The sequence below is a fragment of the Ensifer sp. 4252 genome (assembly GCF_050434565.1).
GTDB lineage: Bacteria > Pseudomonadota > Alphaproteobacteria > Rhizobiales > Rhizobiaceae > Ensifer.
The window spans coordinates 1-57,671 of record NZ_JBNDIU010000001.1; the positions used below are offsets into that span (position 1 = coordinate 1).

49 protein-coding genes and 4 tRNA genes (1 of these 53 running past the window's edge) are annotated in these 57,671 nt (G+C 60.8%); 15 read left to right on the forward strand and 38 right to left on the reverse strand.

The features are described 5' to 3' along the window. Nucleotides 1-6: 6 nt before the first annotated feature. From ABIE33_RS00005 to ABIE33_RS00015, 3 genes are all read left to right on the forward strand, one after another. Nucleotides 7-81, forward strand: a tRNA-Glu gene (locus tag ABIE33_RS00005). A gap of 198 nt (nucleotides 82-279) precedes the next feature. Continuing rightward, nucleotides 280-354, forward strand: a tRNA-Glu gene (locus tag ABIE33_RS00010). A 197-nt stretch (nucleotides 355-551) separates the two neighbouring features. Then, nucleotides 552-626, forward strand: a tRNA-Glu gene (locus tag ABIE33_RS00015). Between the two features lie 79 nt (nucleotides 627-705). On the opposite strand, the gene recJ is transcribed toward ABIE33_RS00015, so the two are convergent. The 4 genes from recJ to ABIE33_RS00035 form a co-directional block, all read right to left on the reverse strand. Continuing rightward, the gene (gene recJ / locus ABIE33_RS00020; RefSeq protein ID WP_429119848.1) at nucleotides 706-2,508 is read right to left on the reverse strand and encodes a single-stranded-DNA-specific exonuclease RecJ; all 1,803 of its coding nucleotides are present in this window, start codon (nucleotides 2,506-2,508) and stop codon (nucleotides 706-708) included. 230 nt (nucleotides 2,509-2,738) lie between these two features. After that, on the reverse strand, nucleotides 2,739-4,061 hold the full coding sequence (locus ABIE33_RS00025; protein WP_429119851.1) for a homoserine dehydrogenase: 1,323 nt from the start codon (nucleotides 4,059-4,061) through the stop codon (nucleotides 2,739-2,741). An 84-nt stretch (nucleotides 4,062-4,145) separates the two neighbouring features. Beyond that, nucleotides 4,146-5,363 carry an LL-diaminopimelate aminotransferase gene (locus ABIE33_RS00030; RefSeq protein ID WP_429119854.1) on the reverse strand — a complete coding sequence of 406 codons (1,218 nt, stop codon included), beginning with the start codon at nucleotides 5,361-5,363 and terminating at the stop codon, nucleotides 4,146-4,148. Between the two features lie 124 nt (nucleotides 5,364-5,487). Further along, nucleotides 5,488-5,796, reverse strand: a complete 309-nt coding sequence (locus ABIE33_RS00035; protein WP_429119857.1) for an SHOCT domain-containing protein — start codon at nucleotides 5,794-5,796, stop codon at nucleotides 5,488-5,490. A gap of 109 nt (nucleotides 5,797-5,905) precedes the next feature. On the opposite strand from ABIE33_RS00035, the gene phaC reads away from it, so the two are divergent. From phaC to radC, 4 genes are all read left to right on the forward strand, one after another. Next, the gene (gene phaC, locus ABIE33_RS00040) at nucleotides 5,906-7,756 is read left to right on the forward strand and encodes a poly(3-hydroxyalkanoate) polymerase subunit PhaC (protein WP_429119860.1); all 1,851 of its coding nucleotides are present in this window, start codon (nucleotides 5,906-5,908) and stop codon (nucleotides 7,754-7,756) included. A 19-nt stretch (nucleotides 7,757-7,775) separates the two neighbouring features. Then, complete coding sequence (sfsA, locus tag ABIE33_RS00045) at nucleotides 7,776-8,507, forward strand: DNA/RNA nuclease SfsA (protein ID WP_429119863.1); 732 nt, start codon at nucleotides 7,776-7,778, stop codon at nucleotides 8,505-8,507. Nucleotides 8,508-8,735: 228 nt separating this feature from the next. Next, nucleotides 8,736-9,575, forward strand: a complete 840-nt coding sequence (map, locus tag ABIE33_RS00050; RefSeq protein ID WP_429119866.1) for a type I methionyl aminopeptidase — start codon at nucleotides 8,736-8,738, stop codon at nucleotides 9,573-9,575. Beyond that, nucleotides 9,572-10,363, forward strand: a complete 792-nt coding sequence (gene radC / locus ABIE33_RS00055) for a RadC family protein (protein ID WP_429119869.1) — start codon at nucleotides 9,572-9,574, stop codon at nucleotides 10,361-10,363. Before map ends, radC begins: the two co-directional genes overlap by 4 nt. A gap of 15 nt (nucleotides 10,364-10,378) precedes the next feature. Here the strand turns inward: radC and ABIE33_RS00060 are convergent, their stop codons facing one another. Then, entirely contained in the window at nucleotides 10,379-11,410 is a 1,032-nt protein-coding gene (locus ABIE33_RS00060) for a magnesium and cobalt transport protein CorA (RefSeq protein ID WP_429123006.1), read from the reverse strand. 214 nt (nucleotides 11,411-11,624) lie between these two features. Between ABIE33_RS00060 and sthA the strand changes: the two genes are divergently transcribed. Then, nucleotides 11,625-13,031 carry a Si-specific NAD(P)(+) transhydrogenase gene (sthA, locus tag ABIE33_RS00065; protein WP_429119871.1) on the forward strand — a complete coding sequence of 469 codons (1,407 nt, stop codon included), beginning with the start codon at nucleotides 11,625-11,627 and terminating at the stop codon, nucleotides 13,029-13,031. A gap of 188 nt (nucleotides 13,032-13,219) precedes the next feature. Further along, nucleotides 13,220-14,029: an endonuclease/exonuclease/phosphatase family protein gene (locus ABIE33_RS00070; RefSeq protein WP_429119874.1), complete on the forward strand. Its 810-nt coding sequence runs from the start codon at nucleotides 13,220-13,222 to the stop codon at nucleotides 14,027-14,029. Between the two features lie 104 nt (nucleotides 14,030-14,133). Here ABIE33_RS00070 and tig read toward each other — a convergent pair whose 3' ends face one another. The 4 genes from tig to ABIE33_RS00090 form a co-directional block, all read right to left on the reverse strand. Further along, nucleotides 14,134-15,612 (reverse strand): trigger factor, encoded by a 1,479-nt coding sequence (gene tig, locus ABIE33_RS00075; RefSeq protein ID WP_429119877.1) that lies wholly within the window; start codon nucleotides 15,610-15,612, stop codon nucleotides 14,134-14,136. 179 nt (nucleotides 15,613-15,791) lie between these two features. Next, a tRNA-Leu gene (locus ABIE33_RS00080) sits at nucleotides 15,792-15,876 on the reverse strand. Nucleotides 15,877-16,062: 186 nt separating this feature from the next. Next, the gene (locus tag ABIE33_RS00085; RefSeq protein ID WP_429119880.1) at nucleotides 16,063-16,656 is read right to left on the reverse strand and encodes a GDYXXLXY domain-containing protein; all 594 of its coding nucleotides are present in this window, start codon (nucleotides 16,654-16,656) and stop codon (nucleotides 16,063-16,065) included. Then, nucleotides 16,653-17,762, reverse strand: coding sequence for a DUF2157 domain-containing protein (locus ABIE33_RS00090; protein ID WP_429119883.1), 1,110 nt, complete (start codon nucleotides 17,760-17,762; stop codon nucleotides 16,653-16,655). The genes ABIE33_RS00085 and ABIE33_RS00090 overlap by 4 nt, the downstream gene beginning before the upstream one ends. 928 nt (nucleotides 17,763-18,690) lie before the next feature. On the opposite strand from ABIE33_RS00090, the gene ABIE33_RS00095 reads away from it, so the two are divergent. The 3 genes from ABIE33_RS00095 to trmFO all read left to right on the forward strand — a co-directional run bounded on the left by ABIE33_RS00095 (nucleotide 18,691) and on the right by trmFO (nucleotide 20,946). Beyond that, nucleotides 18,691-18,834 (forward strand): DUF1127 domain-containing protein, encoded by a 144-nt coding sequence (locus tag ABIE33_RS00095; RefSeq protein ID WP_065781538.1) that lies wholly within the window; start codon nucleotides 18,691-18,693, stop codon nucleotides 18,832-18,834. 440 nt (nucleotides 18,835-19,274) lie between these two features. Beyond that, nucleotides 19,275-19,418 carry a DUF1127 domain-containing protein gene (locus tag ABIE33_RS00100; RefSeq protein ID WP_065781539.1) on the forward strand — a complete coding sequence of 48 codons (144 nt, stop codon included), beginning with the start codon at nucleotides 19,275-19,277 and terminating at the stop codon, nucleotides 19,416-19,418. 109 nt (nucleotides 19,419-19,527) lie between these two features. After that, a complete protein-coding gene (trmFO, locus tag ABIE33_RS00105) occupies nucleotides 19,528-20,946 on the forward strand; it encodes a methylenetetrahydrofolate--tRNA-(uracil(54)-C(5))-methyltransferase (FADH(2)-oxidizing) TrmFO (protein WP_429119886.1) in 1,419 nt (472 codons plus the stop codon). 114 nt (nucleotides 20,947-21,060) lie between these two features. Here trmFO and ABIE33_RS00110 read toward each other — a convergent pair whose 3' ends face one another. The 5 genes from ABIE33_RS00110 to yajC form a co-directional block, all read right to left on the reverse strand. Further along, on the reverse strand, nucleotides 21,061-21,528 hold the full coding sequence (locus ABIE33_RS00110) for a hypothetical protein (RefSeq protein ID WP_429119888.1): 468 nt from the start codon (nucleotides 21,526-21,528) through the stop codon (nucleotides 21,061-21,063). A 199-nt stretch (nucleotides 21,529-21,727) separates the two neighbouring features. Continuing rightward, a complete protein-coding gene (locus ABIE33_RS00115; RefSeq protein WP_429119891.1) occupies nucleotides 21,728-22,570 on the reverse strand; it encodes a phytoene/squalene synthase family protein in 843 nt (280 codons plus the stop codon). A 22-nt stretch (nucleotides 22,571-22,592) separates the two neighbouring features. Beyond that, entirely contained in the window at nucleotides 22,593-22,979 is a 387-nt protein-coding gene (locus ABIE33_RS00120; protein WP_429119894.1) for an Mth938-like domain-containing protein, read from the reverse strand. A 7-nt stretch (nucleotides 22,980-22,986) separates the two neighbouring features. Beyond that, entirely contained in the window at nucleotides 22,987-25,551 is a 2,565-nt protein-coding gene (gene secDF, locus ABIE33_RS00125; RefSeq protein WP_429119897.1) for a protein translocase subunit SecDF, read from the reverse strand. A 50-nt stretch (nucleotides 25,552-25,601) separates the two neighbouring features. Beyond that, entirely contained in the window at nucleotides 25,602-25,937 is a 336-nt protein-coding gene (gene yajC, locus ABIE33_RS00130; RefSeq protein ID WP_429119900.1) for a preprotein translocase subunit YajC, read from the reverse strand. Between the two features lie 239 nt (nucleotides 25,938-26,176). Here yajC and ABIE33_RS00135 point away from each other — a divergent pair, with 239 nt between their 5' ends. Further along, nucleotides 26,177-27,046 (forward strand): ATP-binding protein, encoded by an 870-nt coding sequence (locus tag ABIE33_RS00135; protein ID WP_429119902.1) that lies wholly within the window; start codon nucleotides 26,177-26,179, stop codon nucleotides 27,044-27,046. Nucleotides 27,047-27,051: 5 nt separating this feature from the next. On the opposite strand, the gene ABIE33_RS00140 is transcribed toward ABIE33_RS00135, so the two are convergent. From ABIE33_RS00140 to ABIE33_RS00210, 15 genes are all read right to left on the reverse strand, one after another. Continuing rightward, on the reverse strand, nucleotides 27,052-28,608 hold the full coding sequence (locus ABIE33_RS00140; protein WP_429119904.1) for a peptidoglycan DD-metalloendopeptidase family protein: 1,557 nt from the start codon (nucleotides 28,606-28,608) through the stop codon (nucleotides 27,052-27,054). A gap of 151 nt (nucleotides 28,609-28,759) precedes the next feature. Then, a complete protein-coding gene (locus tag ABIE33_RS00145) occupies nucleotides 28,760-29,404 on the reverse strand; it encodes a biotin biosynthesis protein BioC (protein WP_429119907.1) in 645 nt (214 codons plus the stop codon). A 368-nt stretch (nucleotides 29,405-29,772) separates the two neighbouring features. Continuing rightward, nucleotides 29,773-30,426 (reverse strand): protein-L-isoaspartate(D-aspartate) O-methyltransferase, encoded by a 654-nt coding sequence (locus tag ABIE33_RS00150; protein ID WP_429119910.1) that lies wholly within the window; start codon nucleotides 30,424-30,426, stop codon nucleotides 29,773-29,775. Further along, nucleotides 30,423-31,193, reverse strand: a complete 771-nt coding sequence (gene surE, locus ABIE33_RS00155; RefSeq protein ID WP_429119913.1) for a 5'/3'-nucleotidase SurE — start codon at nucleotides 31,191-31,193, stop codon at nucleotides 30,423-30,425. The genes ABIE33_RS00150 and surE overlap by 4 nt, the downstream gene beginning before the upstream one ends. A gap of 16 nt (nucleotides 31,194-31,209) precedes the next feature. Continuing rightward, entirely contained in the window at nucleotides 31,210-32,493 is a 1,284-nt protein-coding gene (serS, locus tag ABIE33_RS00160) for a serine--tRNA ligase (protein WP_429119916.1), read from the reverse strand. Between the two features lie 48 nt (nucleotides 32,494-32,541). Continuing rightward, nucleotides 32,542-33,384, reverse strand: coding sequence for a twin-arginine translocase subunit TatC (tatC, locus tag ABIE33_RS00165; protein WP_429119919.1), 843 nt, complete (start codon nucleotides 33,382-33,384; stop codon nucleotides 32,542-32,544). Continuing rightward, nucleotides 33,381-34,064 (reverse strand): Sec-independent protein translocase protein TatB, encoded by a 684-nt coding sequence (tatB, locus tag ABIE33_RS00170; protein ID WP_429119921.1) that lies wholly within the window; start codon nucleotides 34,062-34,064, stop codon nucleotides 33,381-33,383. The genes tatC and tatB overlap by 4 nt, the downstream gene beginning before the upstream one ends. 74 nt (nucleotides 34,065-34,138) lie before the next feature. Beyond that, nucleotides 34,139-34,345, reverse strand: a complete 207-nt coding sequence (locus ABIE33_RS00175) for a twin-arginine translocase TatA/TatE family subunit (RefSeq protein ID WP_025426854.1) — start codon at nucleotides 34,343-34,345, stop codon at nucleotides 34,139-34,141. Nucleotides 34,346-34,439: 94 nt separating this feature from the next. Next, on the reverse strand, nucleotides 34,440-35,552 hold the full coding sequence (locus ABIE33_RS00180) for an ABC transporter ATP-binding protein (RefSeq protein WP_429119925.1): 1,113 nt from the start codon (nucleotides 35,550-35,552) through the stop codon (nucleotides 34,440-34,442). Between the two features lie 87 nt (nucleotides 35,553-35,639). After that, complete coding sequence (gene scpB / locus ABIE33_RS00185; protein WP_429119928.1) at nucleotides 35,640-36,368, reverse strand: SMC-Scp complex subunit ScpB; 729 nt, start codon at nucleotides 36,366-36,368, stop codon at nucleotides 35,640-35,642. Then, nucleotides 36,361-37,227 (reverse strand): segregation and condensation protein A, encoded by an 867-nt coding sequence (locus ABIE33_RS00190; protein ID WP_429119931.1) that lies wholly within the window; start codon nucleotides 37,225-37,227, stop codon nucleotides 36,361-36,363. Before ABIE33_RS00190 ends, scpB begins: the two co-directional genes overlap by 8 nt. A gap of 36 nt (nucleotides 37,228-37,263) precedes the next feature. Beyond that, nucleotides 37,264-38,280, reverse strand: a complete 1,017-nt coding sequence (gene nagZ, locus ABIE33_RS00195) for a beta-N-acetylhexosaminidase (protein WP_429119934.1) — start codon at nucleotides 38,278-38,280, stop codon at nucleotides 37,264-37,266. A 141-nt stretch (nucleotides 38,281-38,421) separates the two neighbouring features. Beyond that, nucleotides 38,422-41,358: an SPOR domain-containing protein gene (locus ABIE33_RS00200; protein ID WP_429119937.1), complete on the reverse strand. Its 2,937-nt coding sequence runs from the start codon at nucleotides 41,356-41,358 to the stop codon at nucleotides 38,422-38,424. 63 nt (nucleotides 41,359-41,421) lie between these two features. Next, complete coding sequence (gene argS, locus ABIE33_RS00205) at nucleotides 41,422-43,182, reverse strand: arginine--tRNA ligase (protein WP_429119940.1); 1,761 nt, start codon at nucleotides 43,180-43,182, stop codon at nucleotides 41,422-41,424. A gap of 95 nt (nucleotides 43,183-43,277) precedes the next feature. Continuing rightward, nucleotides 43,278-44,495 carry a deoxyguanosinetriphosphate triphosphohydrolase gene (locus ABIE33_RS00210; protein ID WP_429119943.1) on the reverse strand — a complete coding sequence of 406 codons (1,218 nt, stop codon included), beginning with the start codon at nucleotides 44,493-44,495 and terminating at the stop codon, nucleotides 43,278-43,280. A 214-nt stretch (nucleotides 44,496-44,709) separates the two neighbouring features. On the opposite strand from ABIE33_RS00210, the gene erpA reads away from it, so the two are divergent. After that, a complete protein-coding gene (erpA, locus tag ABIE33_RS00215; RefSeq protein WP_429119946.1) occupies nucleotides 44,710-45,042 on the forward strand; it encodes an iron-sulfur cluster insertion protein ErpA in 333 nt (110 codons plus the stop codon). A gap of 32 nt (nucleotides 45,043-45,074) precedes the next feature. Here erpA and ABIE33_RS00220 read toward each other — a convergent pair whose 3' ends face one another. After that, a complete protein-coding gene (locus ABIE33_RS00220) occupies nucleotides 45,075-46,538 on the reverse strand; it encodes a phospholipase D-like domain-containing protein (RefSeq protein ID WP_429119949.1) in 1,464 nt (487 codons plus the stop codon). 206 nt (nucleotides 46,539-46,744) lie between these two features. Here ABIE33_RS00220 and xth point away from each other — a divergent pair, with 206 nt between their 5' ends. Continuing rightward, nucleotides 46,745-47,539 (forward strand): exodeoxyribonuclease III, encoded by a 795-nt coding sequence (gene xth / locus ABIE33_RS00225; protein ID WP_429119952.1) that lies wholly within the window; start codon nucleotides 46,745-46,747, stop codon nucleotides 47,537-47,539. A gap of 26 nt (nucleotides 47,540-47,565) precedes the next feature. Here xth and exoR read toward each other — a convergent pair whose 3' ends face one another. From exoR to exbB, 8 genes are all read right to left on the reverse strand, one after another. Next, nucleotides 47,566-48,372: an exopolysaccharide production regulator ExoR gene (gene exoR / locus ABIE33_RS00230; RefSeq protein WP_429119953.1), complete on the reverse strand. Its 807-nt coding sequence runs from the start codon at nucleotides 48,370-48,372 to the stop codon at nucleotides 47,566-47,568. A 457-nt stretch (nucleotides 48,373-48,829) separates the two neighbouring features. Further along, entirely contained in the window at nucleotides 48,830-50,110 is a 1,281-nt protein-coding gene (locus ABIE33_RS00235; RefSeq protein ID WP_429119956.1) for an OmpP1/FadL family transporter, read from the reverse strand. A 453-nt stretch (nucleotides 50,111-50,563) separates the two neighbouring features. Next, nucleotides 50,564-53,404: a valine--tRNA ligase gene (locus ABIE33_RS00240; protein WP_429119959.1), complete on the reverse strand. Its 2,841-nt coding sequence runs from the start codon at nucleotides 53,402-53,404 to the stop codon at nucleotides 50,564-50,566. A 122-nt stretch (nucleotides 53,405-53,526) separates the two neighbouring features. Further along, nucleotides 53,527-54,354 carry a DUF2497 domain-containing protein gene (locus ABIE33_RS00245; protein ID WP_429119962.1) on the reverse strand — a complete coding sequence of 276 codons (828 nt, stop codon included), beginning with the start codon at nucleotides 54,352-54,354 and terminating at the stop codon, nucleotides 53,527-53,529. 184 nt (nucleotides 54,355-54,538) lie between these two features. Beyond that, on the reverse strand, nucleotides 54,539-55,909 hold the full coding sequence (gene tolC, locus ABIE33_RS00250) for an outer membrane channel protein TolC (protein ID WP_429119965.1): 1,371 nt from the start codon (nucleotides 55,907-55,909) through the stop codon (nucleotides 54,539-54,541). Between the two features lie 287 nt (nucleotides 55,910-56,196). Next, entirely contained in the window at nucleotides 56,197-56,862 is a 666-nt protein-coding gene (locus tag ABIE33_RS00255) for a protein-L-isoaspartate O-methyltransferase family protein (protein WP_429123009.1), read from the reverse strand. A gap of 240 nt (nucleotides 56,863-57,102) precedes the next feature. Next, nucleotides 57,103-57,528: a TonB system transport protein ExbD gene (gene exbD / locus ABIE33_RS00260; protein ID WP_429119968.1), complete on the reverse strand. Its 426-nt coding sequence runs from the start codon at nucleotides 57,526-57,528 to the stop codon at nucleotides 57,103-57,105. Between the two features lie 3 nt (nucleotides 57,529-57,531). Further along, on the reverse strand, nucleotides 57,532-57,671 hold the 3' end of the coding sequence (gene exbB, locus ABIE33_RS00265) for a tonB-system energizer ExbB (protein ID WP_429119971.1). It continues 994 nt past the right edge of the window; 140 of the gene's 1,134 nt are visible here — the last part of the coding sequence; its start codon lies beyond the right edge, outside the window — the gene reads right to left on this strand; the stop codon is at nucleotides 57,532-57,534.

The following is a 57,671-nucleotide window of genomic DNA, read 5'->3' on the forward strand; positions in this document are numbered from 1 at the left end:
GCAAGTGCGCCCTTCGTCTATCGGTTAGGACACCAGATTTTCATTCTGGGAAGAGGGGTTCGACTCCCCTAGGGCGTGCCACTGTGACCCTCCCCCCAGCACATTCGCCACTGATTTAACGCCGATTGCGTGATCCATGCTCGCCTCAGTGTCGGCTACGGGCGCGGTGTTTTTAACCCGTGATTTTTCCAGCATTTTTCACAGAAAAACTTCGAAAATCCTGACATTAGCGCTTGCAGCCGGCAAAAGCGCTGACTATAAGACGCCCACACAGCAAGTGCGCCCTTCGTCTATCGGTTAGGACACCAGATTTTCATTCTGGGAAGAGGGGTTCGACTCCCCTAGGGCGTGCCACTGTGTCAATTCCGTCAATATCGCAAGCTCCCATCTCGCTTACGCTGCGCGCGACGAGAGGCGTTTCTGATACGCCGAGGATCGAGCGGTCGTCAGCGCATTTTTTCCATTGCTTTTTAACAGAAAAGCACAAGAATCCGCAGATGTGCACTTGCCGCCTTCAAGCCCACTGGCTGCAAGGCGCCCACGCAGCGAGTGCGCCCATCGTCTAGCGGTTAGGACGCCGCCCTCTCACGGCGGCAACACGGGTTCGAGTCCCGTTGGGCGTGCCATTAAAGAGTTTAGCCCACGATACCAAATCTCTGATTTGGGTACGCTTTGGTGCGCACTGCGCCTCGCCATGTATCCCTGTCAAACAGCCTTGGCCGCGTCACTGACGCGCAGCTGTACGCGGCGCTGGCCTTGCCAAAGATCGGCTGAAACCGAACCCGCGACATGGATCGACGCGCCGCGGCTGGCGAACAGGAAATCTCCGAGCGGCGTCTCCACGGCCCGAAAGGCAATGCCGTCGAGGCGGCTGCCGTCCTGCCCTTCGAGGGTCACCTTGATGTGGTTGGCTCCAACCTGGCGGCAGTCGCGCAACCGATGCAGCGGGAAGGCGAAGACCGGCTGCGGATGAGCGGAGCCGTATGGCCCGGCCTGCTCCAGCAGATCGATTAGTTCCAATGTTGCGCCGGACGCGCCCAGCGCGCCATCGACTTTCAGCGTCTGTACCGCAACAAGGTCACGCACGGCCGCTTCGGCCTTCTCCTCGAAGAATTGCCGCAACCGGCCGAGGTTTGACCGCTCGACCGTCAGGCCTGCGGCCATGGCGTGGCCGCCGCCTTTCACCAGCAATCCTCCGTCAACGGCGGCACGAACCATCTTTCCCATGTCGAAACCGGCGATTGACCGGCCGGATCCGGTGCCTCGACCATTCGGATCGAAGGCAATGGCGAAGGTCGGACGGCGGAACTTCTCTTTTATTCTCGCTGCGATCAGCCCGACGATGCCGGGGTGCCAGTTTTCCCGCGCCGTCACGATGACGGAGGCGCCCTCACCCGTGCCGTATTCGGCCAGGACCTCGGCTTCAGCCTCGGCCAGCATCGCGGCCTCCATCGCCTGCCGCTCGCGGTTGAGCTCGTCGAGCCGTGCTGCGATCGTTTCTGCGGCTGCATTGTCGTTCATCGTCAGCAGCCGGCTGCCGAGTGCAGCGTCGCCGATGCGCCCGCCGGCATTGATGCGTGGCCCGACGAGAAACCCGAGATGATACGGCGTCACCGGGCCGCCGATCGCCGCCTTGCGCAACAAAGCCGACAGCCCGACATTGCCCATGTGTCGAGCGGCAATCAGCCCCTTGACGACATAGGCGCGATTGAGCCCCTTCAGTGGCACAACATCACAAACGGTTGCAAGAGCAACGAGATCGAGCTGCGCGAGCAGATCGAAAGACGCGACGCGCGCGTCACCGGCGACACGCAGCACCCGCACCGCATTGACGAGAACGAGATAGACGACGCCAGCCGCGCAAAGGTGTCCCTGGCCGGAGAGATCGTCCTCGCGGTTGGGATTGACGAGCGCATGGCATGGCGGCAGCGAAGAGCCGACCTGGTGATGGTCAATGACAACAACGTCGATGCCGCGCTTTGCTGCCACGTCTAGCGCCTCGTGGCTCGTCGAGCCGCAGTCGACGGTGACGATGAGCTTGGCCCCGTTATCGATCAACTGTTCGATCGCCTGCGGGTTGGGCCCATATCCCTCGAAGATACGGTCAGGGATGTAGATTTCGGCCTCGAGCCCGAAATGCATGAGGAACCGCGCCATCAGCGCCGAGGATGCGGCGCCATCGACGTCGTAGTCGCCGAAGACCACCACCTTCTCGCGCCTGGATATTGCCAGCGACAGGCGCTCGGCGGCCTTACGGCAGTCGGTCATGGTATCGGGATCCGGCATTAGCGAGCGAAGCGTCGGGTCGAGGAAGGTCGCGGAATCGTCGAGCGAAACGCCACGGCCGGCCAGCACCCGGCCAATGAGATCGGAATAGCCATGGACCTGGCTGATCGCCAGCGCCCGGTTCTGGCCGGCCTGGTCGAGGCGCGAGACCCAGCGTTGACCGCTGATCGACCGTTCCACGCCGAGGAAAGCTCGCTGTATCGGATCTACCGGTTCTTCCATGCTGCCACCTGCCCATAATCTTTTCGTTCTTACTGCATGATTCCTTAAATCGGATCCGCTTTGAGGATAAAATCATGCAGCAAGTTTAAAGTGCTACAGCGTCCTTTGCGCGTCATGTTCGACGCGCGGCGCTGTAGCGAACAATGCGCACACGCAAAACCCGGCATGAAAAAGGCCCCTCCGACGCCAATGGTCGATGGGGCCCTTTCTTAACAGTTTTGCGCCTGGAACTAGGCTGCCTTCGGCCGCTCGATGCGGATCACCTGTGGCTCTCCGACCAGATAGCCCTCGCTCTTGATCGCGACGATCGCATCGCGCACCGAATGCTCGGCGGTCGCGTGCGTCACCAGGATGATCGTCTGCGGCTCGTCCGATTCCTGCGGGTGTTTGGAATGCTGCATGATCGATTCCAGCGAGATACCGTTTTCGGCCATGCGCGAAGCAATGCTTGCAAAGACACCGGTGCGATCGACAACCTTCAGGCGGATGAAGTAACCGCCTTCGTGGCTCTGGATCTGCGCGCGTTTATAGGGGAGCAGCGCATTGGTCGGACGACCGAATGCCGGCACGTGCTGTGCGCCAGGACGGCTCTTGGCGATATCGGCGACGTCGCCGAGAACGGCGGACGCCGTCGCGTTGCCGCCGGCACCGGGGCCGACCATCAGCAGCTCGCCGAGAATATCGGATTCGATCGCGACCGCGTTGGTGACGCCATCGACCTGGGCGATCACCGAATCATAGGGAACCATCGTCGGATGCACGCGCTGTTCGATACCGCTTTCAGTGCGCTGGGCGACACCGAGAAGCTTGATCCGGTATCCGAGATCGGCAGCCGCATGGATATCTTCGATGGAGATATTGGTGATGCCCTCAAGATAGATGTCGTCGGCAGCGATCGCCGTACCGAAGGCAAGGCTCGTCAGGATCGACAGCTTGTGGGCGGTATCGTTGCCTTCGATGTCAAAGGCCGGGTCCGCTTCGGCGTAGCCGAGCCTCTGCGCCTCCTTCAGGCACGCTTCGAAGGAAAGCTCTTCCTTTTCCATCTTCGTCAGAATGTAATTGCAGGTGCCGTTCATGATCCCGTAGACGCGCGAGATCGTGTTACCGGTCATGGATTCGCGCAGCGCCTTGATTACCGGGATACCGCCGGCAACGGCCGCTTCGTAGTTGAGCAGCGCGCCCTTCTTCTCGGCAATCCCTGCAAGCTCGATGCCGTGCGCGGCCAGCAACGCCTTGTTTGCGGTGACGACATGGATACCACGATCGAGCGCCGTCTTGACCGAAGCGTAGGCCGGATCACCGGAACCACCCATCAATTCGATGAAGACATCGATATCGGCATTGGCAGCGAGCGAGACGGCATCGTCGAACCAGGTCGCCTTGGAAAGATCGACGCCGCGATCCCTGGATCGGTCGCGCGCCGTCACGGCTGTAATTTCGATCGCCCTGCCACATGTCGTTGCCAGCATCTCGTGACGATCCTGGAGGATTCGCACGAGCGAGGCACCGACGGTACCCAAGCCCGCAATGCCAATTTTGAGGGCATCTGCCATAGCCATTTCCTAACATGTGAGGGTGTCCCGCCAGAACGGCGGGGCCGTTGTGGTAGGGGCGCGCGCCTGGCACGCCCCCGTCTTTTACCGATGCGCGTTGAGCGAGATGACGTTGTGCATCGTCTCGTCAGCCGTGGACAGGAACTTCTTGATATTGCGGGCCGCTTGGCGAATCCGGTGCTCGTTCTCAACGAGTGCGAGACGCACATAGTCGTCCCCCTGCTCGCCGAAGCCGATACCCGGCGCAACGGCCACATCGGCCTTCTCGACGAGCAGCTTGGAGAATTCGAGGGATCCGAGATGACGGAACTTCTCGGGGATCTTTGCCCAGGCAAACATCGTGGCGGCCGGCGGCGGCACGTCGAAGCCGGCCTTGCCGAAGCTTTCGACCATCACGTCGCGACGGCGCTTGTAGATGTTGCGGACTTCGGCGATGTCGCTGCCGTCACCATTGAGCGCCTGGGTGGCGGCAACCTGGATCGGCGTGAAGGCACCATAGTCGAGGTAGGACTTTACGCGCGTCAGTGCCGCGATCAGCCGCTCGTTGCCGACGGCAAAGCCCATGCGCCAGCCCGGCATCGAGAAGGTCTTCGACATTGAAGTGAACTCGACCGTGCAGTCGATCGCACCCGGAACTTCCAGGACCGATGGCGGCGGCGCGTCGTTGAAGTAGATCTCCGAATAGGCCAGATCCGAGAGCACGATGATGTCGTGCTTCTTCGCGAAAGCAATCACTTCCTTGTAGAAGTCGAGCGTCGCAACCTGCGCCGTCGGGTTCGACGGATAGTTGAGGATCAGCGCCAGCGGCTTCGGGATTGAATGGCGAACGGCGCGCTCCAGCGGTCCGAAGAATGTGTCGTCGGGCTCGACCGAGATCGAGCGGATGACGCCACCGGCCATCAGGAAGCCGAAGGCATGGATCGGATAGGTCGGGTTGGGGCAAAGGATCACGTCGCCCGGCGCGGTGATCGCCTGCGCCATATTGGCGAAGCCTTCCTTGGAGCCAAGGGTGGCGACGACCTGCGTGTCCGGGTTCAATTTGACACCGAAGCGACGGGCGTAATAGGCGGCCTGGGCACGACGCAGCCCGGGAATGCCCTTCGACGACGAATAACGATGCGTGCGCGGGTCCTGAACGGCCTCGCAGAGCTTGTCGACAATCGACTGTGGAGTGGGAAGATCCGGATTGCCCATGCCGAGGTCGATGATGTCAGCACCGGCCGCTCGCGCGCTTGCTTTCAAACGGTTGACCTGTTCGAAAACATAAGGCGGCAAACGCCGGACTTTGTGAAACTCTTCCATCTCCAAACCTCGTTTGGCGCACGTATCCGCCAGCGGTTGGCCGTCGCGAAAACATGCGCTTTGGTGAACGGCCGTCACTGCGGCCATTGAACGCTTTGCGTCCAAATCACCTGAAACGCAAGTGCTAATTCGTGATCTGTTTCAGCGTGTCGGAGCCGTGACCTTCGGCAAGCGCACGCATTTCCTTCATGCGACGCTGATACTCCGCTTCGGAGATGGAACCGGATTTGCGCGCGGCACCGAGCGCGGACAGCCGTGCCTGCATATCGGCGGCTTCCTCATTGGTCATCTGCTGCGTTGCCGCAGGCTTCTGACCGTAAACGGAGGGATAATTTTCGAAATCGGTCTTCTGGCTGTTGCAGCCCGCAAGTATGCCGAGGAGAATGATCCCGGCAACCCAGGTGATGGAGCGCTGTTTTCCGACGGCGAGCATACTGGCAAAGACCTCTGTTTTCGTGGCGCGACGATGCGCTAGCCCTTGTAATCATTTTCGGGCAGAATGTAAAAATACAAAACAAACAAGATGCTGTGGAGGAAACCGGGTGACAGCAGACAGGAATGCCGAAGGCCACGCCGGCAAGGACGGCTTTGCTGGCTTCGACCCGAAGTCCGTTGAACCCTACATCGTCAAGGATCCCGAAAGCCTCGCGGTCAACCTTGCCCGCGCGATGGAACAGCTTGGCAAGGCGGCTTCTGCCTGGCTTGCGCCGCGCGAAACCGGCGAAAAATCCGACGTCTTCTCCGAACCCGTCACCGACATGGTCAAGACCCTCTCCAGGGTTTCCGAGTATTGGCTCTCCGATCCGCGCCGGACGCTCGAAGCCCAGACCCATCTCATGGGCAGCTTCTTCGAGATGTGGTCTCGAACCCTGCATCGCATGTCCGGCGATATTGCCGCGACCGATCCTGCCAGCCTGCAGCGCACCGACAAGCGCTTCGCCGACGAAGACTGGGTGAAAAACCCGTTCTTCGATTTCGTCCGCCAGGCCTATTTCATCACGTCGGACTGGGCCGACAAAATGGTGCGCGACGCCGAAGGCCTCGACGATCACACCAAGCACAAGGCGGCCTTTTACGTCAGGCAAATCTCAAGTGCGCTGTCGCCTACTAATTTCGTCACCACCAATCCGCAGCTCTACCGGGAGACGGTGGCAACCAGTGGCGCCAATCTGGTCAAGGGCATGCAGATGTTTGCCGAGGACGTGGCTGCCGGACGCGGCGACCTCAGGCTGCGCCAGACCGATACCAGCAAGTTCGCAATTGGCGAGAACATAGCCATCACCCCCGGCAAGGTCATCGCACAGAGCGACGTCTGCCAGGTCATCCAGTACGAAGCTTCGACGGAAACGGTGCTCAAGCGTCCGCTGCTGATCTGCCCACCCTGGATCAACAAATTCTACGTGCTCGACCTCAATCCGCAGAAATCCTTCATCAAGTGGGCCGTCGACCAGGGGCACACGGTCTTTGTCATCTCCTGGGTCAACCCGGACGAGCGGCATGCGGCCAAGGATTGGGAAGCCTATGCGCGCGAAGGCATCGGCTTTGCGCTCGACACCGTCGAGCAGTCGACCGGCGAACGGGACGTCAATGCCATCGGCTATTGCGTCGGCGGGACGCTTTTAGCCGCGACGCTTGCGCTTCATGCTGCCGAAGGCGACGAACGCATCCGCTCGGCAACGCTGTTTACCACCCAGGTCGATTTCACCCACGCCGGCGATCTCAAGGTCTTCGTCGACGAAGACCAGATCAGCCAGATGGAAGTGAACATGCGGGTCACCGGTTATCTCGACGGCTCGAAGATGGCGACCGCGTTCAACATGCTGCGCGCCTCCGAGCTGATCTGGCCCTACTTCGTCAACAACTACCTCAAGGGCCAGGAGCCCCTGCCCTTTGACCTGCTCTACTGGAATTCCGATTCGACTCGGATGCCGGCGGCCAACCACTCTTTCTACCTGCGCAACTGCTACCTGGAGAACCGCCTGTCTAAGGGGGAAATGGTGCTGGCCGGCAAGCAGGTATCGCTCGGCGACGTCAAGATCCCGATCTACAACCTCGCCACCAAGGAAGACCATATCGCACCGCCGCGCTCCGTTTTCCTCGGCAGTTCCTCCTTCGGCGGCAAGGTCACGTATGTGCTTTCCGGCTCCGGCCACATCGCCGGCGTCGTCAACCCGCCGGACAAGGGCAAGTACCAGTTCTGGACCGGCGGACCGCCAAAGGGCGACTTCGACGACTGGGTCAAGACGGCCGCGGAAACCCCCGGATCCTGGTGGCCGCACTGGCATCAGTGGATCGAAAAGCTGGACAAGAAGCGCGTGCCTGCGCGCAAGCCTGGCGGCACGCTCAATACGCTGGAAGAGGCACCCGGCTCCTACGTGCGCGCCCGCGCCTGACGAAAGCAAAGTTTCTACCGTGATTTTTGATCGGCCACTCCTGCCCGCGACGCTCGTGCAGCGTTACAAGCGTTTTCTGTTCGACGCCCACCTCGCCGACGGTACGGCATTGACCGGCTCATGCCCCAACACCGGCTCGATGCGCGGGTTGACGACACCGGGTTCGCGCATCTGGATGTCGGAGCATGACAGCCCGACGCGCAAGTACCGGCGGATGCTAGAAATCGTCGAAGCCGATGATACACTCGTCGGCATCAATACCGGCCTGCCCAACCGTCTGGCGGAAGAAGCCATTCGGCTCGAACTTGTCGCCGACCTTCATCTCTACGAGAGCCTCGCTCGGGAGCAGAAATACGGGCGCAATTCGCGAATCGACATTCTCCTGAGCGACAGCGTGCGCGGGCGTGCCTATGTCGAAGTTAAGAATGTGCATTTCAGCCGCAAGCCTAGCGTGGCCGAATTTCCCGACAGTCCAACCGCACGCGGCGCCAAGCACCTCGAAGAACTGGGCGACATGGTTGAGGCCGGCCATCGCGCGATCATGGTCTACCTCGTGCAACGCAGCGATTGTGACAGCTTGAGAATCTGCCGCGACTACGATCCCGTCTATGCAGCCGCCTTCGATCGCGCCATGGGCCGCGGCGTCGAGGCCTATGCGGTGAAGTGCATGGTATCGCCTGTTGAGATCGCACCCATCGGCTTGATCGCGATCGATGAGGCAGGTGCCAACGCAGTTCGCAACTCCGCCTGAGTTGTCGTTTTGGCCGATGCTGCATCACCAATCCGACGCGACCTGCAACATTCTACGGATAGGCGCAGACATTGATCCGCGTTAGGCTTGCCGATCTGCTCGGGGAAGACCGAGGCCGCGAAATGATGTGCGCTGCGCCCTATATCAGTGCCTCATGGCGCGCGGCAGTGGACGAAGCCGCCCCTGCTGCATTATGAAATTCGACAGGAAACAACTGAAAGTTCTGGAATGGTGACTTACATCGAGGCAGGGTCTGCGCCCTACAAGAACACTGGCGTCATCCGCCTCTACGGACCGGAAGGGTTCGAAGGCATGCGCAAGGCCTGTCAGGTGACGGCGCGCTGCCTCGACGAGTTGGTGTCGCGGGTTCGGCCCGGCGTGACGACCGAAGAGATCGATCGCTTCGTCTTCGAATTCGGCATGGACAACGGCGCGCTTCCGGCGACGCTGAACTACCGCGGTTACACCAAATCCTCGTGCACCTCGATCAACCATGTGGTCTGTCACGGCATCCCTAACGACAAGCCGCTTCGCGACGGCGATATCGTCAACATCGACGTCACCTATGTAATCGATGGCTGGCACGGCGATTCCAGCCGCATGTATCCGGTCGGCGAGATCAAGCGCGCCGCCGAGCGGCTGCTTGATGTGACGCATGAATGCCTGATGCGCGGCATTGCCGCTGTGCGTCCCGGCGCGCGCACCGGCGCGATCGGCGAAGCGATCCAGGCCCATGCCGAAGCGGAACGGTGCTCGGTCGTGCGCGACTTCTGCGGACACGGCGTCGGTCGGCTTTTCCACGACGCCCCCAACATCCTGCATTATGGCCGCGCCAACGAAGGACCGGAACTGCGCGAAGGCATGATCTTCACCATCGAGCCGATGATCAATCTCGGTCGCCCGCATGTGAAGGTTCTGGCGGACGGCTGGACCGCGGTCACCCGTGACCGTTCTCTCTCGGCGCAATACGAACATACGGTCGGCGTCGCGGCTGATGGCTGCGAGATCTTTACCCTTTCGCCGGCCGGCCTCTTCAAGCCGAGCATGAGCACAATGGGCGCTGCATGAAGAAAAACGCCCGTTCATCCGCAGGCGATGCGACGCAGCCGGCGGATGAACGATCGTTTTTTTCTGATCTCCTGCCGCAGGCTCCATCGTCTTCGCACACGGAAGCCGCGACCACCGAGGCGCATTACCTTGGCCATCGTGACCGACTTCGCACCCGGTATCGCGAGCACGGCGACGCCGCGCTTGCCGACTACGAAATCCTGGAAATGCTCTTGTTTCGGCTGATCCCGCGCAAGGATACCAAGCCGATTGCAAAGGCGCTGCTGACGCGCTTCGGCACGCTTGCCGGCGTGTTCGGCGCACCGCTCGCCTTGCTGCAGGAGATCAAGGGCGTCGGCGAATCGGTCGCGCTCGATCTGAAGCTCGTCGCCACCATCGGTCACCGGACGCTGAAGAGCGACCTGCGCAAGAAGCACATCCTCTCATCCTGGTCGGCGGTGATCGAATATTGTCACGCGGCGATGGCCTACGAGACCAAGGAGCAATTCCGGATCTTGTTCCTCGACAAGCGCAATACGCTGATCGCCGACGAGGTCCAACAGACCGGCACGATCGATCACACCCCGGTCTATCCGCGCGAGGTCGTCAAGCGTGCGCTCGAACTGTCTGCGACCGCCATCATCCTTGCGCACAATCATCCTTCAGGCGATCCGACGCCATCGCGGGCGGATATCGACATGACCAAGCTGATCGTCGAGACGGCTAAGCCGCTCGGCATCGCCGTGCACGATCACATCATCATCGGCAAGGACGGCCATGTCAGCCTCAAAGGGCTGCGCCTGTTCTAGCCGCGCGACCGACTTTCACAGCCATCTGGCGCGGCGGAAGAAGCGAAAGAGCGTCAGGCAGAGCCCGATGATCACCGCCAGCACGACGAAGTAGCCGTAGCGGAACTTAAGTTCGGGCATATCGTCGAAATTCATCCCATAGATTCCCGCGATTGCCGTCGGCACCGCCAGAATGGCCGCCCAGGAAGCCAGCTTGCGCGAAATCTCCGTCTGCTCCGACTGCCCCATCATCAGGCTCGCTTCGAAGGTAAAGGCCAGAACCTCGCGCAGCGCATCGATATCTTCCTGCACGCGGCGAACATGGTCAGTCACGTCGCGAAACAGCGGCTGCAGCGCCGCCTCCATGCCGGGCAAATCGATATGTTCGTGCCGACGGCACACGTCGACCAGCGGTACGGCCGCATTTCGAAGCCGGAGCAGGTTGCGCCGAAGCAGGTAAAGCCGTTCGATATCCTCCTTCTCCAGACGTTGGCGAAGCAGGCGATCCTCGAGCCGTTCGACCTCTTCGTGAATGGCCTCAATCACCGGCATGTAGTTGTCGACGATGAAATCCAGGATCGAATAGAGGATGTAGTTCTCACCATGAGCAAGGGCGGCGGGTGACGCTTCGCATCGCTGCCGCACGGCCATGTAGGAGGTCGAAGCACCGTGGCGGACGGAGATGACGTAGCCGCGCCCGACGAAGAGATGCGTTTCGCCAAAGGCGATTTCGTCCCCCACCATATGCGCGGTGCGGGCAACGACGAAAATCGAATCGCCATAGATTTCCAGCTTCGGGCGCTGATGCGCCTTGCAGGCGTCCTCGATCGCCAGGTCATGCAGATCGAACTCCCGCTGCACCTGCCGAAGCAACGCGGCATCCGGTTCGTGTAGACCGATCCAGATAACGGCGTTGGGCCGACTACGCCATTTGCCCGCGTCCTCTACGTGGATGTCCTGGATGCGCAGACCGTTTTCGTAGACTGCAGCGGCGATCACGCCTTGCCGTTCTTCCGCGTGCGGCGCTTCCGTCGTGTGTGTCTCACCCAGTCTTGCGTCATTCGTCAGGTCCAGCGCCACAGAAGACCTCCCATGCCCGTATGAAATCCATGGACCGGTATGCCATTGGGCCGTCAAGCATACGCGTATTTCTTCATATTCGCACCCAACAGGTTTCAAACACGAAAACCACTTCATCAAACCGTGCGATTGACGATATAGACACAGGCGAGCGAGACTTTTCGCAGCGCACAACGATTCTTCCTATTTTACGGAAATGCCCATGAACCAGTTCGATCTCATCGTCGTCGGAAGCGGCCCCGCCGGCCGCCGAGGCGCCATCCAGGCCGCCAAGCTCGGCAAGAAGGTTCTCGTCATCGAACAGGGCAAACGCGTCGGCGGCGTTTCCGTGCACACCGGCACCATTCCCTCGAAGACACTGCGCGAAACGGCACTCAATCTTTCGGGCTGGCGCGAGCGTGGCTTTTACGGGCGGTCCTACCGCGTCAAGGAAGAGATCAGCGCCGACGACCTGCGCCAACGGCTGATCATCACCCTCAATCACGAAGTCGAAGTTCTCGAACATCAGTTTGCCCGCAACCGGGTGCAGCAGATGCGCGGCAAGGCGAGCTTCGTCGATCCGACGACGCTCGAAGTCGTCAAGGACGACGGCGAGACTTTACTGGTTTCAGGCACCAGCATCATGCTTGCCGTCGGCACCAAGCCCTTCCGCCCGGACTATATGCCGTTCGACGGCAAGACCGTACTCGACAGCGACGAACTGCTCGATATCGGCGAACTGCCGCGCTCGCTCGTGGTCATTGGTGCCGGCGTCGTCGGCATCGAGTATGCGACGATCTTTAGCGCGCTCGACACGCAGGTGACGGTGATCGACCCGAAAACGACGATGCTCGACTTCATCGACAAGGAGATCGTCGAGGATTTCATCTACCAGCTGCGCGACCGCAACATGAAGCTGCATCTCGGGCAGAAGGCCGATAAGGTCGAACGGCTCGACAATGGTAAGGTGTTGCTGACGCTCGACAACGGCCGCAGGATCACGAGCGATATGGTGCTCTTTGCCGCCGGCCGCATGGGCGCTACCGACACGCTCAACCTGCCCGCTGCCGGGCTCGAAGCCGACAGCCGCGGGCGACTGAAGGTCAATCCCGAAACCTTCCAGACCTCCGTGCCGAACATCTATGCCGCCGGTGACGTTGTCGGCTTTCCGAGCCTTGCCTCGACCTCGATGGAACAGGGCCGCATTGCGGCTCGTGTTGCCGTTGGCGCGATCGCGATGGAACCACAGAAATATTTCCCCTACGGCATCTACGCGGTGCCGGAAATCTCTACCTGCGGACTTTCGGAAGAAGAGGTCAAGGATCGCGGCATTCCCTATGAATGCGGCATGGCTCGCTTCCGCGAGACCTCGCGCGGCCACATCATGGGCCTCGATTCCGGGCTGTTGAAGATGATCTTCTCTTTGAAGACGCGGCGCTTGCTCGGCGTGCACATCATCGGCGAAGGCGCGACCGAACTCGTTCACATCGGCCAGGCCGTCCTGAACCTGAAGGGCACTGTCGAGTATTTCGTCGAAAATACCTTCAACTACCCGACGCTTGCCGAAGCCTACAAGATCGCCGGGCTCGACGCTTGGAACCGCATGGGCGAGATCAAGCCGACAGCGTGAAATTCCGCGAGGCCGGTCTCACCGACCTCGAACAAAGCGCCGAGAATCAGGTAGCGTCGCCATCCTGACCGTCTCACGGCCGCGCGCTTGAACACAGAAGCAAGCGATCGGCCCTGGATCTTTGCTTTTCACGCACTGCCGGAGGGAGCCGCGCATCTCCCGGCGGCTATTCCGGCGAGCGTTTGACCATGACACTACGCATCCTTTCCCTGAACGTATGGGGCGGCAAGCTGCATGCGCCGCTGATGCGGTACCTCGTTGAAGTCGATGCAGACGTTCTGTGCCTGCAGGAAGTCGTGCGATCTCCAGGAACGACCTCCGACTGGCTGGTCTATCGGGATCGCGATGTCGAGCTGCCGCAGCGTGCCAATCTTTTCGACGAAATCTGCACAGCCCTGCCAGACCATGACGGCTATTTCTGCCCAACGGCCAGAGGCGAGCTTTCCGACGGCGACCGCAGCATCCACTCCGAATTCGGATTGGCGACATTCGTCCGAAAGTCATGCCCGATCATCGGCCAGGCGCTCGACTTCGTCCATGGAAGCTTTTCGCCCAATGGCTGGGGCGAGCACCCGCGCGCTCGCAATGCTCATTGCCTCCGCCTCTTCAACTATGAGGACGGCTTTTCGATAACCATTGCGCAGGTGCATGGCTTGCGGGATACCAACGGCAAGGGCGACACACCGGAACGGCAGAAGCAGGCGGATGCACTTGTCCAGCTTATCGGCCGGGTCTGGCCCAGGAACGAGAGGCTGATCGTCTGCGGCGATTTCAATGTCCTGCCGGATAGCACCACCGTTGCAGCACTCGGCACTCTCGGCCTGTCCGATCTCGTCACCGGCCGCGGCCACACTGATACCCGCACGTCGTACTATGGAAAACCGGGACGTTTTGCCGACTACATGCTGGCGACGCCGGATGTCGACGTCATTGGTTTCGACGTCGTCGAACAGCCTGAAGTCTCGGATCACCGAGCTTTGCTGCTGGATCTCCAGTAGAGAAAACCGCGTCTCCGCCGTCGCGCACCCAAGCATCTGCACAACGGAAAAGGCCCTGCCGTAAAACGGCAGGGCCTTTGATTTTCAGGCAATCGAAGAAGCGATTATTCGGCGCTGTCGTCAGCAGCCTTTTTCTTGGCAGGAGCCTTCTTCTTCGGAGCAGCAGCTTCTTCGCCTTCAGCGGCGTCAGCCTTGGCAGCGGCCTTCTTCTTGGCCGGAGCCTTCTTGGCAGCCTTGCCTTCGGTTTCTTCGTCGTCAGCCGTCAGCTCTTCCTTGGAAACCGTCTTGTCGGTTACCGAGATTTCGGAGAGCAGGTGATCGACAACCTTTTCTTCGAACAGCGGAGCGCGCAACGAAGCGGCGGCGCCGGGGGTGTTCTTGAAGTAGTCGAGGATCTGCTTTTCCTGGCCCGGGAACTGGCGAAGCTGTTCGAACAGCGAACGCTGCAGTTCGTCGTCGCTGACCTGAACGCCGGCCTTTTCGCCGATTTCCGAGAGAACGAGGCCGAGACGAACGCGGCGCTCAGCGAGCTTGCGGTATTCGGCGCGCGCTTCTTGTTCGGTGGTTTCTTCGTCAGCGAAGGTCTTGCCGGCCTGCTGCAGGTCGGTGTTGATCTGGCGCCAGATGTTTTCGAATTCGGCTTCGACGAGGCGCTCCGGCGTGTCGAACTGGTACAGTTCGTCGAGCTGGTCGAGGATCTGACGCTTCACCTTCTGGCGGGTCAGCGAGCCGTACTGGCTCTCGATCTGGCCGCGAACGATTTCCTTCAGCTTGTCAGCCGATTCGAGACCGAGCTTGGTGGCCAGTTCGTCGTTGATTTCGATGTCCTGGGCCGAAGCAACTTCCTTGACGGTGATGTCGAAGGTGGCTTCCTTGCCAGCGAGGTTCGCTGCCGGGTAATCGGCCGGGAACGTCACGGTGATGGTCTTTTCGTCGCCAGCCTTGACGCCGACGAGTTGCTCTTCGAAGCCCGGGATGAAGCGGTTGGAGCCGAGAACGAGTTCTGCATCTTCGTCCTTGCCGCCGTCGAAGGCTTCGCCGTCAACCTTGCCGAGATAGTCGATGGTGACGCGGTCGCCGTTGGCGGCCTTGCCCTTCTTCGATTCGTAGGTGCGGGCGCTTTCGGCGATACGCAGGATCTGCTCGTTGACTTCGTCTTCGGCGATCTCGACGACTTCGCGCGTCACCTTGATGCCGCTGACGTCCTTGAGTTCGATCGCCGGGATGATTTCGTAAGCGACGGTGAACTCGAGGTCAGCCTCGGCGTTGAGGATCTTGTCGGCTTCGGACTCGTCCTCGGTCATCGCGATTTCCGGCTGGGTCGCCGACTTCTCGCCGCGGCCCGAAAGGATCTCGGTCGGCTTTTCACGGACGATCTCGTTGACGAGATCTGCCATGATCGACTTGCCGTAGACCTTCTTGAGATGCGCGAACGGCACCTTGCCCGGCCGGAAGCCGTTGATCTTCACACGGTCCTTCACTTCGGCCAGGCGCTCGTTCATACGAGCTTCCATGTCCTTGGCCGGGATAACGACCTTGAGTTCGCGCTTCAGCCCTTGAGCGAGCGTTTCGATAACCTGCATGTTCAAACCTTCATTTCACGTTGACTGTGCTCTTCCCCTTGAAAAGGTCTGGCGAGCACGTGAGCCGATCCATTTGCCGGGAGTGGCTTTACGCAGTTCCGTAACCGTTTTGCAAGCAAAATGGCACTCCAGCCCCCTTCATCATAGCAGAATCCGGACTTTTGGCGCGATGCTTATCTTGGTGCGGGTAGAGAGACTTGAACTCCCACGCCTTGCGGCACCAGAACCTAAATCTGGCGTGTCTACCAATTTCACCATACCCGCGTTCAGACAATCGCACCGCCTGATCGTATTCCCGCAAGACCAACCAACGGAAATACCGCAGATAGAATGGGCATGCTGAGGTTCAGGGCTTTCCCGAGCGCGGCGTCTCTATATCACTCGTTTTCGCGGGATCAAAGGGAAAATGCGGTTACCCACGACAGATCGATCCGATCCCGCCGCAAGCCGTCAATAGAGCGTCTCCTCGTAAACCGGCGTGCCCTCGACGGCGATCTGCCTTATCTGCGCCCGCCCGGCATCATTGATGCGAACGTTGACCGAAAGTGCCTCGGCATTGCGTGCTTGCTCCAACACCCGGCCCTCGCCCTCCGGAACATAGAATCGCTCGATGCCATAGACGACATTGATCGGTGACGGGTTTTCGCTCGACGAGGGGTAATAGGTGAAGGGTTGCGACTGTAGAATGACGCTGTCATCCGTCGGCGCAAGTGGCTTGAAGGACGCCTGCGCCGCACCCCAGAAGCCATCGGATTGTTTGGCAAGACGCACGAAGACCGTCGCTTCCTCCGGCGCCGTCGGCAATCCGTCCTTGAAAAGCGCCGGCGGCAGCCAGGAGATGTCATAGCTCAGGATGACATAGTCGCCACGCAGCAGATCTCTGGGGTCGACCGGTACCGTCTTCAGCAGGACTTCCCGGCCGTTGCGCAGGATCGATGCCCGACTTTCGACCATGTAGCCGAGCGCTGCGGTCTGCAGGACGGCCGCAATCAGCGCGGCGATGAGCGGCGGCAACCATGTTCTTCTTTGTGTTACACCGGTCACGGCGACACCTCCTCGCGTCGCGTCCGCATCAGCCGTCCTTCGATCCGGATCACCAGCCAGGCGATCGCCGCCACCAGCAGGCCGGAAATCAGGAAGAAGCCAGACGTTCCGAGCATGGAGCCGAGCGTCTCGAACGCGAGATAGAGAAGCTCGCCGGCAAAGGCAGCATAACCGAGATAACGCACCGCTCCGTTCTGTGCGCCGGCAAGCGCGATCCCAAGCAGAGCGACGACAAGCACGGCCGCACCTGCGGCTACCTCACTGTTCAAACCGTCCGCTTCGAACTGCAGCACCGAGAAACCGATGAGCGCCAGGGCGAAGGAATAGAACGCGGGCGCTGAGCCCGCTTCAAGCGCCACGGGGCGAAGCGGCGAACCCGGCATGGCTGCTGCGAGGAAGGCAACAATACCGCCGCCTGCCAGCGCGCCGGCAAAACCCAAGGACGAGTTCTCGATATAGAGCCAGATCAGCCACCCCATGACCAAGAGATAGGCGAGGTGCCGCGCACGACCTGCATCCGTCACGCGCACCAGGATGACCACGAGGACGGCGAGCGCCGGAACGAGCCAGGTTTGCCATTCGGCGATATCGCCAAGGTCGCCTTCGGACAACAATGTCAGAAAGTAGGCCCAGGCCAGCCCGCCGCACACCGTCGTGACGGCTGCCGATCTGAAGGCGAGCGCCGTCACGCAGGCTCCGGCGATCCACAGCAGCATCGCATCGGCTGCATCGCCCGAGAGATGATACATCTGCCCGACGAGCGCGATCCCTGCGCCGAACGACATCGCCGCCAGCACCAGCGCCGCCGCGGCCAGACCGCCATTGCCTCGCCGTAGAAGCAATGCACCGGCAAAATGAAAGCCCCAGATCAGGGCGACGATACCAATCAGGCGGGCAAGACGTGGCAGTGCCTCCCAGTTGGCCGCCACGAGCAGCAGGATCGAGGCCGACAGCAGCAAGGCGGCGAGCACCAGCAGAACACGCCCCGCCCGAAAGGTGGAATCGCGACCATCATACTCAGCAAGCATCTGCCGCGCGGAAGCCTCCGGCAGAAGCCCCATGCCGACCCAATGCTTGAAATCCCTTTCGAGACGCCCGCGATACATGCTGCCTCACCTCCTGCGACGGTCCGCCCTTGAAGACATAACCCGAGATGCTCACCTAATCACGCAATGGCAGAAAAACACAACCATTCGATCGCTCACACCACGGGTGCCTCTGCGGGAATCTGACGGCTTGCGCGATGCGCATATCTTCCATGCAGATATTGCACTGCACAAATCGATTTAAAGGTCCTATATTCGAAACATCAGAGGCGAACGAAGGCAAACAGCCAAGCGGACGTCAGCGGCGATGGTCAGCCGCCCCGGAGCCCGGGAAAGACCCGGACGAAAGTTCGATGGAATTCGGAGCGGCGCACTCCTCCTCCCAGCGCCCCTCCGATACGATTGGCAACACTCCTCCTCCCAGTTGCCAATCACCTTCAATGACGCTCGCTGGACCTCCTCCCCCAGCGGGCGTTATTCTTTTCAGCCCCTCTTCTTCGCTATTGCAGCCGATCGCAACAGCTGCACAATATTTGCGCATCTTTCCGCCAATCTTGCGCTTAGGTATGCGATTTTCGCATGGGTGCCATGAGACATCCGAACTACACAAATTCACCAGACTAAACTATCTTCAACTCATCGATCGGGGCGGCGCACTTCCAGCGCCCCTCGATTTGGATCGGCAGCACTCCTCCTCCCAGTTGCCGATCAGAACAAAACGACGCTCGCTGGATCTCCTCCCCCAGCGGGCGTTGTTTGATTCGGGCACCGCCTCCTCCCTCTGTCATCTCTTGTCGCGCTGTCGGCCAGCAGCAGCATTGACGGCACGGTATCCGCATGACGGCCAGCGAGAGGCTTGCGTCGGCTGCATGGGTGCGATGCAGCATTGTCTCTGTAACTTTTGCTCAAATCGATTATATTCCGGGTCATCAGATGACGGCCAGCCGAGAGATAAGCGCTGGCAAACGACCCTAGAAAGGATAGGATCATGAACCTCGCACGCTCTTTCAACAATTGGCGCAAGTATCGTCAGACCTGCAACGAGCTCGGCCGCATGAGCGACCGTGAACTCAGCGACCTCGGCATCGGCCGCGGCGACATCGCCTACGTTGCACGTCAGGCCATCAAGTAATTCCAGGAGCGCTGCTTCGCGCAGCGCGCCGGCATTACCGACGCCCTCCGGTTCATTCCGGGGGGCGTTTTTCGTTGTCGAAATGCTCTGCCCATTCACCTTCGCAACTGCGAAAGCATGTCGCCGATCCGCCCCTGCATCGAGTCAAGCAATCCGGCTCGGATTCTAGGCCGGAACACTACTAGCCACGCCGGCGATACATTAGGAAAACTGCACAATTACAAATCCTTAACGGCCCGTGACCGCGCTTTGATCAATCTTTAAGTGATGGCGCGTTTTCGAGCGGGCGCAAATGTTGCCCAGCAATTCGGCGATGCACTGCACAAATGCATAGCAGCTGCATTTTCTTTGCACTCCACCTTCTAATTAGACAAGCGTATAAGAACCTCAACGACGCAGACAGATGGCTGTCGCGACAAACCGATCTTGAGGAAAAAGTCATGAACCCGATTCGTATCGCAAAAAGCTGGATCAACTACCGCCGCACCGTCAGCGAGCTCGGCAACCTGTCGAACCACGCTCTCAATGATATCGGCATCACCCGCTACGATATCCGCAACATTGCATCGCGTTCCTTCCGTTAGTCGGAACGAACGACCAGACTTCCAAGACGGCGCCTACGGGCGCCGTTTTCGTTTGTTCCGATCGCAACGACGGTTGGAACGACGGGGCGAGCATGGTAGGAAGCCGGCCATGAGCAAAGACACATCTTCCCACTCGCCCATTCATGTCATCGGCGGCGGCCTTGCCGGCTCCGAAGCTGCCTGGCAGATCGCCGAGGCCGGCGTTCCGGTCGTGCTGCACGAGATGCGCGGCGTCCGCGGCACCGATGCACACAAGACGGACGGCCTTGCCGAACTCGTGTGCTCGAACTCGTTCCGCTCTGATGACGCGACCAGCAATGCCGTTGGCGTGCTGCACGCCGAAATGCGTCTTGCGGGCTCGCTGATCATGAAGGCTGCTGACGCCAACCAGGTTCCCGCCGGCGGCGCGCTTGCCGTCGACCGTGACGGCTTCTCCTACGCCGTCACTGCCGCGATCGCAGGCCATCCCCTGATATCAGTGGTGCGCGAAGAAATCCGCGGCCTGCCGCCGAAGGAGTGGGACCTTGCAGTAATTGCAACCGGCCCGCTGACCGCCCCAGACCTCGCCGAATCGATCCGCCAGGAAACGGGCGCCGATGCGCTTGCCTTCTTCGACGCCATCGCGCCGATCGTCTATACCGAGACGATCGACATGGACATCTGCTGGCACCAGTCGCGCTACGACAAGGTCGGCCCCGGCGGCACGGGCAAGGACTACATCAACTGCCCGATGACCGAGGAGCAGTACAACGCCTTCATCGACGCGCTTGTGGCCGGCGACAAGAGCGGCTTCAAGGAGTGGGAAGGCACTCCTTATTTCGATGGCTGCCTGCCGATCGAGGTGATGGCGGAGCGCGGACGCGAGACGCTTCGCTACGGGCCGATGAAACCGATGGGCCTCACCAACGCCCACAACCCGACGGTCAAGGCCTATGCCGTCGTCCAGCTTCGCCAGGACAACGCGCTTGGCACGCTCTACAACATGGTCGGATTTCAGACGAAGCTGAAGTACGGCGCGCAAGCGGAGGTCTTCCGGATGATCCCGGGCCTCGAGAACGCGGAATTCGCGCGCCTCGGCGGCCTGCACCGTAACACCTATATCAACTCGCCTACCCTGCTCGACGGAACGCTGACGCTCAAGTCACGGCCGGGCCTGCGCTTTGCCGGCCAGATCACCGGTTGCGAGGGTTATGTCGAGAGCGCAAGCATCGGTCTGCTGGCAGGAAGGTTCGCCGCAGCGGAACGCAAGGGTGAAGTTTTGGTCATGCCGCCAGCAACGACCGCCTTCGGTGCGCTGCTCAACCACATCACCGGCGGTCACATCGTTTCCGACGACGAGCCGGGCAAACGCTCGTTCCAGCCGATGAACGTCAACTTCGGCCTGTTCCCGCCGCTGGATCCCGGCGCCATTACCAAGCCCGAAGGCGCAAAGCGTTTCCGCGGCAAGGAAAAGGCCGCAGCGAAGAAGCAGGCGACGGCCTCCCGGGCGCTCGGGGACTGCGCCGCATGGCTGAACGGATCCGACTGAGAGCCAAACATTTTTGCTCGCAAACCGGATCCACGCCGGTTTGCGAGGCTTTCACTTTACAGATCTAAACTGATGTTATGAATGCCGGCAGCGTTTGCGTTAGCAGAATGCCCGCTATTCGCTGGCCTGCGCCGAAGACGGCACATTCGCCTCGTCTGCCGCAAACTCAGATTTCGGGCTGAAACTGCCCAACAGCCACAGTGATACCTCGGCCGCCTCGGCAGCGTTGTGAAATTCGAACGCGTTGTCGAGATAGGCGAAATCAGGGAAATGGACAATCAGACCGCGGCCGCTGTCCGAACTGTTGACCCGGACCTTGCCCGGTTGAATGACGTGGCAGACATAATGCGTGCCGTGCGATTGAATGAAACCGGCCTTGCCGTCATGCAGCCGCAGGAAGATCGCTTTCCGGTCTGCCGTCGAATGAAGTGCACGGATCGCTTCCTCCGGAAAGGCGCGCCCAAACTCGACCATTGCCGAACCGGCATCGGGATCGTCCCAATCCCGTTCGGCCCGGGCGTTCATCCACATGTAGAAGGCGCCAGCGAGAATGGCGATGATGATGAAAAGCAGCCAGAGCATCAGACAGGCACCCCCTCAGTGGGTATTGGATCGACAGGGTGTGTCTATACGATGCGAGCCTTGCGCCAATTTGACCAGCCGGCAGCTGAGGCTCGAGTACTCCTAAAAGACGCCGCGCAGGCGCGGGCTCAAGCGAAGTGTCTCAGCTGTTCATGCATGCCGTTGGCCCGAAACGCTGCGCAGGTTCGCGCACCAGACATTAGAACCGCTTACGCCTGCTCGCCCACCACATCCACCACTGCCGCCGCCATTGCGCCGGTCTGATCGGATTGCGCAGCAACTCCGCGCCGGCAGCGTCCGCGCCATTGAAGATCGGCTCGGCGAGCGCCAGGGGAACGAAGGCCGCGAAATTGTCGGGTGAGATCGTGTCGAGCCGGGCGCGCGCCTTGGCAAGGTGATCTCGGCCGAAGCCGGTGAAGGCCCGGATCGCCCGCCCGATCGCTTCCCGGTCCTCGCCGGCGAGCAACGTTTCACGGTCGAGGCCAGTTGCCCGCAGAAGTTCGGCCGGCAGATAGACCTGGCCGCGGCGGCAATGTTGTGGCAGGAGCAGAAGCAGACCGGCGACGGTCTGCGCGACGCCGGCGTGACCCGCCGCCTCGGCAGACCTTGCGGCGTTCTGCGGATCGAGGACGAGGCACGACAGCTGAATGAGCGCCGATGCCGTCTCTCCGGCGTAACCTTCGAACGCCGCCCTGTCCTCCATCGGATCATCGTAGAGATCGAAGATCCGCGCGTCGATCATGTTCTGAAATACGGTGATGGGCAGCCTATGCTTACGAATGCACTCGAGCAACATGCGTCCGAGCGGATGCCCCTCGCCCGTCGCCGCTTCGTTCTCCAGCAGTTCCCGCCACCATTGCATGCGGATCTCGCCGGGGATCGGCTCGTGCACGAGTTCACGAATGCGGGCGAGTTCGGCGTTGAAGGCATAGAGCGGAGCGAGTGACGGCTGGCTGGCCGCAGGCGCCAGCAGACAGGCGAGGTATCGGTCGCGATCGGTGTCCCTGAGGTCCGTCAGGATCTGGGTATCGAGGTCTTGCACGCAAGTCTTCCCCTGGCCGCGATCAGACGGCAATCAGCGCGACGGCAACCGCGCGCGCTTCGGCCAACATTACGTTGTAGGTTCTGACAGCCGCTCCCGTGCTCATCGGGTCGGACGAGATGTTTAACGCGCGCAGAGCCGTTTTCAGCTCGGCTGGCAGGGGCCGGATATCGCGGCCGGTGCCGACCAGCAGCACCTCAATGTCACGCGCCTCGTCCAGCACGCGCTGAAACTTCTCGACCAACAACGGATCCCCTTCGGCGACGTCCCATGCATAGACGCCCGACGGCAGCATCAGCACGGAACCGCGATGCGACATGTCGGCAAAGCGGAAGCCGCCATTGCCATAGGCATCGATCGGGGCGCGCCCCGGAAAATGCGCTTCGCGGATCTCGATACCCTTAGGCATTTCAGACTTAACCCTTTGCCGTTTGCGCCGCTCCGGCGCCCGGGCCGGAGACGTTCCCCCCGCCCTGGAAATGGTCCGTCCGCTTGCGGAAGAGAATGAGGATCGGACCAGCGATATAGATCGAAGAGATCGTGCCGACGATGACGCCAAACAAGAGGGTGACGCTGAAAGAGCGGATCAGACCGCCACCGAAGAGGTAGAGTGCCGCCAGCGCCAGCACCGTCGTCAGCGCCGTCAGGATCGTGCGCGACAGCGTCTGGTTGATCGAGGCGTCGATCAAAACCGACAACGGCATCTTCTTGTAGCGACTGAGGTTCTCGCGGATGCGGTCATAGATGACGACGGTATCATTCAGGGAGTAACCAACGATGGTCAGGACTGCGGCGATGCTGCCGAGATTGAACTCGATGCCGGTTACCACAAGGAAGCCGATCGTCAGCAGCACGTCATGCAGGGTCGCGATGATGGCGCCGAGCGCGAAGCGCCATTCGAAGCGCAGCCAAACATAGAGCAGGATCGCGGCGAAGGAGACCGCAAGCCCAATGGTACCGGCACGAGTCAATTCGCCCGAGACAACCGGACCGACGACTTCGACGCGCTTGAACGCATATTCGTCGCTAAGCTCTGCCCGGATGACGCCGACCGCGGTCTGCTCGGCATTGTCGCCGGCCTCCTGCGACGGCACGCGCACCAGAACATCGTTACCTGAGCCCAGATGCTGTACCTGAACCTCGCCGAGGTTCAACTCATCGAGCCGTACGCGCAGATCGGCGATATCGACATTGCCGGCCTTGCTTTCGAGCTCGATGATCGAGCCGCCCTTGAAATCGACCCCCAGATTGAGACCGAGACTGCCGAGCAGCAGGACGGAAGCAACAGACAGGGCGGCCATGACGATGAACACCGGGTTGCGGATCGCCATGAAGCGGATGTCGAGATCGCTGAAGCGTCCCGTGCGAATACCCTTCGGCAGATGCTGCGCCTTCCAGCCGCGCAGCCAGGCCTTGGCGATCCTGCGGGTGACCGTATAGGCGGTAAACAACGTCGTGACGCTGCCGATCGCAAGCGTGACTGCGAAGCCGCGCACGGGACCAGACCCGAGGTAGAAAAGGATCGCACCGGCAATCAGCATCGTCAGATTGGCGTCGAAAAGGCTGCTGAACGCGCGCGCAAAGCCCTTGTTGACCGATTGGACCAATGGTTGACCACCGCGCGCTTCCTCGCGGATGCGCTCATAGATCAACACGTTGGAGTCGACGGCCACGCCGATAGTCAGAATGATTGCGGCAATACCCGGCAATGTCAGCGTCGCACCCGTCAGCGAAAGCGCCGCGATGATCAAAATGAGGTTCACGGCCAGAGCCGCCACGGCGAAGATGCCGAAGACACCGTAGAAAAAGATCATCGACACAGCCACCGCAACGGCAGCGATAAAGCCGGCCTTGAGACCGTCACCGATCGCATCATCGCCAACGCCCGGGCCGACGGTCCGCTCCTCGACGACTGTCAAGGTCGCCGGCAGCGGTCCGGACCTGACGAGAGCTGCGAGATCGCCGGCACCCTCCTCCGGCAGATCGGCGGCAATAATCGCCGTATCGCCCTTTACGGCATCGCCAAGCGTCGGGGTTGTGACGACCTGGTCGTCGAGAATGATCGCGACTTTCTGACCGGCGCCCTTGGCCTGAAGTGCTGCAACACGGCCGGTCGCCGCCGGTGTCAGCTTGATGGCAACAGACGCCTCGGCATTGACCGCGTCGATCTCCGGCTGTGCGGCGGTGAAATCTTCGCCCGACAGCAGCCGGGTCTTCTCGACGAGATAGGGGATCGGCGGATCGTCGAAGGAATAAAGAACCTCGCTGCCGGCCGGCGGCTGCGCATCGACCGCCTGCTCCACGGGCACGGCAACATTCAGCATCTGGAAGGAAACGCGGGCGCGCTGGCTGAGCAGGTCCTTCAGGCGCTGCGGATCCACCAGACCCGGTACCTGAACGATAAGCCGATCATCGCCGCGGCGCTGGATCAGAGGTTCAGCCACCCCGACTTCAGCGATCCGGCGCCGAACGACGTCCATCGCCTGCCCCAGAGCCGCCGACATCCGATAGTCGATGCCTTCGTCGCTCAGGCGAAGGCGGATCAAGTCGTCCGCTTCAGCGCTGTCGAAGGCAACTTCCTTCACTTCGTCGTCGACCAGGCCACCGGTTTCCACCGGCACGGTGAGCGGAGCGAGCGCCGCACGCGCTGCCGGCAACTTGGCTCGGTCACGAACCCGCAGCGAGATCAACTGACCTTCACCCGACAGGCCGAAATAGGCGATGTCGGCATTGCGCAACGCTTTGCCGACATCGTTTGTCACTGCTTCAAGCCGCTCAGTGAGGATGTCCTCGCGCGAAGCCTGCAGCATGAAATGAGAGCCACCCTGAAGGTCGAGTCCCAACGCCACCTGGCGGTGCGGAAGCCACGAAGGCAGTACATCCGCCTGTTCCTTCGTCAGGAAGTTCGGCATCGCAAACGCGACGCCCAAAAGCACTGCCAGCCAAACAAGAGCGCTCTTCAACGGCTTCAGATTGGACATGCCTCAAACGCTCCGTTTCCCGGACGCTTCCGGTTGTGGCTGGACTGCGATTATTCCTTTACGGGTTCGCCCTTGACGCGAACTTCCGATACGCCGCTGCGAACGACACGGATCTTGATGCCGTCGGCAATCTCGACTTCCAGTTCGCTGTCGTCGACGACTTTGGTCACCTTGCCGACGATGCCGCCGCCGGTCACGACCTGATCACCGCGACGGATGTTCTTCAGCAGCTCTTCGCGGCGCTTCATCTGCGCACGCTGCGGGCGAATGATGAGGAAATACATAACAACAAAGATCAGCAGGAAAGGCAGAATGGACATAAGGATGTCCGCACCGCCGGTCGACGAGGCGCCGGCTGTCTGCGCAAAAGCTTCGGTAATGAACATCGATCACTCCTTGAGTTCAAAATATGCGGCGGTTCCTCCGCGCCAAATCGGCCGGAATATAAGGGCGCGCAGCCGCAATGCAAAGCGGCGGCACCCGTATCCGTTCCAGTGCCTCTGACATAATTTGCGCAAGAGGAGAACCCCCTCTCCCGCCCGGTGCGGCCTTTTCCAGCGCAAACCTGCGTGCTACCCGGTTAAACCGAAGCCAAGTGACTGATTCAGCAAGCGGAGATGGACCGATGAGTGAAACAAAGATCGACGTTCTCATCAAGGAAATGCAGAAGCTTTCCGCGGCGATCGAGCGCATCGCCGGTCCCGCTGCCGCCGCCAATGACTGGGACGCGGCAGAGTGCTTCGTCTGGGCGCCGGCAAGCCACCATTTGCAACCGGTCAAAAGACCGAACCGCATCGAACTGTCGCTGATCACCGGCGTCGACCATGTGCGCGATATCCTGGTCGACAACACGCTGCGCTTTGCCGAAGGTTATCCGGCAAACAACGTGCTTCTGTGGGGTGCACGCGGCATGGGAAAATCCTCACTGGTCAAATCCGTCCACGCGCAGATCGCACGCGATACGGGTGTCGCGGTAAAGCTGGTGGAGGTTCACCGCGAGGATATCGCGACGCTGCCGGCGCTGATGGAAATCCTGAAATCGGCGCCGATGCCGGTGATCGTCTTCTGCGACGACCTTTCTTTCGACCATGACGACACGTCCTACAAGTCGCTCAAGGCCGTACTTGACGGCGGCATCGAGGGACGGCCGACCAACGTGCTGCTCTATGCTACATCGAACCGACGTCATCTCCTGCCGCGGCACATGATGGAAAACGAGCAGTCGACCGCCATCAACCCATCGGAGGCAGTCGAAGAGAAGGTATCGTTGTCGGATCGCTTCGGACTGTGGCTCGGTTTTCACAAATGCAGTCAGGAAGATTATCTGGCGATGATCGACGGCTATGCGGCCTATTACGGCCTTGCGGTCGACAAGAATGTCTTGCACGCCGAAGCGCTGGAATGGTCGACGACGCGGGGAGCAAGGTCCGGCCGCGTCGCCTGGCAGTTCATTCAGGATCTGGCCGGTCGTCTGCGCCACCGACTGGAAGGCTAAGCCGCCTATTCCAGGAAGGTTGCCGGGTTCACGGCGCTGGCGTTCTTGCGCACTTCGAAGTGGACCTGCGGCTGGCTTGCGCGACCGGTCATGCCGGATGCCGCGAGCGTCTGGCCGCGCTGCACCTTCTGGCCGCGCTGGACCTTCAGTTCGGAAGCGTTGCCGTAGACCGTCACCGTTCCGTCATCGTGACGGATGAGGACGGCGTTGCCCAGTTCCTTCAGGCTGCTGCCAGAATAGATGACCACACCATTTTCGGCTGCCTTGATCGGCGTGCCTTCAGGCACGGAGATGTTGATGCCGTCGTTGCGGTTGCCATCGACATTGGCGCCGTAGCCGGCAACCACCGCGCCGCGTACCGGCCAGCGATACTTGCTGATGCCCGTCGACTTCGGCGATTCCTCGTCAACGTCAGGGGTCTTGCTGGCGACTTCGGACACGCTCTGCTTGGCAACGGGAGGCTGGTATTCGGCGGGCTTGCTCTTGTCGAGCGATGCGATCTGGCCTTCGGCTTTCTTGTTCGGGACGGACGCCGTCTTCACTTGGTCGGTCGCCGCCCCTGCCGCACCCGGCACCTTCAGCTTCTGGCCGACACGGATCGATTCTGCCGTCAGGCCATTTGCCTGCTTGAGCGCGCCGACTGAAACACCCGTCGCCTTGGCGATACGGTTGAGCGAATCGCCCGGCTTGACGGTATACGAGCCGTCACCGCTGCCCTCGCCCGTCGAGGCGACCTTACCTGCGGCCACATCCGTCTTGCCGGCACTCTTGTCGCGGGACTGCGGCTGGCCAGGAAGGATTGCGACATCGCGCTGATCGGTCGGCAAGGGCGACGGCTGGCGCTTGCTGCCATCAAGATCGGTCATCGTGTTGGAGGCCGCAGCCTTCGCGGCACTGCTTGCAACACCGAAAGTCGGGATGACGAGGCGCTGACCAGGCTCAACCTGCCCGGCGGTCTTCAGACCGTTGGCCTTCAGGATTTCCTTTTCAGGAACGCCGAAGCGTTTGGAGAGAATGGCAACACTGTCGCCCTGGCGAACCATGATCGAAGGCGCGTTCTGCGTCGTCCAGCCACTCTTGCTGGCAGTCTCGTTGACGGCGGTCGGCAATACCTGTCGCGTGGCCGTGGAGGCCTGTTCGACCTGGCGTGCAGCCGGGAACGGTTGCGGATCAATGCGCTGATTGGAGGCAGCCGCCGGATCAGCGAGGGTCGAACGCTGCACGCTCATCGGCGTCGAGGCGGCGCGGGCGCTGGAGACCGGAGTCGACGCCGTGTTGACCGGATCGTAGCCACCGCTAGCCGAGGGATAAGGCTGCCCGAGCGCCGAGTTGCGCGTGTCGGCTGGAGAGACGACAGCCATCTGACCTTTGTCGACATCGCCGCGCGGCACCGGCGTGGTATTTCTCTGAATTGAGCTGGTGGTCAGTGTGTCCGACCGCGAAAACAAGCCGTCGAAACGGCTGGCGTCGGAGCTGCACCCTGTGGCAACACCTGCCAGCAAAACTGCTGCACACAGGCGGATCGTGGACTTTCCAACCTTGGGAGATACAAACTGACGCATGACGCTTACCCACTCCGAACGCAACTCGATGTGGGTTGATTAAAGCGTATTAGAGTTACCGCACGGTTAAGGTCGGCACCACCAAAGGCCTAGTTTGACAGAATGCTAACCATAGGCCGGCGCACCGCCCCGCATTTGCGCTGCGGAAAACCTAGATCAGCTCGGAATAGAGGCGCTCGATTTCGGTGACGGCGCGCCGCTCGGCCGGCTCATCCTCATAGCTGATGCTCGTCAGGTCCCAGGCAAAAATCTGGCGCCCTGCCGGTGCGGCAGGGGCTTCGGACTGCGCTGTCTTGTCTTCCTCGAGAAGCACGCTCACCAGCGTCTGGAACGTAGCCTCGCCGTCCAGCCCGCTTGCCTGATCGTATTCGAGCGAGCGCAGCCCGGCGACAGCCGCCTCGCGCGTGCCGAAATAGCGCAGGCTATGCTGGTCTTCCGATCGCAAGCTGTCGTAGTATTCGATGAAGCCCTTGTAGTAGCCGCGATGATCGCCGGTCTCCAGGAACTTGCCGAAGGCCTGGTATTCCCGCAAGGCCAGCTGCGGCGACAAGCGGTTGTTCCACTCGTCGCGCGTCAGAGCCGGTTGCCCATCCGAGGATCTTCTGTTCTGGCTGAGATAAAGCAGCGCATCGGCGGAAAGCGAAATCCGCGGCGTCGGATCGAAGAACGTGGCCTGCATCGCCTGGGCGGCATTTTCATCCTTACCGCCTGCGCCGGATTGCCCCGCTGCACGACCGGCAAGGTTGCCCAGTCCGTCGCCTGATGCCGCGGCCGTCAGCCTGTTCGCAATCTGCATGTGCCGTCTCCGTCAACCGCACGACCAGATCACCTTTCCGACCCGCATAGGAATTCAGCGACTCGCAAGGCCAGACCTTTCGTGCAGCCGAAGGCGTATGGCGTGAAGCTTGCGCGAAACTGGAGAAGTTAGGACTTTATTAACCAATGGACGGTCGTGGCGCTGATCCTCCCGCCGTTATCACGTGGCCGCGACGAGGATCTCGGCGCAGCACTGCTAAAAGAACCGCCATGCCAAGTATCCTGACATCACGATCCGTGAGCGCAGCTTTGACGAGCCGCGCCATACCAATTGTCCCACACGAAATGTCATGGTTGGACCGCGAGCCGTAGTGGCGCAGCGCAGATCAACACAAATGAATTGCTGACTTAGAGGTAAGATGCCAGTTGCGGAACGATCGGAAGGTAAGGCGCGTCGAACAGATCCTCTCGGTCGAAGCGGCTGCCTGTGCGGCTGACACGAACGATGCGACAATGCGTTTCGCTCATCATGATCGGAACGACCAGCGTTCCGCCGGACACAAGATGGTCCGAGAACATGCGCGGTAGGTTGTTGAACGCAGCCGTAATCAGGATGCGGTCGAACGTGCCCTCACCCGGCACCCCTGCACTGCCATCAGCATGGCGGACGATGACGTTGCGCACCCCCGACTTTTCCAGGTTTTTTTGCGCGGCGGAGACGAGCGTCTGGTAGCGGTCGATTGTCAGCACGCGCTCGGCGATGCGGCCCATCACCGCGGCGGTAAAGCCGCTGCCGGTTCCGACCTCGAGGATGCGCTGGCCGGATTTGAGGTTGAGGCAATGCAGCAGCCGGACGGCGAAGTCGTAGCCTTCCATGAACGAACCACAGTCGAGCGGGATCGTCCGCTGCGAGTGAGCATCCGCCTGGAACTGCGGCGGCGCGAAATGGCCGCGTTGTGTCTGCTCGACTGCGTTCAGCAGGCTCTGGTTGTTGATGCCTTCGGCGCGTAGCCGCAAGACCATCGCCGCAAAGCCTTCCTGTTGCGAAACACGTCCGCTCAAGCGACGGTCCCTTCGCTCAAGGCCCGTGCCAGACGGTCCTGCACTGAATAGTCGGTCAGGTCGAGCTTGAGCGGCGTCACCGAGATCCGGTTTTCGCGAAGCGCGTGGATATCCGTACCGGCGCGGAAATCACCGAAGCGCTCGCCGAAGCGCAGCCAGAAGTAGGGAAAACCGCGACCGTCGGAGCGCTCATCGATCGTCAGACCGAAATCGAGCTTGCCTTGCGAGGTCACTTCGGTGCCGGCGACGGCATCGGCAGAGCACTTCGGGAAGTTGAGGTTGAGCAGCGTACCATCAGGAAGATCGACTGCCAGCAGGCTGCGGATCAACGTAGGCGCGTGACGCTCGACCACGTCCCAGGCCACCGCCTCGCCGACGACATGGCTATAGGCCTGGCTCAACGCCATGGAGCGGATGCCTTGCAGAGTTCCCTCGATCGCACCGGCGACGGTGCCGGAATAGGTCACGTCGTCAGCCATGTTCGCGCCGATGTTGACTCCCGACAGGACGAGATCCGGCTTGCGGTCGAGGACCTTGCGCACGGCCATGATCACGCAATCGGTCGGCGTGCCCCTCAGCGCAAAACGCCTCTCGGAGATCTGACGCAGGCGCAGCGGTTCCGAAAGCGTCAGCGAATGGGCGAGACCGCTCTGATCGGCCTCGGGCGCAACCACCCAGACGTCGTCGGAAATGGTCCTGGCGATCCGCTCAAGGACCGCAAGGCCCTCGGCGTGGATGCCATCGTCGTTTGTCAGCAGGATCCGCATTGCGACTTCTTTCCCGTCAGGCAGCTTTTTCGATACGCTTCTGGCCGCCCATATAGGGAAGCAATACGTCCGGCACCGAAACCGAACCATCTTCGTTCAAATAGTTTTCGATAACGGCAATCAGGGCGCGGCCGACAGCGACGCCGGAACCGTTCAGCGAATGAACGAACCTGGTACCCTTGTCTTCCTTGTTGCGGTAGCGCGCATTCATACGTCGTGCCTGGAAATCGCCGCAGACCGAGCAGGACGAAATCTCGCGATATGTGTCCTGTCCCGGCAGCCAGACCTCGAGATCGTAGGTCTTGCGGGCGCCAAAGCCCATATCGCCGGTGCAGAGCGTCATCACGCGGTAGTGCAGACCAAGACGCTTCAGCACCTCCTCGGCGCAGGCAGTCATGCGCTCGTGTTCGGCGACGGATGTCTCGGCATCCGTGATCGAAACCAGCTCGACCTTGTTGAACTGGTGCTGCCGCAGCATGCCACGCGTGTCGCGGCCCGAAGAACCAGCCTCAGAACGGAACGACGGCGTCAGCGCGGTAAAGCGCAACGGCAGCTTTTCGCCATCGAGGATCTGCTCACGCACGATGTTGGTCAGCGGAACTTCGGCCGTCGGGATCAACCAGCGATCGTCGGTCGTGCGGAACAGGTCTTCGGCAAATTTCGGCAGCTGGCCGGTGCCGTACATCGCATCGTCACGCACCAGCAGCGGCGGCTGGACTTCGGTATAGCCGTGCTCCTGGGTGTGCAGGTCGAGCATGAACTGACCGAGCGCACGTTCGAGCCGGGCGAGTTGGCCCTTCAGGATGGTGAAGCGGGATCCGGCAATGCGCGCGGCGCCCTCAAAATCCATCAGCCCGAGCGCCTCGCCGACTTCGAAATGCTCGCGCGGCTGGTGATTCCAGGTGGGCTTGGCACCGATAACCCGTGTCACGATATTACCCGCCTCGTCCGAACCTACCGGAACGTCGTCGAGCGGGATGTTCGGAAGGCGCGACAGGGCGTCGTTCAACTCGGCTTCGACCTGGCGGCTCTCTTCCTCGAGTGCCGGCATCGAATTCTTGAGCTCGGCAACTTCGGCCTTGAGCTTTTCAGCAAGCTCATGGTTCTTCTGCGCCATGGCCGCGCCGATATCCTTCGACGCCGCATTGCGGCGCGACTGCATGTCCTGCAGCGACTGAAGGATTGTGCGGCGACGTTCGTCGATGGCGATCAGCGACGTGGACGATGGTTCCGCGCCCCGCTTCGCCAGGGCGGCGTCCAGCACATCGGCATTCTCACGGATCCATTTGATATCAAGCATTGTCGTTCCACGCGTTTTTAAAGGTCACGGCGCGGAACCGTCGAATGCTCAGCCCTGTGCGGGGCCAACCTCTTCGGAAGTTTCTTCCTGCGACTGGGCGGCCTCGCGCTGGAGCGCATCCGCTGCCCGCCGTCTTTCGACGAGTCGCGCCATATAGATCGAAATTTCGTAGAGAAGGATGGCCGGCAGTGCAAGGCCGATCTGGGAGACCGGATCCGGCGGCGTCAGGACGGCCGCGACGACAAACGCGATCACGATTGCGTATTTGCGCTTCTCGGCAAGGCCCTTGGCGCTCACGAATCCCACGCGCGCCAGAAGCGTGGTGATCACCGGCAGCTGGAAAACGAGGCCGAAAGCAAAGACAAGCGACATGATCAGGCTCAGATATTCCGAGACCTTGGGCAGAAGCTGGATCGCAACATGGCCTTCGTCGCCGCCCTGCTCCATCGCCAGGAAGAACCACATGACCATCGGCGTGAAGAAGAAATAGACGAGCGCGCCGCCGAGCAGGAACAGAAGCGGCGAGGCGATCAGGAACGGCAGAAATGCTGCCCGCTCGTTCTTGTAGAGGCCCGGAGCGACGAACTTGTAGATCTGCGAAGCGATCACCGGAAAGGCAATAACCAAGGCGCCGAACATCGCCACCTTGATCTGGGTAAAAAAGAACTCCTGCGGCGCGGTGTAGATCAGCTCGACATTGCGGTGATCCATCCCGGCCCAGGCGACCGCCCATTTGAACGGCAGAACCAGAAGGTTGAAGAGACCCTTGGCAAAGTAGAAGCAGACGAGAAAGGCGATGAAGAACGCGCCAACGGCCCACATCAGCCGCTTTCTGAGTTCGACCAGGTGTTCGATCAGCGGCTGCGGCCGGTCCTCGATATCGCCGCTCATGCTTCACCTTTCTTGCGCGTTGCCGCGCGTGTCTTTTGTGTTTTTTCTTTCGGCTGCTCGGCCGCTGCCTTTGCGGTCTTCTTGACGTCAGCCTTCTTTGCGACAGGCTTCGCGGGCGTAGCCTCCACGACAGCAACCTTCGTGGCGGAAGCTTTCTTGGGCGCGGGTGTTGCGCCTGTTTTTGCCTTCACTGTCCGCCTCGGTTTTGCTGCAGGCTCGGCCGTTTCGGCACGCTGCATCTGACGGCTCGCAGAACCGATCGCGGCGGCCGCAACACTATCTGCCGGCTTTGCCTCAGGCGCAGCAGCGACAGAAGTACTTCCCGGGACCACCGAGGTGACCGCAGGCTCTGGAAATGAGACAGAAGGCTTGTCCGGCGACGCCGCCTTCTGGAGATCGGATTTGATTTCGTTGCCGATCTGGCGCAGCGGGTTCATCGCATCGCGCAGCGCATTTGCCGGATTGAGGCTTTGCGCGTCACTGATCGTCTTGCGGACATCTTCGAGATCCGCCTCACGCAGCGCCTCATCGAACTGCTGGCGGAAATCCGAGGCCATGCCGCGCAGCTTCGACGTCATGCGGCCAAAGGCGCGCAACATCGGCGGCAAATCCTTCGGTCCGACAACAACGATCAGTACGATGGCAATGACGACTAGCTCGGTCCAGCCGATATCAAGCATTCGATATGTCCTGCAAACCCGTGGTGCGGCCGGCCGGGAGGAAATCCCAGCCTGGCCCTATCGATGCTCGATCGTTAGCGAACTTCGTCAGACTTGTGATCAACAGTCTTGCCGTCGAGCGGCTTGTCGGCGGAAGCGACGTCGTCGTCGTTCATGCCCTTCTTGAAACTCTTGATGCCCTTGGCAACGTCGCCCATCAGTTCCGGAATCTTGCCGCGACCGAACAACAACAGCACCACGACCAGAACGATCAGCCAGTGCCAGATACTAAAGGAACCCATGCGTTTACTCCCTCTGAGCCTTCCCCGATTTAGGCCCTATTCGCGTGTCAATTTTCAGGCGCGCCACCAGCACAGCCTCTTTTCGCCACAGACCCTAAGATGTCGGAACATCTTTTTCAAACAGCAATATATCCCGCTCGTTAACTGAAAGCATTACATCGCGCAATCCTTGCGGCAATTGGTCCGCGCGGATACGGGCGCGCACGGTTCCGTCGCAGCCCTCCACCGCCAGTTCGAGCAGTTCGACAACGCCGATGAAACGGCGCGAGACGATCCGCGCCTGTATATCGCCTTCGTCCTTGCCGACATGCAGGCCCGAAAGCCGCACGGCCACGGAAAGGCGCTGCCCGTCGCGGTACTGGCCGGCATCCACGCCACCGAGCGGCGTGTCGACGCGACCGTTCCGCACTTGCGCGTCAAACACGTTGATTTCAGAGAAGAAACCCGCGGCAAACAGATCCCGTGGTTGACGATAAAGCTCGTCGGCGGTGCCGACCTGAACCAGGCGCCCCTCCTTGAGCAGAGCGATCCGGTCGGCCATGCGCATCGCTTCCTCGGCATCATGCGTGACGACAATCGCGGTGGCGCGCGTCTCCCGAAGGATGGCAAGCGTATCGGCTCGGATCGAATCCTTGAGCCGCGAGTCGAGCCCGGAGAACGGTTCGTCCATCAACAGCACGGCCGGCCGCGGCGCGAGCGCACGGGCGAGCGCCACGCGCTGCTGCTCGCCACCCGAAAGCACATGGGGATAACGATCTCCGTAATGCGACAGGCCGACGCGTTCGAGGGCCGCGTCGGCCTGGATCAGCGCTTCTCTCTTCGGAAGAGCCGTCAGGCCAAAGCGAACATTGTCGCGGATGGTCATGTGCGGAAACAGCGCAAAGTCCTGGAACATCAGCCCGACACCGCGCTTTTCCGGCGGCAGGAAGACCGACGGGCCGGAAATCTCTTGCCCGTTGAGCAGGAGACGGCCTGCGCTTTGCACCTCGATGCCGGCAGCGATCCGCAGCAACGTGGTCTTGCCGGAACCGGAGGGACCGAGCAGGCAAAGGACCTCGCCGGCCTTGGCCGCCAGGCTGACACCCTTGATCGTCTCCTTGGAATGGTAGTTGTGGTGGATATCTTCGAATGTCAGGCTCGCCGCGAAAGATACGCCCGCCGTCCGTCGCGTTGCCATGACGGGCCCGTCCTGCGTACCTGAAACCATGCTGCGTATTCCTTGACACCGGTGGCATCGCGGCGACCATGCCGGATGCAGGCTCGACGGAGAAAGCCGATTTCTCCAATCAGGTTTTTAATCGGCCTCTTCGCCCTTCGGAGTCAAGAGCCCCAGCTCTTCCAGGTCGAGTTGGGTGATCGGATCCTCGTTTTCCGCCAGGTCATCGTCGCCAACGGGCACGGGAATATGCAAATTGGACGGAACGCGGCCGGATAGAAGACCCGCGCCCTTCAACTCCTCTATGCCAGGCAGGTCGCGCAGTTCCTCTAGGCCGAAGTGGTCGAGAAAATCGCGTGTGGTTCCGAAGGTGACCGGACGCCCGGGCGTGCGGCGGCGGCCGCGGAAGCGGACCCAGCCTGCTTCCATCAGCACGTCGAGCGTGCCCTTGGATGTCTGCACGCCGCGGATGTCTTCGATCTCGGCGCGGGTTACCGGCTGGTGGTAGGCGATGATCGCCAGAACCTCGAGCGCGGCGCGCGACAGCTTGCGAACTTCCTGCTCATCCGTCTGCACGACGAAGGACAGGTCGGCGGCCGTGCGGAACGCCCAGTGATCGGCCACTTGCACCAGATTGACGCCACGACCGGCATAAAGCGCCTTCAACCGCGCCATGATGCGGGGGACATCGGCGTCGCCCGGCAGGCGACTGGCAATGTAGGCCTCCGACACCGGCTGGGCAGAGGCGAAGACCAGAGCTTCGGCAATGCGCTCGGCTTCCTGCTCCATGCGAGCATCGCGCAACGGGCCGTCATCCTCGCTGTCTTCGTCTTCAACGCCCGGCAAATATTTCTGCGGCTCAGCCACGGGCTGCCTCCATATCGGCGAGCGTCGCCGCATCGATCGGGTTTGGCCCGCGCCGCAGATATATTGGCGCGAACGCCTCTTCCTGACGGATTTCCAAGCGGCCCTCGCGCACCATTTCCAGCGAGGCGGCAAAGGAACTGGCAATAGCCGTTGCCCGCTCCTTCGGCGTCGTCATATAGCGCAACAGAAAGTGGTCGAGCGCGGTCCAGTCATCCAGATGACCGATCATACGCGCCAGGATCAACCGCGCGTCCGAAAGCGACCAGACGTGGCGCTTTTCGATCGTCACCTGGGTAATCGCCGTTCGTTGGCGCAAGCTCGCATAGGCCGTCAGCAGGTCATAGAGCGACGCGTCATAATCCGACTTCCGCTCGGTGACGATGTGCTCCGGCGCACCACGGACAAAAACATCACGACCGAGACGGTTTCGGTTGATCAACCGGGTCGCTGCCTCGCGCATGGCCTCGAGACGCTTCAGCCGGAACGCCAGCGCCGAGGCCATCTCTTCACCGGAGGGACCCTCATCCTTCGCCTGTTGCGGGATCAGCAGCCGCGACTTGAGATAGGCAAGCCAGGCCGCCATGACGAGATAGTCGGCAGCCAGTTCAATGCGGATGCTGCGCGCCCGCTCGACAAAGGCGATGTATTGTTCGGCCAGTGCCAGGACGGAGATGCGGGCAAGGTCGACCCGCTGGCTGCGAGCAAGATGGAGAAGCAGATCAAGCGGGCCTTCGAAGCCGGCGATGTCGATGACAAGCGCCTCTTCGTGCAGCCCCCGCTCCGCGTTCTCGTCCTGCCACAAGGGATCTATCGGCGCTTTCGGCCCGGACCTGCCCTGCTTTTCACCCGCGTTGCTCACGACAGCCCGATCCTTTCCCGCCGGCCATGCCCGCCCTCAAACCGTTGCGAACAGGCCGTTGAACTCGGCCCGCAGTTCCTGCTCGTTCGCATTATCAGGCTTGCGGAAGGCGGCCTCGGCGGCCCTTGCCCTGCGCAACGTCTCCCCGGCCAGAACCGGCACGACGTCCGCTACAGCCTTCATCTCGTCCATTATGCCATGACAATGCAAGACGAGATCAAGCCCGGCGTCGATGATGTTGCGAGCGCGGGCCGTCATGTCGCCCGCCAGCGCATTCATCGAAACGTCGTCGGACATCAACAACCCGTCGAAACCGATATGGCCGCGGATAATCTCGCGCACCACCTTGGCGGAAGTCGTTGCCGGATTGTCCGGATCGATCGCCGTAAACACCATGTGCGCCGACATCGCCATGACCTCGTCCTTCATGGCGATGAAGGGCAGGAAATCGCTCTTGGCGAGCTCGTCGAAGGTTTCGCTCACCACAGGCAGGCTGTGGTGAGAATCGACGAAGGTGCGGCCATGGCCGGGCATATGTTTCATGACCGGCAGCATGCCACCGGACTTAAGGCCTTCCGCCATCGCCCGACCGATCGCCGTCACGCTTAGCGGATCGTGTCCATAGGCGCGATTGCCGATGACATCGTGACTGCCGGGAACCGGCACGTCGAGCACCGGCAGGCAATCGACCGTGATGCCGAAGCGCATCAGATCGAAGGCGTGCAGCCGCCCCATCAACCAGGCCGCGCGCAGGCCGCCCTCGGCGTCGCGGCGGTAGATCTCTCCGATCGCCGCGCCGTTGGGATACTGCTGAACGAGCGGCGGCCGGATGCGCTGGACGCGTCCGCCTTCCTGGTCGATCAGCACGGGTGCCGCAGGATTACCGATACTGTCACGTAGCGCCGCGACCAGATCGGAAATCTGCTGTTCCTCGCCAATGTTGCGGCCAAAGAGGATAAAGCCCCAGGGCCGCTCGCCATCAAAGAAGCTGCGCTCTTCGCTCGAAAGAGAAAGACCCTTGCAGCCGGAGATAAATGCTTTTGATTCGCTCATGCCAAAAGCATAGTGCGCCGCCTCCCCGCAGCGAAGCGAGAATAATTAACGGTGCGTGTCATGCACAGACTACTGACACGGAAACGTGAAAGGGCGCGGCATCTCTGCCGCGCCCTTCGGGGGATAATATTGCTGCTGTGACTACTTGGTCACGAGGCAGCTGCCGCCAGCGCCCTTGTAGCGCGAGCAAAGGGCATTGGCCTCTTCGCGCGATCCAGCCGGGATGCGGACACGATAGTAGGTGCCCTTGCCCGCGATCTCCGCCTTGCGGATATCCACGCCGCGACCGCCGATGACGCTCCCGAACTTGTTGGAAAGGCTGTTGTAGGACTTCTGCGCTTCGGCCTCGGAGGGCAGCGACGCCACCTGGATGAAGTAGCTGCCGGCCGGCACGGACGCCGTCGAGACCTGCTGGGTATCCGCTGCGGCGTTGGCGGCAGCCTGCGTCTCAGCCGGGCGCGCTGTTGCGGCCGCAGCGACGTTTGCCGCCTGTTCGGCCGGGCGGGTCTGCGGCAGCGGTGCCTGGCCGCCAACAGCGTTTACCGTGGCGTCGCTTGCGGCTGCAAGTGCGACCTGGTCGGCACCGGCCGGTGCCTGGCCGGCTGCGCGAAGTTCGGAGCCGGCGCCCGTGGCTGTCGCCTGGCCCTCGGTGCCCGACGCGGCAGCCTGACCCGAAGCCAGTGCCGGAACCGGCTGAGCGTTGCCGGCAACTTCCGTTGCGGGTGCAGCAACCGGCTCTTCGCGGGCGACGAGCGTGCCGTCCGGCTTGACGATCATCGTGCGGACTTTTCGTGGCGCGACCGCAGGTGCCTTGTCCTCCTCCTGATCCGCCGGCGCAGCAGCGCCGTCATCAGGCAGCAAACGAGCGGACTCTTCGTCGGCATTCGGTGAAGTGGAGAGAGCATCGGCTTCGTCGCCAATGTCATTCGGCAGGTTCTCCGGCGTCAGCGTCCGCTGGACAACGTCCATCGGCTCTTCCGTCGAGGAGACCAGAGCCTCCTGGCGAGGGCCTGTGCCCTGTGCGCCGGCGACACGGTCATAGACGGCCTTGTCCTGGTTCGGCACGGTCTTTCCGCCCTTTTCCTCGGGCACGACCTTTACCGGCGACTTGTCGGCGAGAATGATCTTAGGACCCTCGCCGGACGAGGCGGCATCGCTGCCCCCCATCCAGGCGTAAACGCCTGCACCACCGAGAATGATGACGCCGGCGACGCTTGCGGCCAGCAGCATCGCGCGCTGCGAGCGGCGACCCGAGCCGTATTCGTTATAAACACCCGCATCGGCCTGGCCAGACATAGACTGGGCACGCTCGGATTCGCGCGGCGTGTTCTGACGTTCGACCATCGAGCGACGGAAGTCTTCTTCCATTGCCTTCTCGAACTCGTCGAAATCATCCATCGGGGCGGCGCCAAACGATGCGGCAGGCTTGGCTGCCGGCGCGGTGCGCGCAGGTTCACGCGCCTCCACGGGGCGAGCCTGTGTCTCCCTGGCGGACGGTGCCGGCGTGCCGAAAAGCTGAGCCATTTCCGCGTCGATATCGAGATCGTAGTCGGCGGGATAGGCGACCGGCTTTTCTGTCTCAATGACCGGCAGTTGCGGTACGTCCATATCGGCGATCGGTGCAACGCCTGTATCTGCTTCAGCGATCATCGACGGATCGAAAGGCAGGACGCTTTCAACAGGCGGCTCTTCGAATTCGACGGGCGCTGCTGCGACCGACGGTGCCACGAAGGGCTCTTCACGCTGTACTGGCGGCTCTTCGACGGCAGGGAAAACTGGCTGCTGCACGGCAGCCACCACATCCTCAGAAGCGTCGAATTCCGGAAGCTCCATTTCCATCGCCACATCTGAGAGCTCCATTTCGAAGTTCTCGATGTCGAAGCTCGGCTCGTTCTCCGGCTCTATAGTCGGACGAGCGGGCTCTACGACAGCCTGTGGCTCAACCACGGGTGCGGCAACCACGGGTGCGGCGGCGGCAGGGATCGACGAGACGATCGGACCGGCAAAGGCACGCTGCTGGCCAACACCCGAGGACGAAGCGACCGGCGTGGCGCGACTGAACGTCGGCGTGAAGGGATAGGGGCTCTTCTTGACCGGTGCCGCAGCCACGACAGCCGGCTCGACCCGCGTATGAACCGCGGGATGAGCGTGGACTGCAGCGGCGACCAAGCCGGTTGCGGCCGGCACCGGAAACCGCTCGATATCGGCAAGAAGCTGATCGACGGCGTTCTCGGTTGTCGGCTCAGCCACAACCGGAGCGGCCTGTTCAGTCACTGCCGGTTCGTACGAATAGGCATTGTCCGACGCATAGGCGTTGCTGCCCTCGGCAGCCGGGGCCACTTCAAACGACGGCTCGACGGCCAGCGAAGCCTGCTCGGTCGCCAGATCGTCGGCGAAATCCGAAACATCGAACGAGATGTCCTCGACCGGCGCATGCCATTCTTCAGATGCCGCGGCGTGCTGCTCGACCGGCGCAAACCCGGTTGCCGGAGAAAGCTCGACGTCGCCAAGCGAGAGTTCGAGCTCACGCTCCAGATCGAAGGACGGCTCAGCCTCTTCGGAAACCACGTCGTATGGCGGCAGATCGCTGACCGAAGCGGAAGGCGCATCAGGAAACGCGGCAACTTCGGTGTGACCGTGGTCGACCTCTTCAGCTGGAGTAACCTCCGACCATGCATCCAGGAATTCGGCTGGCTGATACGCGGGCTGAGCCGCCGGCGCATCTTCGATTGGCGCCGATTCGGCCTCAGCAAACTCCGCCGGTGCAAATTCAGGCACCGGCTCTACCTGCTGAACCTCTTCTGCCGACACAGCGGCAGGCTCAACCGGACCATTATCCGGCTGAACACTTGCTGTGCGCGGCGCGTCATAGGTATCGAACTCTCGAAGAAGCTCTTCCTCAAGATCGAAAGCCGGGTCTTGCCGGACGGTTTCCTGGTGGCGTTGCAATTCCTGCAACTGCTGGACAGCCGGCCGGGCATCGTAGCCGACGATCCGGGCGAGTTCGGCCAACGGATCATCGTCTGCCAATACATCGAATTCAGCCGGCCCGCTTCGTGCGAATTGTTTGTCTGCCATGCTCTCCACTCACAATTGCCTGCATTCACTTGCCAGTGCATTGTGGGAAAATGGTGACAATACTTATCGCATTTCTTCCGGTGCGGAGGTGCCTGTAATGGACAGGCCCGACTTCAGTACGGAAGCGACAGCATGCACCAGCCCGAGTCTGGCAGTACTTAATTCTCTATTTTTATCGTTAACAAAACGTAATTCCGGATTCTCTTTACCTTTGTTCCAGTGTCCATGGAAGGCAGCGGCAAGATCGTACAGGTAAAACGCGATGCGATGCGGCTCCTGCGCCAGTGCCGCAGCCTCGACCACGCGCGGATATTCTGCGAGCTTGGCGACCAGTTGCAGTTCCGCCGGATCGACGATCAAGCCATTGATTGCGCCGGCAAAATCGACGGTGGACAGGTCGAGTTCGGGGAACGCGTCCGCAGCCTGACGGAAGACGGACCGGCAACGCGCATGCGCATACTGCACGTAGAAGACCGGGTTATCCTTGGACTGTTCTGTCACCTTGGCGAAATCGAAATCCAACGGCTCGGAGTTTTTCCGGTAGATCATCATGAACCGGACCGGGTCGCGGCCGACTTCATCGACGACGTCGCGCAGCGTCACGAAATCGCCGGAACGCTTGGACATCTTGACCGGCTCACCTTCGCGATAGAGCTTTACCAACTGGCAGAGCAGCACAGTCAGTTTCGACGCGCCGCCGGACACCGCGCGCGCCAACGCCTCAAGCCGCTTGACGTAACCACCGTGATCGGCGCCGAGCACATAGATCATCTCGTCGAAGCCACGGTCGAACTTGTCCTTGAAGTAAGCAACGTCGGCGGCGAAGTAGGTATAGCTTCCGTCCGACTTGATCAAAGGCCGATCGATATCGTCACCGACCTCGGTCGAGCGGAACAGCGTCTGCTCCCTGTCTTCCCAGTCCTCCGGCAACTGCCCCTTCGGCGGCGGCAACGTGCCCTTGTAGACGTGGCCCTTGAAGGTCAGGTCGTTGATCGCAGTACGGATCTTGGCAGCGCCATTGGCATGCAGGGTCCGCTCCGAGAAGAAGACATCATGGGTAACGTTCAGGGCGGCAAGATCCTCACGGATCATAACCATCATCGCGTCAATGGTGCGCTCCTTGACGAGCGGCATCCACTTGTCCTCAGGCATCAACCGCAGGCTCGTGCCGAACTCGTCGGCAAGAGCTTCGCCGACGGGTACCAGGTAGTCGCCAGGATAGAGGCCCGACGGGATCTCGCCGATCTCCTCACCCAGCGCCTGCCGGTAACGAAGGAAGGCCGAGCGTGCCAGCACATCGATCTGCGAGCCGGCGTCGTTGATGTAATACTCCTTGGTCACTTCGTAGCCGGCAAAGGCCAGAAGGTTCGCCAGCGCGTCGCCGACGACGGCGCCGCGGCAATGGCCAACATGCATCGGCCCAGTCGGGTTCGCCGACACGTACTCGACGTTGACCTTGCGCCCCGCACCGGTCGTGCTGCGACCATAGTCCGCTCCGGAGCGGACCATCGCGGTCAACAGCTTCTGCCAGTAGGAAACCGAAAGCCGCACGTTGATGAAGCCGGGACCGGCAACCGAAACATCCGTGACCTCAGGATCCTGCTTGAGCTTCTCGACGATCAGGTCGGCAAGCGCACGCGGATTCATCCCCAGCGGTTTGGCCAGCACCATCGCAGCATTGGTTGCGACATCGCCATGGCTGGGGTCGCGCGGCGGCTCGACATTGATACGGCTGAAATCAAGCTCGGATCGCTTTTCTCGAACGGCATCAAGCGTTTCGAGAATATCCTTAATCCTTGATTCGAAGTCCGTGAAGAGATTCATCTGATCCGTCCGCTTTTCCCGACAGAATATGGTCGGTGCAAAACTCAAAAGGAGGCCCGGTTCGCTTGAACCAAAAGCCTCCGGGCGGGGCGTCCCTATCGCAAATCGGGCGTATGGTCAAACAAACGCCGGTGGACACTGATGGCGAAGGTATCGGTCATCCCGGCCAGATAGTCCCCGACATGGCGTGCCCGCGCCGCCTCGGCCATCCCTGGGATCTGGTCGATCCAATAGTGTTCGCGCATCAGCAAGGGATCGGCCATGAAGGCGCGATAGAGATCGCAGACGATCGACGCAGCACCTTCGCGCACCCGCATCACCTCGGGATGGCGATAGATTCGCGTCATCAGCAGCCTCTTGATCTGCTTGTCGGTCTCGCCCATCTCCTCCGAGAATGTCGCCATGACCTTGCCGGCCTGCCTGACATCCATGGCACTTTCGGGCTGTGCCTGCTTGAGGCGCGCCTGCGCGACCGTAATCACGTCCTCGACCATCGCCGTGATCTGGCGTCGCATGATCTCATGGGTGAAGCGGCTCGCCTCCAGACCGGGATAACGATCGCTGACCTCGCGCATCAGCCGGGCAAGGAACGGCACGTCTTCCAGCATCTCAAAGGTCAAGTAGCCAGATCTCAAGCCGTCATCGATGTCATGGGTGTTATAGGCGATGTCGTCGGCGATCGCCGCCACCTGCGCCTCGAGGCTCGCAAAGCTCGCGAGCTCCAGGTCGTGAATGGCACAATAATCCAGGATCGGCTGCGGCACCGGACCGTGCGTGCCCTGCCCGTCAAGGGTCAGAAGTGGCCCGTTATGCTTGACCAGTCCCTCCAGGCTTTCCCAGGTGAGGTTCAGGCCGTCGAACTCGGCGTAGCGTCGTTCGAGCTTGGTGACGATACGCAGCGATTGGGCGTTGTGATCGAAGCCGCCATAGGGCTTGAGCATGTCATGCAGCGCATCCTCGCCCGTGTGCCCGAACGGCGTGTGGCCGAAATCATGGACGAGCGCGACGCCTTCGGCGAGGTCTTCGTCAAGCTTCAGCGCTCGCGCCAGGGCGCGTGTAATCTGCGCCACCTCGATCGTGTGGGTCAGGCGTGTGCGATAGTGGTCGCCGTCTGCGGCGATAAAAACCTGCGTCTTGTGTTTCAGCCGGCGGAAGGCAGTCGTGTGCACGATGCGGTCACGGTCGCGCTGAAAGTCGGAGCGCGTCGGACTTGTCGCTTCCGGGTAGAGCCTGCCGCGCGTCACCCAGGGATTTGACGCGAAGGGCGCATGTTCACCGTAACCGAAGCCGAGCGCATTTTTGTCGAACGTCATTTCACACCTGCATGTGTCATCCCATTGACGGGACATTCAAGCCTTCATACCTATAGTGAAAGCTACGGGAAAGCGGTCACCAAGCAGAGACCGATTCCTGAAGTCAAAGCAATGGCTTGGCGCTCGTCATCGAAAGACATGCCTGCACCAGGCCTTTGCTGATCACGCAATGAAGACGAATCTCTCCGGTTCTTGACCCCGGCAGGAGGCAAATATGACACAGGAAACAGTGACCCTTTCCGATGCGGCCGCCAAGCGGATCGCCACCATTCTGCAATCGGACGGGCATAAGAATGCCATGCGGGTTTCCGTCGAGGGCGGCGGCTGCTCGGGCTTCTCCTACAAGTTCGATCTGGTTGACGACGCGAGCGACGATGACCTCGTGCTGGAAAAGGGCAGCGCCAAAGTGCTGATCGACAGCCTGTCGCTCGTCTACATGGGCGGTTCGGAGATCGACTTCATCGACAATCTGCTCGGCCAGTCTTTTCAGATAAAGAATCCGAATGCTGTCGCAAGCTGCGGATGCGGAACGAGTTTTTCCATCTGACCGAACGGCGCATTCGCGTGCGCCGTCCACGGCTAGAGATACGGCGACCCCAACCAGAGTAAACGGTTCGCCAGGCGCGCAGCCAAAGGCTGGGCGTTCAAATCCTGCAGGGTCACCTCTTGCGCGGACTCTATGATCGCAGCGATGCGGCTGCTGACGTCGCGCGCAAAGACATCGTCGAGCACTTCAAGATCGAATTCGAAGTTGAGGCGCAGCGACCGCGGATCGAGGTTCGTCGAGCCGACATAGGCCCAGCGCTCGTCAACGGCGAGCAGCTTGGAGTGATTGAAGGCGCCCCTTGCGCGCCACACGCGACAATGCCCTTTCAGCACCTGATCGAACTGCGCGGTCATGGCACGATCGACCAGCAGCAGATTGTTGACCGCGGGCACAACGATATCCACTTCGACGCCGCGGCGGGCGGCCGTCACAAGCGCGCTGATCAGTTCCCGGTCAGGAAGGAAATACGGCGACATCAGCCGGATGTTCTTCCGCGCCACGGAGAAAGCACCCATCAGCATCTTATGGTTGGTTTCATTCGTCTTATCAGGCCCTGATGGCACCGCACGCATCAACATGCCCGGCGCCTTTGCCGGTGGCGACGTCGGTTCGATCTTCCAGGTGTCGCTTGCCAGAAGTTCGCCCGTTGAAAACTGCCAATCCTCGGCCGAAACCTGGAAGATGTCGGCAACGACAGGGCCGGTGATGTAGAAATGGGTGTCATAGGCTGCTTCGGACCCGGCGATTTCGGTGGTGAAACCGGCGCGGATGTTCATGCCGCCGGCAAAGGCGACCTTGCCATCGACAACTAGGATCTTCCGGTGCGTGCGCAGATTGGCATAGGGCAATCTGAGCCCCATGATGATGTTGCCGTTGAAGACGGCCGTGGGCACGCTGGCAGCCTTGAGATAGCCGACAATGCTGGGCACCGAGTAGCGTGCGCCCACCGCATCGATCAACACTCGTACCTCGACCCCTCGCCCACGCGCTGCAATCAATGCATCGGCGAAGCGCAAGCCGAGCGCATCTCGATCGAAGATGTAGCTTTCAAGCAGGATGCTGCGGCGCGCATTGGCAATCTCGTGCAGCATGGCGGCATAGGCTGCGTCCCCACCTTCGAGCATGGTTATGCGGTTGCCTGTGGACATTGCATGTCGCGACACGCGGTCACCGAGGATCTTCATCGCTGCGAATCGCTGGCCGAAGCGCGCGCCGATCTCGGCACCGGACACATCGAAGCTCCCGAATTGGTCCGGCCCGCGGCCGCGCAGCAACGAACGCTGCATTCCGATGGACGAGCGACGGATCCGATTGATGCCAGCAACACCATAGACGAGCGCGCCAACGATGGGCGACAGCAACACGACCCCCACCCAGCCGGCTGCCGCCCGGACATCGTCCTTGGTCATGGCAGCGTGGATGACTGCTGGGACACCCAAGGCGAAAGACAGGAAGACAAGGAAATGCGGCCAATAATTCTGAATGAGGTCGATCATGTGCGGGACTATAGCCTGCGTTGGACGGGAATCAATTCGCGGACCTGCGCGCATATGGCAAGTGAATGAACTGCGCTGCGCGGTATTGATGTATGGCGGGGCCGTTTCCCGAAAAGACCGCAGGTATCGGATTTGTCAAACGAATCCCGAGCCGTTACAAGAAGCTGTCCGGAAGGATTCACTGACATGGAAGGGCGTTTCGAGCCATGAAGATTGCCACCTGGAACATCAATGGCGTCAAGGCGCGAATCGACAGCCTGCTGGCGTGGTTGAAGGAATCGAACCCGGACATCGTCTGCCTGCAGGAGATCAAGTCGGTCGACGAAAACTTCCCGCGCCTTGAGATCGAAGCGCTCGGCTATCACGTCGAAACGCACGGCCAGAAAGGCTTCAACGGCGTTGCGCTGCTTTCCAAGCTGAAGCCGGACGAAGTCAACCGCGGGCTACCGGGCGACGATGCGGACGAGCAGGCCCGCTTCATCGAAGGGGTGTTCTCCGTCTCCGGTGGCGTCATCCGCGTCTGCTCGCTTTACCTGCCAAATGGCAATCCGGTGGACAGCGAGAAGTACCCTTACAAACTGCGCTGGATGGAACGCCTTTCGGCCTATGCGCAACGGCGGCTGGAACTGGAAGAACCGCTCATCCTTGCCGGCGATTACAATGTCATCCCCGAGGAACACGACTGCTGGGACGTCAAAGTCTGGCAGAGCGATGCGCTGTTCCTGCCTGAGACGCGGCAGGCTTTCCGCCAGTTGCGCAACCTCGGCCTGACGGACGCCGTTCGCTCGACGACGGATGACGTTCCGCTCTACTCATTCTGGGATTATCAGGCAGGATGCTGGCCGAAGAACTTCGGAATACGGATCGATCACCTGATGCTATCGCCGGAAGCGGCAGACAGACTGGTTTCGACATCGATCGAAAAACATGTGCGGGCCTGGGAAAAGCCTTCCGACCACGTACCGGTCGCGGGCTATTTCGCGTTCGAACGTCCGCTTTGAAGCGAAGGTGAAGCCAGGGGCAACGCTTAGTCGTCGTCGCCCTGCGTGTGCATATTCTGCGACAGGTTGATCGCCTTGCGGCGATCATCTTCGGTTGCCAGAGAAAACGCCTGTTCCTGCATCGACTGCAGCCATGGCCGATCCTTCGGCGAACATTGATCGAGCGCCGCGGTCATGTAGGCGAGACCGCGGATGGTCTGTCCTTCCTGGAAAATGACATTACCGAAAACGCCCATGGCGCCGGCATGACCATTCTTGCGCGCGCGGTTCAACCACTTCTTGGCCTGCTGGACATTGACGTTGCCGCCCTCACCCGAAAGCAACATGCGCGCCAACTGGAACTGCGCCTCCGATACGCCAAAGGTCGATGCAGCCTGAAAGTAAAGCTGACGTGCCTGCGACATGTCGGACTTGATCGGGCTGTCAGGGATGCCGCGGCGATAGTAGCCGGCAAGCGATATCAGCGCATTGACGAAGTAGCCCGTATCCTCGGAACCGGGTTCGACACCCTGCTGGGCAATCTCGCTGTAAATCTTGAAGGCTTCGAGGTCGTTTTCGGCGACGCCGTCGCCGTAGGCATACATATTGGCAAGTGCCCAGCGGGAGCCCGTATGCCCCTTCTCGGCGGCATAGCGGTAGGCTTCGACCGCTTCGTCCTTGCGGCCGTTCTTGTAGGCTGAGAAGCCGAACTTGAACAAGGCAAACGGACCGGATTCCTTGCTGACGCCGGTGCCCGGATCAAAGGCACGTGCCGGGCCAACTGTCGCACCGCCGACCACCAGCGACACGCCGAGCATCGCAACCTTCAGAGACTTCAGTTCACCCGCAAGCATCACAGTCTAATTCTTCCGTTCCAGCCGGCCACGCCGAACTCATCACCGCTGCAAACACAAACGCCTGAATGACCCTTTGCCATTCACTTGTTCACCGAAACCGCCGAAAACATCGGCACACTCAGTCCAGGATGAAACTCCATTGTGTGTAGCCTTACCGAACCATTTCCGCAGAAGTGCGGCAGTTCGTTCAAGACGACACATGACTTCATTTCGTTACAAACATTGCAGGCTCGATCCTCAAGTCGCGCGTTTGTACTTAACATCGCTGCTCCCTGTTTGTGGCGGGAAATGGACATACTGATCTTGAGTCCGACCCTAGCAAACTCTAGCATTAAATGTGTTGCTGAATCGTCACATTGGCGTGGAGCGGAACAGTCACCAACAGATGTCGCTCAAGGCAAAAAGAAAGGCCCGGTGATGAAACCGGGCCTTGTCCGTCCTGATCAATGGAGGATCAGAATTTTACTTTGATCGCTGTGGAAATCGCACCGAAGAAGTCGTTGCCATAGTCATAGGAGACATCGTCTCCAACAACCTGGCCATTGAAATTGACCGGACCGGAACTGCCGCTCGTCAGGATGCCGACAGCGCCTGCGAGACGGAACTCGACATTCTTCGTGGGTGAATAAGCAACACCGGTACCCAGCGACCAGGTATCTGATTGCGTGCCATAGCCGTGGCTCGTTCCACGATCCCACGTTAGGCTGGCTGCACCGCTCCACTGTTCATTGAATTTGTGGCCAACGCCGCCAGAGATCGTCCAGCCGTCGCGATAGAGCAGATCGAGTGAGGTGCAAGGCTGCGCCACGGTCCCGCCGGAAGGCGGGCAGAACCTGAGGACCTGCAACTGGCTCCAGTCAGTCCATTTGACCGAACCGAACGCTACCCAGCCCGGTGCGATACCAGACTGAACTTTCAACTCCAAGGAATCCGGCATGGAGGCGAAACCGGACACGTCGTAAAAGTTCACCGAAGCCGGGCCGCGTGCATTCCGCAGGTCGATCGTGCCCGCCAGATTGTCGAGATCCACTGCGCTGTTGTAGACGAGGCTCGCCCGAACCGCATATTCCGGGATTTCGTAACCGACGCCGGCGCGCCAGCCCCAACCGTCACCCTGGAGATCCAGCCGACCGATGCCGGAACGCAGCCCGCCGAATGCCGGTGGCACGCCGGTGAAATCCTGTACCAATCTCTCCTTGAAGCCCCCCACTTCCTGGTAGAAGACGCCGCCGATGAGACGGAACTGGCCCTGCCCCATGTCGAACTTGTACGAGCATGTGGCGGCGTAGTTGTCGCTCTCGACCTTCGTCTCCACGTTGTTGTTGGCGCCCGCCCAGTTCAGACCTGGTTTGGTGTGCGCACCCCAAGGCTGTGAATAGTCAGCCATACAGTCGACGTCCTCGCCGAAGCGGGCCTTGATGCCAACACGTGGAACCCAGTAGCTTTCTGTTTCATCGACCGAATTCGGACGCGAATTCAGGTTGCCGCCGCCTGCGCCTGGTCCGGTTCCGTTGAACGGGAAGGCAGCAGACGTCGTATTGGTATCTCTGACATTCTTCAGTTCGCGCTGCGGGTTGACATAGGTTGCCGTCGCTTCCGCTGCATAGTCGGACGGGTCGAACAGCAGATCGATATTGTAACCGCCGCGTTCAAGACCGCCAGCGTGCGCCGCCGATGCAACCAGAATTCCGGCCGCCAACGCAAAGACGCCCCGCTTCAAATTCTCATGAGCCATTAAGCTCCTCCCCCTGCATTTCAATCTGCGACAATCCACCTCACGTCGCCTGTGCGAAAAGTATTCTCACGATCGCGTGAAATCGCAAATGCCGCTTTCCAGGGGTATTGCGCTCATGTGCGCCATAAAATTTACGTAAGATTCTCATCATCTGAACACAATCCAAACAAATCGAAATAATTTTGCGCAACATAAAAATCTATCGGCTAATGTTAGGATATTTTTCCAACATAACCCGAAAGTGTTACTCAACAACAACAGCATCGGTTTTTGCACTAAAAAACACGGATTTGGGTTTGAAAGCGAGGCTCGAACTCCCAAGACGGTGCGTCAGAAAGCCACCGCTTTCGCCTAGCGAATCGGCTTGGCGGCAACCCCAGCGGCCGCGCCAGAAAATGCGAAATCCGCGACGTTGCCGCCGCGGATGACGCAAGATCTGAGCTTGCAGTGCGCTCAGCCGGCTTCTGCAACCCGCGCCAAGGCGATGCCGAGGGAGTCCTTCTGCAGATCCAGTTCAACGAGACGTTCGCGCTCGGCTTCCACCAGTTCCGGTTTCGCATTGGCGACGAACTTCTCATTGGCCAGCTTGCCGAGAATACGTTCCCGCTCGACTTCGACCTTGGAGATCGCCTTTTCCAGACGCGACTTTTCAGCGGAGAGGTCGATCAGATTGCCGAGCGGCAGGCAGAACGTTGCCTCAGCAACGACGATCTGCGCGCTGCCGCGCGGCGCCACCGCCGCATGGTCGATATGCTCGACGCGCGCCAGCCGACCGATGGCAGAACCGTGCCGCTCGAGCCGCTCGCGCGTCAGTGCGTTGGCTGCGACCACGATGAGCGGTGCTGTCGCTGCCGGCGGGACGTTCATTTCCGAACGGACCGAACGGATGCCGGAAACCAGATCGATCAGCCAGTTGATCTCATCAGCGGCGGCATCGTCAGCGTAGGAGGCAGACGGCCATTCCGCGTGGCAGAGCAGGCCGGCGCGCTCACGTCCCTCGCCCGCCGTCTGATCCCAGAGCTCTTCGGTCATGAAGGGCATGAAGGGGTGCAGCAGCTTGTAGATCTCATCGAGAACATAGGCGACACAAGCCTGGGATTCGCGTTTTGCCGCTTCATCTTCGCCGCTGAAGACCGGCTTCAGCAGTTCGAGGTACCAGTCGCAGAACTGGTTCCAGACGAACCGATAGAGACTGCCAGCGGCCTCGTTGAACCGGAAGCCTTCGAGCGCTTCAGTGACATCGCGGATCGTCCGCGAAAGCTCTGTCAGGATCCAGCGGTTGATCGTCAGCGACGATGCCTCGGGAATGAAGCCGTCGCTGTTGGTGACGCCGTTCATCTGGGCAAAGCGCGTGGCGTTCCAGAGCTTCGTTCCAAAATTGCGGTAGCCGGCGATGCGGGCGGTGTCGAGCTTCACGTCACGCCCCTGGGCGGCCATGATCGCCAGCGTAAAGCGCAGCGCATCGGCACCGTACTCATCCATCAGTTCCAGCGGATCGATGACGTTGCCCTTCGACTTCGACATCTTCTGCCCATTCTTGTCGCGAACCAGCGCGTGGACATAGACGGTGTGGAACGGCTCGACTGGTGTGCCGTCCGCATCCTTCATGAAATGCAGGCCCATCATCATCATGCGGGCAACCCAGAAGAAGATGATGTCGAAGCCGGTGACCAGAACGTCTGTCTGATAGTATTTCTCGAGCTCCGGCGTCTCGTTCGGCCAGCCGAGCGTCGAGAACGGCCAGAGCGCCGACGAGAACCAGGTGTCGAGGACGTCCTCGTCACGGGTCAGGATCTCGCCCGGCTTGAAGTTTTCAAGCAGGTCTTCGACATAGGCCTTCATCGGGCCTTCATGGGCCAGATAATGCTGGATTGCGGCGTGCAGCGCCTCTTCCTCGGTCTTTTCGACAAAGACCTGGCCGTCCGGACCATACCAGGCCGGGATCTGGTGTCCCCACCAGAGCTGGCGCGAGACGCACCAGGGCTGGATGTTCTCCATCCATTCGTAATAGGTCTTCTCCCAGTTCTTCGGGACGAAGTTGGTACGACCTTCCTTGACCGATGCGATCGCAGGCTTCGCCAACGTCTTGGCATCGACGTACCATTGCTCGGTCAGGCGCGGCTCGATCGGCACGCCGCCACGGTCGCCGTGCGGGACCATATGCTGATGCGGCTCGATCTTGTCGAGCAGGCCGGCTTCCTCGAAAATCCGAACGATGATCTTGCGCGCTTCGAAACGGTCCTTGCCCTCAAGCTCGTCCCATGCACCATGCAGGGCCGCCGGGTCGCTGAGGCCCTCGAGGAACTCTTCGTTGTCCTTGATGGTGATCCGACCTTCGACGGTGAGGATGTTGATAGCAGCGAGGCCGGCACGTTTGCCGACGTCGAAATCGTTGAAGTCGTGCGCCGGCGTAATCTTGACGGCGCCTGTTCCAGCGGTCGGATCGGCATAGTCGTCACCGACGACGGGGATGCGGCGGCCGACGATCGGCAGAATGACGTGTTTGCCGATGAGCGGCTTGTAGCGCTCGTCCTCAGGATTGACGGCAATGCCGCTGTCGCCAAGCATCGTTTCCGGCCGCGTGGTGGCAACGACCAGGTAGTTGCGGGCTTCCCACTCAGTCGCCTTGCCGTTTTCGTCGAAGGCGACCGGATGCTGGTAGGTGACACCCGGTTCCAGCGGATAACGCAGATACCAGAGGTTTCCGTTGATTTCGTGCTGCTCGACCTCCAGATCGGAAATCGCTGTCAGCAGCTTCGGATCCCAATTGACCAGACGCTTGTCCTTGTAGATCAGACCTTCTTTGTAGAGCGAGACGAACACTTCGAGGACGGCCTCCGACAGGCCATCGTCCATCGTGAAGCGCTCGCGCGACCAGTCGCAGGAAGCACCCAGCCGCTTCAGCTGATTGAAGATCAACCCGCCGGATTCGGCCTTCCACTCCCATACCTTCTCGATAAACGCTTCACGGCCCATCTGGCGGCGGTGCTGCTGTTGTTCCATCAGCTTGCGCTCGACGACCATCTGCGTGGCGATACCGGCATGGTCCATGCCCGGCTGCCACAGCACATCCTTGCCGCGCATGCGCTCGAACCGGACCAGCACGTCCTGCAGCGTGTTGTTCAGCGCATGGCCCATGTGCAGCGAGCCCGTCACGTTCGGCGGCGGGATCACGATACAGAAGCTGTCGGCGCCGGGCTTTGCTCCCGCACCTGCACGAAACGCGTTTTCTTCGTCCCACTTCTTGGCGATACGTGGGTCGACGGATGCGGAATCGTAGGTCTTATCAAGCATTTTGAAGCCAATTTTGGAGATTGATGTCTGTGTCTTGTAAACCGGAACGGCCGGTGCAAGTCAACACGAACGCAAAAAGGCCGCGACTGTTCCGCGGCCCCTGTATCGGAAAGGTTCAGATCCTACCGCCGGGGGCCGCGCGCGACGCGTTCGATCTCTTCACGTACGAGCCGTTCAACCAAGGTCGGCAGGTTGTCGTCCAGCCACTCCTGCAGCATCGGGCGCAGCATTTCTTCGGCAATTTCGTCGAACGACCGCCGCGTGCTGAAGTCGACCGCCTGAGCAAGATTGTCAAAGGACTGCGCAACCTGACGACCAACCTCGGGCGAGACGATCGCAGGCGCGACCTTTTCGGCCGCAGGCTCTTCGGCAATGACAGCCACAGCTCCGGCGGAAAGGACCGCGGGCGCCGGCTCTGTTACCGGCGCTGCCGGACCGGCTTCGACCGCCACGCTCTGATTGGCAGGCGCATGCATTGCACTCACCGAGAGACGATCAGCCGGCGCCGGCGGGGCGGACACTGCCGCCATGCGCGACGTGATGACCGGACTATCCTGAACGCTGCGCGACGGCACATCGTTGACCAGCTCTTTGGTGGCATAGCTCGTGGTGTGGCGCTCGGAGGCGGCCCTTACACGGGCTGCAACGTCCGCCAGCGAAAGCGGCGGCTGCGCGATGCCCGGATGCGGCTCCGACGGGATGATTGCCACTTCGATCTCCGGCGAAGGCGTGGCGGGCTTGGGCGCCTCGGCGCGGTCTTCCCGCCCGCCGAAAGCGGCAGCCTCGATTTCGCTGTCGATCGTCAGTTCAATCTCATCCGAGCCGTCGTCCTCGTATTGGTCACGCGAGGAGAAATCGGTCTGCCCCGGCTCGTTGCTCTCGATGATCTTGCGAATGGATGCGAGGATCTCATCCATCGAAGGTTCACGCGCGACATTGAGCTGTGCCATTTCTATCCCCGTTTGACGCGGCCGAGCATGTGTCCCGAAACGACGCATGTGCCGATTACAAACAAACCTTAAGTGAGTTCGCCGACGAAACATACGCCGCGAATCAGACACTTGGATTGTTGCACAGATTTGTTTTTATCGGCAGAAGCAGAAACGCCCCGGTCTCCCGAGGCGTTTTCTTTGATCAGCGACCGTCGACGGTTCGAAGTCCGAACCATTTGTCCTTGACGGCTTCGTAGTGCTCTTCGGCGCGATATTCGGCGACCTGCAGGCCCTGGCTCTTGACGCCCAGCACCGCGGTGGCCGCGAGCAGGCCGTAACTTGCGACGACGGCGTCGCGCTGGGCGATCGCCAGCTGTTCCTGCGCATTCAGAACGGTCTGCTGCGAATCGAGCACGTCGAGCGTGGTGCGCTGACCGACATTGCGCTCTTCGATGACGCCGGCAAGCGCCATGTTAGCTGCCGAGATCTGCGTCTTGTTGGCGCCGATGCGCGCAACTGCCGCCTCAAGTTGGGTGTGCGCGGTCACGACGTTCTGCTGAACGGCAGCGCGCTGCGAATCGACGAGGATGCGCTGCTGGCCCAAGGTCTCCTTCGCCCGGCGAATCTGACCGTATTCCGCGCCACCCTGGTAGATAGGCACCGTCAGACGGGCCGTAACGCTCGACGTGTTGCTGTCGATACCGTCACCGGAATTGCCGGTCACGCGCCCAACCTGTCCCTGAATGCTCACGCCGGGCAGCATGGTCCCTTCAGCCGACTTCACCTGGTAGCCGGCGGTATCGACGTTGTACTGGGCGGCGAGAATGGTCGGGTGCTGACGCAATCCCAAGGCAACGGCCTGATCGAGCGAACGTGGAAGCCCCTTGGTGGCCGGCCCCGGCTGCCTGATACCCGTCGGCGCAACGCCGACGATCTGCACGTAGACCGCTTCGCTCTGCTTCAACTGCGCGATGGCGCTGATCAGCAGCGACTGCGCATTGGCAAGCGATGCCTCGGCAAGGCTCACGTCCGTGCGGGTGCCTTCACCCACGTCAAGGCGGGCCTGAGACGCATTCAGCTGTTCCCTGAGGAAGGCGATGTTCTGCCGGCGGATGGAAACGATTTGCTGGTCCCGCGCGATGTTGGCGTAGGACGTAGCTGCCGCCAGCAGGATCTGGATCTCGTTTGCCCGAAGCGATTCGCGGTTGGCGAAGACATTCGATTCGGCGGCGCGAACATTGTTCAGCGTCTGAAAACCGTCGAAGATCATCTGGGTTACGGTGATACCGATCTGCCCTTGATGAAAGTCCCGGCTTCCGGTGAGCTCGTTGTCGACGTTTGAAAGTGTTCCGTTTGCAAAAGCCGAAACCTGTGGGCGAAACCCGGACTTCGCGATCGGCACCCCTTCGTCGGTCGCCCTAAGGCCAGCGCGCGCGGCGTTCAGATCCGGGTTATTTTCATAGGCTTTGGCCATTGCGCCGAAGATCGTCTCCGCCAGCACGGCCTGCGGCGCAAGCAGTACACTCGTCGAGACGGCAGCCCAAAAGGCTGCTTTGCGGACAATCGACACCATACTTCCCTCTCCGATCGGGGCGGCAAAGCCAGCCCACTATTTCCTGCGGCACCATTCCGACATCGAAACCGGGCCGCCCTAAACACGGCGATGAAGCGCTCACACCGCCCACCGGTGAGCAAATCACTACCTCAGCACTCTTTGAAACCCGGATTCGGCACGATCACAACTGTACACCGATACTGCGCACGATCATTTCAAAAAGAAACAGGTGGTTCGTTGCCAATTGGCAACATTGCTATTTTAGCAGCACAATCAAATGTTGAGATCCCTCAATAAGTGGCACCTCAAAAAACAAAAGTCTGCTCACGGCGGAAACCGGGAAGCGGCTTGACCGCAGTGTTGAAGTCCGCCCTTTCGGACGTCTTCCCATGCTCATGGACATAAAGCTTAGCACGCGAAGCGTTACCGAAGCCTTCGACGGCAATCAGCCGGCCGCCGTCGCGCAACTGCTCGAACAAAGCCGAAGGAAGCACTTCTACCGAACCATGAACGAAGATGACATCATAGGGTGCCTCGCCGGCATATCCCTTGCCAAGATCGCCTGTGACCACGGCAACGTTGTCATAGCCCAGCCGTGCCAAGGTTTCCGTTGCGGTTGCGCCAAGCGCTTCATCGCTTTCGAGCGCGACGACCGAACCGGCGATCAACGAAAGCAGCGCCGAGGCGTAGCCGGTGCCACAGCCAATCTCCAGCACCACGTCCGACTTCGAGATTTCGGCGAGCTGCAGCAGCTTGGCGAGCGGCGACGGTTCCATCAGGTATCGCGGGCCGGTGCCTTTGGTTCCGTCGAGTTCGATGTCGGCATCGATATAGGCGAGTTCCTTCATTCGCGAAGGCACGAATTCTTCGCGCGGTACGGAGAGGAAAGCGGACAGGACGGCGTGGGACGTGACATCCGTCGTCCGGATCTGGTTGTCCACCATCTTGGTGCGCGCCGCTTCGAAATTCATCATACTGCCCTCGTATCCGGATGGGCGCGGCACCGGTATCCCGGATATCCGCGCAGTCGTCTTCTGGCTGCCAATGCCGAGCCTCTACATAAGCTCATAAATCGCCCTCCCGCCGGTTTCAAGCGACAGCGACATCTTGCAGCGGAAAAAGGAAGCGAGAAACAGCCGAACCGACGTTTGCACGGCCCGACACGAGCGGCAGGCGCTGGCGCCCACCGCAAGAACAGAGAAAGCCTGGCGTCAGCGGCCAGGCGCCCCTTCGAGCCCAACGAGGGCGATCTTGGTATAGCCGGCGTTCTGGATGAGGTTCATGACCGTCATCAGCTCGCCGTAGCCGACGGCTTTGTCCGCACGCAACAGAACACGCGTCTCGGTGTTGCCTTCCGTCAGGCGCCGAAGCTCGGCGGCAAATTCCTCACGGGCTGTTTCTTCGTTGCCAATCGCCAGACCGAGGTCGGCGTTGAGCGTGACGAACACCGGCTTGTCGTCGCGCGGTGTCGGTTTGGAGACCGATTGCGGCAGATCGACCTTCATGTCCACGGTCGCAAGTGGTGCCGCGACCATGAAGATGATGAGCAAAACGAGCATGACATCGATGAATGGGGTGACGTTGATCTCGCTGTTCTCGTCGAGATCGCCGCCGCTGTCGCTAACCTTGCCGGCCATGTCTCACCCGATCCTTGCGATGGGCGCTTCTGCCGGATGGGCAAAGCCTTCCTGGCGACGCGGTTGCGCCTTGCGGACCAGGCGATGATCAAGATCGCGGCTGACAAGCCGTTCGACGGCGGCTGCCGCGTCGGCGAGGATCA

Excerpts from the sequence above, each read along its gene's own strand:
- map (WP_429119866.1), top strand. The coding sequence starts at position 8,736 with ATGGTGACTTACATCGAGGCAGGGTCTGCGCCCTACAAGAACACTGGC.
- ABIE33_RS00145 (WP_429119907.1), bottom strand. The coding sequence starts at position 29,404 with ATGCAGATTGCGAACAGGCTGACGGCCGCGGCATCAGGCGACGGACTG.
- ABIE33_RS00255 (WP_429123009.1), bottom strand. The coding sequence starts at position 56,862 with ATGAATTTCGAAGCGGCGCGCACCAAGATGGTGGACAACCAGATCCGG.
- ABIE33_RS00220 (WP_429119949.1), bottom strand. The coding sequence starts at position 46,538 with ATGATCGACCTCATTCAGAATTATTGGCCGCATTTCCTTGTCTTCCTG.
- ABIE33_RS00240 (WP_429119959.1), bottom strand. The coding sequence starts at position 53,404 with ATGCTTGATAAGACCTACGATTCCGCATCCGTCGACCCACGTATCGCC.
- ABIE33_RS00200 (WP_429119937.1), bottom strand. The coding sequence starts at position 41,358 with ATGGCAGACAAACAATTCGCACGAAGCGGGCCGGCTGAATTCGATGTA.
- ABIE33_RS00110 (WP_429119888.1), bottom strand. The coding sequence starts at position 21,528 with ATGCTCTGGCTGCTTTTCATCATCATCGCCATTCTCGCTGGCGCCTTC.
- yajC (WP_429119900.1), bottom strand. The coding sequence starts at position 25,937 with ATGTTCATTACCGAAGCTTTTGCGCAGACAGCCGGCGCCTCGTCGACC.
- argS (WP_429119940.1), bottom strand. The coding sequence starts at position 43,182 with ATGAATCTCTTCACGGACTTCGAATCAAGGATTAAGGATATTCTCGAA.
- ABIE33_RS00025 (WP_429119851.1), bottom strand. The coding sequence starts at position 4,061 with ATGGCAGATGCCCTCAAAATTGGCATTGCGGGCTTGGGTACCGTCGGT.
- ABIE33_RS00175 (WP_025426854.1), bottom strand. The coding sequence starts at position 34,345 with ATGGGTTCCTTTAGTATCTGGCACTGGCTGATCGTTCTGGTCGTGGTG.
- exoR (WP_429119953.1), bottom strand. The coding sequence starts at position 48,372 with ATGCTTGCGGGTGAACTGAAGTCTCTGAAGGTTGCGATGCTCGGCGTG.
- ABIE33_RS00035 (WP_429119857.1), bottom strand. The coding sequence starts at position 5,796 with ATGCTCGCCGTCGGAAAACAGCGCTCCATCACCTGGGTTGCCGGGATC.
- tig (WP_429119877.1), bottom strand. The coding sequence starts at position 15,612 with ATGCAGGTTATCGAAACGCTCGCTCAAGGGCTGAAGCGCGAACTCAAG.
- ABIE33_RS00235 (WP_429119956.1), bottom strand. The coding sequence starts at position 50,110 with ATGGCTCATGAGAATTTGAAGCGGGGCGTCTTTGCGTTGGCGGCCGGA.
- ABIE33_RS00090 (WP_429119883.1), bottom strand. The coding sequence starts at position 17,762 with ATGTATCGCGGGCGTCTCGAAAGGGATTTCAAGCATTGGGTCGGCATG.
- serS (WP_429119916.1), bottom strand. The coding sequence starts at position 32,493 with ATGCTTGATATCAAATGGATCCGTGAGAATGCCGATGTGCTGGACGCC.
- exbD (WP_429119968.1), bottom strand. The coding sequence starts at position 57,528 with ATGGCCGGCAAGGTTAGCGACAGCGGCGGCGATCTCGACGAGAACAGC.
- secDF (WP_429119897.1), bottom strand. The coding sequence starts at position 25,551 with ATGTCCAATCTGAAGCCGTTGAAGAGCGCTCTTGTTTGGCTGGCAGTG.
- tatC (WP_429119919.1), bottom strand. The coding sequence starts at position 33,384 with ATGAGCGGCGATATCGAGGACCGGCCGCAGCCGCTGATCGAACACCTG.
- ABIE33_RS00030 (WP_429119854.1), bottom strand. The coding sequence starts at position 5,363 with ATGGAAGAGTTTCACAAAGTCCGGCGTTTGCCGCCTTATGTTTTCGAA.
- ABIE33_RS00210 (WP_429119943.1), bottom strand. The coding sequence starts at position 44,495 with ATGACGTTCGACAAAAATGCGCTCGGCTTCGGTTACGGTGAACATGCG.
- ABIE33_RS00140 (WP_429119904.1), bottom strand. The coding sequence starts at position 28,608 with ATGCGTCAGTTTGTATCTCCCAAGGTTGGAAAGTCCACGATCCGCCTG.
- trmFO (WP_429119886.1), top strand. The coding sequence starts at position 19,528 with ATGAGCAAAGACACATCTTCCCACTCGCCCATTCATGTCATCGGCGGC.
- surE (WP_429119913.1), bottom strand. The coding sequence starts at position 31,193 with ATGCGGATCCTGCTGACAAACGACGATGGCATCCACGCCGAGGGCCTT.
- ABIE33_RS00100 (WP_065781539.1), top strand. The coding sequence starts at position 19,275 with ATGAACCCGATTCGTATCGCAAAAAGCTGGATCAACTACCGCCGCACC.
- ABIE33_RS00180 (WP_429119925.1), bottom strand. The coding sequence starts at position 35,552 with ATGGTTTCAGGTACGCAGGACGGGCCCGTCATGGCAACGCGACGGACG.
- erpA (WP_429119946.1), top strand. The coding sequence starts at position 44,710 with ATGACACAGGAAACAGTGACCCTTTCCGATGCGGCCGCCAAGCGGATC.
- ABIE33_RS00135 (WP_429119902.1), top strand. The coding sequence starts at position 26,177 with ATGAGTGAAACAAAGATCGACGTTCTCATCAAGGAAATGCAGAAGCTT.
- ABIE33_RS00070 (WP_429119874.1), top strand. The coding sequence starts at position 13,220 with ATGACACTACGCATCCTTTCCCTGAACGTATGGGGCGGCAAGCTGCAT.
- radC (WP_429119869.1), top strand. The coding sequence starts at position 9,572 with ATGAAGAAAAACGCCCGTTCATCCGCAGGCGATGCGACGCAGCCGGCG.
- tolC (WP_429119965.1), bottom strand. The coding sequence starts at position 55,909 with ATGGTGTCGATTGTCCGCAAAGCAGCCTTTTGGGCTGCCGTCTCGACG.
- nagZ (WP_429119934.1), bottom strand. The coding sequence starts at position 38,280 with ATGAGCGAATCAAAAGCATTTATCTCCGGCTGCAAGGGTCTTTCTCTT.
- xth (WP_429119952.1), top strand. The coding sequence starts at position 46,745 with ATGAAGATTGCCACCTGGAACATCAATGGCGTCAAGGCGCGAATCGAC.
- ABIE33_RS00095 (WP_065781538.1), top strand. The coding sequence starts at position 18,691 with ATGAACCTCGCACGCTCTTTCAACAATTGGCGCAAGTATCGTCAGACC.
- ABIE33_RS00245 (WP_429119962.1), bottom strand. The coding sequence starts at position 54,354 with ATGGCACAGCTCAATGTCGCGCGTGAACCTTCGATGGATGAGATCCTC.
- sthA (WP_429119871.1), top strand. The coding sequence starts at position 11,625 with ATGAACCAGTTCGATCTCATCGTCGTCGGAAGCGGCCCCGCCGGCCGC.
- recJ (WP_429119848.1), bottom strand. The coding sequence starts at position 2,508 with ATGGAAGAACCGGTAGATCCGATACAGCGAGCTTTCCTCGGCGTGGAA.
- ABIE33_RS00120 (WP_429119894.1), bottom strand. The coding sequence starts at position 22,979 with ATGCCTAAGGGTATCGAGATCCGCGAAGCGCATTTTCCGGGGCGCGCC.
- tatB (WP_429119921.1), bottom strand. The coding sequence starts at position 34,064 with ATGCTTGATATCGGCTGGACCGAGCTAGTCGTCATTGCCATCGTACTG.